We start from the raw sequence: 57355 nt of genomic DNA, 5'->3' as shown, positions 1-57355 counted from the left end.
AAGGCCCCGTTGTACGAACCAGGGCTGGACCCGTTGCTGAAGAAGCACACCGACTCCGGCCGGCTGCGGTTCACCAAGGACTACACCGAGATCGCCGACTGGGCCGACGTCCACTTCATCTGCGTCGGTACGCCGCAACTCGAGGGCAGCGACTCCGCCGACCTCGCGCAGATCCACTCGGTCGTCACGATGCTGGCGCCGCTGTTGACCAAGCCGTGCCTGGTGGTCGGCCGGTCCACCGTCCCGGTCGGTACGTCGAAGGTGGTGGAAGCCCGCTTCCACGCCGAAGCCCCGGCTGGTTCCCAGGTCGAGATCGCCTGGCAGCCGGAGTTCCTGCGCGAGGCGCACGGCGTGGACGACACGCTCCACCCCGACCGGTTGGTGTTCGGCGTACAGTCGGCGGCCGCGGAGGCCAAGCTGCGGGAGGTTTTCGCGCAGCCGATCGCCGATGGATCGCCCGTGGTCGTCTGCAACCTGCCGACCGCCGAGCTGGTCAAGGGCGGCGCGAACGCCTTCCTGGCCACGAAGATCTCCTTCATCAACGCGCTGGCCGAGCTCACCGACGCGACCGGCGCGGATGTCACGCTGCTCGCCGACGCGCTCGGCTACGACAAGCGGATCGGTCGCGGCATGCTGAACGCCGGCCCCGGGTACGGCGGTGGCTGCCTGCCGAAGGACTTGCGCTCGTTCATGGCCCGCGCCGGTGAGCTCGGCGTGGAAGAGGTCATCACGCTGCTCCGCGAGGTCGACGACATCAACCAGCACCGGCGCGCGCGGATCGTGGACGTGGTGCACGAACTGCTCGGCGCCGACTGGGTGGGCAAGAACGTGACCGTGCTCGGCGCGGCATTCAAAGCCGGTACGGACGACGTACGGGACTCGCCGGCGCTCGACATCGCCGGCCGTATCCAGTTGCACGGCGCGACCGTCACCGTCTTCGACCCTGAGGCGATGGAGAACGCGCGCCGGGTCCGGCCGACCTTCCGGTACGCCGAATCCGCGGTCGAGGCCTGCGAGGGCGCGCACCTGGTGCTGCACCTGACCGAGTGGCCGGAGTTCCGAACGCTCGACCCGGCCGCATTGCGCGGCGTCGTCGAGGCGCCGGTGGTGGTCGACGCCCGGCTCTCACTGGACGCGGACAAGTGGCGCGCCGCAGGCTGGATCTACCGAGCCCCCGGCAGGCCTTAAACTTTAAGAAACAGTCGCGTTGCGAAGGACGGGGCGGGTGAGGGCGATTAGGCCGATCAGGGCCGATGCCACACCGATGCCCAGGCAGACGCCGGTGATGCCCACCCCGTCCAGGTCGGCGAAGGTGCCGAGGACGGGGTTCATCACGACCAGGGCGAGGCTCTGGCAGAGCACCACGACCGACTGCAGCCGCGACTGGTACTCACGCTCGACCGAGTTCATCAACAACGGCAGCACATGTCCGGTGAAGGTCCCGACGCCGATCCCGCTGACCACGCCGGCCGCGAAGGCGAGCGGCAGCGGATCAAGGGCCGAAAGGCCGAGCAGTCCGACGCCGGCCAGCAGCAGACCGAGCGCGGCAAAAACGCCCGGCCGCGCGAAGGCCCCACGCGCCAGGATCCGGAGCGCGATGATGCCGACGCCGAGGCTCCGGCTGGCGACCAGCAGGCCGGCCGTCGACGCGTCCCAGCCGTGATCCCTGGCCAGCAAGGGAAGCAGCAGGGCGTCGAGCGGCATCAGCAGTCCGGCCGCGATCGTCATCGTGATCAGCAGCGCCCGGGTCAGCGGCCGCCCGAACGCCACTTTGACCCCGTCCAGGATCGACCGGAACATGCCGGTTCGCGGTCCGGTGGCACCCGCCGGGGTGTTGCGCAACGAGATCAGCACGATGATCATCACGGCGAACGTCAGCGCGTCGAACCCCGCCGCCGCGGTCAGCCCTGACCAATTCACCAGTACGCCGCCGACCGCCGTACCGGTGACGGCGAAGACGACTCCGGTGACCTGAAAGCTCGCCAGGGCCCGCGGGACGAGTTCCGGCGACACCAGCAAGCGAGGCATCGATCGTGAGGACGGCAGGAAGAACGCGTCGATGACGCCGACGACCAGCGCCGTGATCAGCAACAGACTGATCGGCTCCCCCACCGCCAGCGTCGCCGGGACCAGCGTGCTGGTCACGACGAACATCGCGATGCAACTACCGAGCAGGACCTTCGGTGCGCCGTACCGGTCGCCTACCGCGCCGCCGATCAGCAGCAGGGCCGCACGCGGGGCCGCCGCCAGCAGCAGGACCAAGCCGGCCACCTGGCCGCCGTGCCGGCTGGCGGACCAGCCGATGGCGAACGTCATGGTCAGATCGCCGAGCAGGGACACGGCAGCACCGAACAGCCAGATCCAATAACGGACCGGGATGCGCTGCGTATCCGGTTCTGCGGGCGGAGTCACGATCGACGACCTTAGACGACGTTGGTTGGAATCTCACGGCTACCCGCCCCAGGTCTGTGGAAAACCGTGTGAGTGTCAGTTTTGACGCAGCTCTGCCGCGCCATCACGCACAGTACTGCCCTTCGCCCGCGCCATGTCGGCCAGGTTCTCCTGGAACTCGATCATCTTCGCGCGCAGCTTCTCGTCGTGCGCGGCGAGGATCCGGACCGCCAGCAGACCCGCGTTGCGCGCGTTGCCGATCGACACCGTGGCGACCGGTACGCCGGCCGGCATCTGCACGATCGACAGCAGCGAATCCATCCCGTCGAGGTACTTGAGCGGCACCGGTACGCCGATCACCGGCAGCGGCGTGACGGAGGCGAGCATGCCGGGCAGGTGCGCGGCGCCGCCGGCCCCGGCGATCAGCACCTTCAGGCCGCGCTCGTGCGCCGCCTTCCCGTAGTCGATCATCTCGGCCGCCATCCGGTGCGCCGACAGCACGTCGGCCTCGAACGGCACGTCGAACTCGACGCACACCTCGGCGGCCGCCTTCATCGTCGGCCAGTCCGAGTCCGACCCCATCAGGATTCCCACGGTCATGCTGTCGCCCTCATTCGTCGATGGTGCCGGTCAGGTACGCCGCCGCGTGCCGCGCGCGCTCGCGAACGTCGTCCAGGTCGTCCCCGTACGCCGTCACGTGGCCGACCTTGCGGCCTGGCTTCACGGACTTGCCGTAGAAGTGGACCTTCAGCCCGGGATCCCGGGCCATGCAGTGCAGCAACCCGAGATGCATGTCCTCGACGTCACCACCGAGCACGTTCACCATCACCGTGTACGGCGCCCGCGCCGCCGGTGATCCGAGCGGCAGATCCAGTACTGCGCGCAGGTGGTTCTCGAACTGGCTGGTGACCGCGCCCTCGATCGACCAGTGACCGGTGTTGTGCGGCCGCATCGCCAGCTCGTTGACCAGCAGCCGGCCGTCGCGGGCCTCGAACATCTCGACCGCCAGGATCCCGACGACGCCGAGCTCGCCGGCGATCTTCAGCGCCGTCTGCTGCGCCTGGGCCGCGCGGTCCGCGCTCAGACCGGGCGCCGGAGCGGTGACCTCGACGCAGATGCCGTCCCGCTGGACCGACTCCACGATCGGGTAGGCGACCGCCTGGCCGTGCGGGGATCGGGCCACGATCGCGGACAGCTCGCGGACGAAGTCGACCTTCTCCTCGGCGAGGATCGGCACCGTCGCGGCGAACGCCTCGTCGACGACCGGGTCGTCGGCGCTGGTGGCGACCCAGACGCCCTTGCCGTCGTACCCGCCGCGGGTGGTCTTCAGGATGATCGGGAAGCCGCCGATGCGCTTGGCGAAGTCGTCGATGTCCGCCTTCGAGGCGACCACCTGGTGGGCCGGGGCGGGCGCGCCGATGGTGTCCAGCCGCTGCCGCATCACCGCCTTGTCCTGCGCGTGCACGAGGGCGTCGGGTCCCGGGCGGACCTTGACTCCCTCGGCCTCCAGGGCCCGGAGCAGCTCGGTCGGGACGTGCTCGTGGTCGAAGGTGACCACGTCCGCCTCGGCGGCGAACCGGCGTACGGTCTCGGGGTCGCGGTAGTCGCCCACCGGGGCGTCAGCGACGGCCTGGGCGGCGGAGACGGTCGGGCCCTCGGCCAGCACGCGCAGCTGGATCCCCAGCGCGACCGCGGCCTCCTGGGTCATCCGGGCCAGCTGGCCGCCGCCGACCATGCCTACGACAGGGGTGCCCACCGGCAGATCTTCACGCTCGAACTTCACGGGTGGAGCCTAATGTGCGGACATCGGCGCCCCGGCGGCGGCGTCAAGGACTCGTCAAGGTGCCGGCGGAGATTTCGGGGTCTGACCCGTTGCCGGGTACCGTGGGAAGCTGCCCCAACAGTCGTCCGCGTTCACAGAGAGTTCCCAGGTCCGTTGAAGATCGTCACAACGCTGTATCGCCAGGTTGAGCATCTGGTGCACGAAGTGGCCAAGTTCGGGCTGGTCGGACTCCTCGGAATGGTCGTCGACCTGCCGATCTACAACTGGCTGGTGTTCGACAACCCGCTGGTCTTCGGCGCGTCGGAGCACGGCATGCTGCACGACAAGCCGGTCACCGCGAAGTTCATCTCGGTCACCGTCGCCACGATCGCGACCTACCTGGGCAACCGGCACTGGACCTGGCGGCACCGCGAGCGCACCGGGCTGCACCGCGAGTACGTGCTGTTCTTCGTGCTGAACGGCATCGGCCTGCTGATCGCGGCCGGCTGCCTGGGCTTCTCCCGCTACGTCCTGGACCAGCACAGCTGGCTGGCCGACAACATCGCCGCGAACTTCGTCGGCCTCGGCCTCGGCACCCTGTTCCGCTTCTGGTCCTACCGCAAGTTCGTCTTCAAGGAAGAGCTCGCCCTGGAAGACGCGGAGCACCAGGCGAAGGCCCCGGACACCCCGGAAGCGCTGGACGCCGACAACACCGGCGACCTCCCGGCCGTTCGCTGAACCAGCGCTGCACCGGATAACCCGGCTGCGCGGCGGCGCTCGCCGTGTGAGGATGCGATGGTGACCGAGTATCCCGTTCGCCAGGCCCGTGCCGAGGACTACGAAGAGATGGGCGCCCTGTTCGCCGGGGCGATGCTGTTCGAACCGCACGTGGACGACCTCGGGCGAAGACTGTTCGAGCCCGAGCGCGCGCTGGTCGCGACCGACGGCGCAGAGATCGTCGGCAGCACCCGGGCGCTGACCCGTGACCTGTCCGTCCCGGGCGCGGTCGTGCCGGCCGCGCATGTGACCGGTGTCGGAGTCCGCGCGACCCATCGCCGGCGTGGCCTGATGGCCGAGCTGATCACCCGGCAACTGCGCGAAGTACCGGAAGCGATCGCGGTGCTCTGGGCCAGCGAGGCCGGCATCTACGGCCGCTTCGGGTACGGCGCTGCCGCCTTCAGTACGTCGTACGAGGTCGATCTGCATCGGGTCGGGCCCTCGAAGGCGCGGACCCGTCCGGGGGAGATCGGCACGCTGTCCGTCGATGACGCCCTCAAGGAACTCCCGTCGCTGCTGCGAGGGCTGCAGGAGCGGCGACCGGGCGTTTCCGGCCGCTCGGAACTGGAGTGGCAGAGACGGCTGAAGGACAAGCCGGAGGATCGCGGCGGCAAGACCGCTCGCGAGATCCTGGTGCACCGGGACGAAACCGGCAGCATCGACGGCTACGCCCTCTGGCGCGGCAAGATGGACTGGGGACCGACCGGTCCCGCCAGCGAGGTCCACGTCGAGGAGCTGGTCGCGACCGGACCGGCGTACCAGGCCTTGTGGCAGCACCTGCTGACGCTGGATCTGGCCGCGACGCTCAGATTCGGCTTCGCCGCGGTCGACGAGCCGCTGCAGCAACTCGTCACCACCCCGACGGCCCTGAACCGACGGATCAGCGAGTCCCTGTGGCTCCGCGTGACGGACGTCGCCCGCGCCCTCGAACAACGCCGGTACGCCGTACCGGTCGACCTGGTCCTCGACGTGACCGACGAGGTGATCCCGGCCAATGCCGGCCGCTACCGCCTCACCGCCGACGGGTCAGCCGCGCGGTGCGAGCGCACAGACGCCACGGCTGACCTAACCCTGTCCGTGACCGAACTAGGCGCGACCTACCTGGGTGGCCGCACCCTGGCCGAATTCGCCGCCACCGGCCGCGTCATCGAGCACACCCCCGGCACGCTCAACCTCGCCACAGCGGCCTTCGGCTGGCCAACAGCACCAGCCAGCATCGAGATCTTCTGACCAGGGCGGTCAGCGGCGGTCGTTGTCTTCTGAGCTGAAGAGGGTTTCGGCGTCGGGCTCGGCGGCGGGCCTGGGGTCGCGGCGGCGGAGGGGTTCCGGTGGGGCTTCGTCGTCGAGGTAGCCGTCGCCGGGCTTGCCGTCCGGGCCGCCGAAGAGCAGGTCGGACATCTTCAGGTGCATCTGCTCGACGTGCGGTACGTCGGGCAGGATCACCTGGCCGCCCTCGCTGGCCGACTGGATCTGCAGGGTGCCGCAGCGCAGCATCCGGTCGATCAGGCCGTGCTCGTAGGAGACGTCGTTGATCCGCATCAGCGGGATGTCGCGGCCGGTCCGGGTCAGGATGCCGTGCCGGGTGATCAGCCGCCGGTTGGTCAGCGTGTAGCTGGAGAAGAACCAGTTCAGGAACGGCTTGGCCGCGAACCCGAGCAGGATCAGCAGGCCGACCACGCCGATCGCGATCCGGGCGGGGCCCTGCATGCTGCCTTCCGGAACCACGGCGGCCAGGAACGAGCCGCCCGCCACCACCACGAGCAACAGGAACACCGGGAAGATCAGTGCCTTCCAGTGCGTCCGGGTGCTGACGACGACGTACTCGTCCTCACCCAACAACTTCGCCGAGATCGCCATGGTCCCAGTCTCACAGTTCCGGGGTCCGCTTGTCGCTGGTCGACACGACTGCCACCGATCGCATACTGTCCGCAATGCACAAGGGGCAATGCGTCACCACTGGGGGGTTCCAACCACTGAGGAGCCGTGATGGGCATCTTGTCGGTACTCGATCGCGAGCACACCGTCGCGCCGCCGGGGTACAGCCGCTGGCTGATCCCGCCCGCCGCGCTGGCGGTGCACCTGTGCATCGGTCAGGCGTACGCGACCAGCGTCTACAAGACATCGCTGATCAAGCACTTCGACACCACGCAGACCGCGATCGGCGTGATCTTCAGCATCGCGATCGTGATGCTGGGGCTGTCCGCCGCGATCGGCGGCACCTGGGTCGAGCGCAACGGGCCGCGCAAGTCGATGTTCGTCTCGGCCTGCTTCTGGGCCTCCGGTTTCGGAGTAGGTGCCCTGGGCATCGGTACCGGCCAGCTCTGGCTGGTCTACCTGGGGTACGGCGTGATCGGCGGCATCGGGCTCGGCATCGGCTACATCTCGCCCGTCTCCACCCTGATCAAGTGGTTCCCTGACCGCCCGGGTCTCGCCACCGGCCTGGCGATCATGGGGTTCGGCGGCGGCGCGCTGGTCGCGAGCCCGCTGTCCCGCCAGCTCCTCAGCTACTACGACGACGGCTACAACCCGAGCAACTCGGGATCGGTGGCCGGCGGCGGTGCGCTCGTCGCGCTCTTCCTGACGCTGGGCATCGGCTACTTCGCGATCATGATGTTCGGCGTCTTCAACATCCGGGTCCCCGCCGAGGGCTGGAAGCCGGACGGGTTCGATCCCGCGCAGGTGAAGGCGAAAAGCCTCGTCACCACCGCCAACGTGTCGGCGGCGAACGCGATCAGGACCCCGCAGTTCTGGCTGTTGTGGATCGTTCTGCTCTGCAACGTCACCGCGGGCATCGGCATCCTGGAGCAGGCCAGCCCGATGATCCAGGACTTCTTCCGCGGTGCCGACGGCAAGTCGAGCGTCGCGGTCGCCGCGGCGGCCGGGTTCGTCGGCCTGCTGTCGATCTTCAACATGGCCGGCCGGTTCGCCTGGTCGACGACCTCGGACCTGATCGGCCGCAAACCGATCTACGCGCTGTACCTCGGCGTCGGCATCATCTTCTACTCGCTGCTGGCCACCGTCGGCCACAACAGCACCGCGCTGTTCGTCCTGTTCGCCGCGGTGATCCTGTCCTTCTACGGCGGCGGCTTCGCCACCGTACCGGCGTACCTGCGGGATCTTTTCGGGACCTACCAGGTCGGCGCGATCCATGGGCGGCTGCTGACCGCGTGGTCGGTGGCCGGGGTCGCCGGGCCGCTCATCATCAACGGATTCCTCGACCGGGAAGGGAAACCGGGCACGCTGACGGCCGAGGCCTACCGGCCCGCGCTGTTCACCATGGTCGGCGTACTGGCGATCGGCTTCATCGCCAACCTGCTGATCCGGCCGGTCGCGGACCGGTTCCACGAACCAGCCAACGCAACCGCAGTGGAGGCAGCGAAATGAACCAGACTCCCCGACTGGTCGTCTCCTGGGCGCTGGTCGCCGTCCTGCTCGGCTACGGCATCATCCAGACGCTCATCACCGCGGCAAAGCTCTTCACCCAGTAGCCCTGAGATGTGTGACATCGCCGGCGGCCAGCGAATGCGGGCCGTCGGCGGTGAGCACGATCAGCCGTCCATCGGAGTCCAGATCCGTAGCCGTGCCTTCCAGGAACACGCCGCCGGGCAACTCCACCCGCACCTGCCGCCCAAACGTGGCTGACAGCTCCCGGTAGTCCGGCAGGATCACCTCTGGGTCTCCGGCAGCGTCCACCCAGGCCCGGTAACGGGTCGCCAGCTCCCGCAGTACTGCGGACAGCACAGTGGCCCGGTCAGTCGTCGCCGCGCCTTCCAACGCCATCGAGGTGGCAACCTCAGTGGGGCGCTCCTCCGCTTTGAGAGTCACGTTGAGCCCGATCCCCACGATCGCCGCCGGCCCGTCCACCCGCTCCAGCAGGATGCCCGCCAGCTTCCGGTCGTCGACCAGTACGTCGTTCGGCCACTTCACCTGAGCAGGGATCTCCCCCACCCGCCGTACTGCGGACGCGACGGCCAACGGCACCAGTAGCCCGAGCCACGGCCACCGCTGCGCGGGGATGCCCGTCGGACGCAGCAGCGCGGACATGAGCAACGCAGAGCGCGCTGGTGTGGTCCAAGTACGCCCCAGCCGCCCACGCCCCGACGACTGGTACTCCGCCGCCACCACCAGCCCCTCAGGCTCGCCAGCGCGCGCAGCGGCCGCTACAACCGCGTTGGTCGACTCCGTCTCGGCCAGTACGTCGATCTGACGCCACAGCGAGCCCGGACGGACCAGTCGCCCCCGCAGGAAGTCAACGTCGAGGGGCGGCCTCTCCAGATCGCCGTACATCAGCCGGTGTTCTGCAGACCGGCTGCAACGCCCGACACGGTCAGCAAGAGCAGCCGCCGAGTCCTGACGATCTGCTGCTCGTCCAGCGAGTCATCCGTCCGCAGCGTCCGGAGTGCCCGCAACTGCAGGTAGCTGAGCGCATCGACGTACGGGTTGCGCAGCTCGACGGCGCGGCCGAGCACCCGACGGCCGCTGAGCAGCCTGTCGCCGCCGAGCACCTTCAGCACCCACTCGGTCGTCAGCTCGTGCTCGTCCAGCATCTGCTTGGTCAGGTCGGGCCGGTCGCCGAGTTCGAGGTAGCGGCCGAGGATCCGCCGGTCGGTCTTCGCCAGCGACATCTCGGCGTTCTCGAGCATCACCTGGAACAGCGGCCAGTTCTGGTTCGCGTCCTGCAGAACCGCGACGTCACCAACGGCCGCCAGCGCCGACCCGAGCCCGTACCAGCCGGGCGCGTTCACGCGAGCCTGCGACCAGGCGAACACCCACGGGATCGCCCGCAGGTCCTCCAGCGACGACACGGCGACACCACGACGGGCCGGCCTGGACCCGAGCGGCAACTGCCCAAGCTCCTCCAGCGGCGTCACGCGGCCGAACCACTCCGCGAACCCCTCCGCCTTGACCAGCCGGTGGTACGTCGTCCGGGAGGCCGCGTCCATCGTCTTGCCCACAACGGCAAACCGGTCGGCCGCCACAGTGGCGCGCTCCTCGATGCCAGGTGTGGACGCGAGCAGTGTGGCCGCGGTGACCTGCTCGATGTGGCGCTGCGCGATCGCTGCGTTGCCATAGCGAGCAGGGATCGCCTCACCCTGCTCAGTGAGCTTGAACCGGCCAGACACCGAGCCAGGCGCCTGAGCCAGTACTGCGCGGTTCGCCGGGCCGCCACCACGCCCCAGCGCACCACCACGGCCGTGGAACAGGGTCAGCCGGATCGCGTTGCGCTGGGCCCAGGCCGTGATGCGCGCCTGCGCGTCGTACAGGGCGAGTGTGGCCGAGACCGGGCCGACGTCCTTGGCGGAGTCGGAGTACCCGAGCATGACCTCGAAGCGCCGGTCGTTGGCCGTCAGGCGGTGCCGGACCCGGGTCAGCTGGATCGCGTTGTCCAGCACCTCCACCGAGTTCTGCAGGTCCTCACCGGTCTCGAACAGCGGTACTACGTCCAGCTCGATCGGCCGGCCGTCCATGGCGGCGTCAGCCAGCTCGTAGACGGCAGCGAGGTCGCCTGCGTTGCGGGTGAACGACACGACGTACCGGCGGCAGGCCTCTGGGCCGAAGCGCTGCTGGATCTGGCCGATGACGCGCAGGGTGGCCAGCACCTCCTCGGTCTGGTCGGAGAGCTCACCACCGCTCAGTACCTCTTCCAGCGCCTTCGTGTGCACCGAGGAGTGCTGCCGGACCTCCAGCTCGGCCAGGTGGAAGCCGAACGAGGTCACCTGCCAGATGAGTTGCTGCAGCTCGCCGTACGCCTGCCGCAACGCGCCTGCATTGACCAGTGAGTCCTGCAGCACCTTCAGCTCATGCAGGAAGTCAGCAGAGCGCGGGTAGCCGAAGTCGGCGTCCCGGGCGCGCGTGGCGGCCAGCCGACGGGCTGCGAGCAGCAGCAGCTGGCGATGCGGCTCAGAAGGCGAGCGGGTCTCGATATCGGTCATCAGCTCCGGGTTGACCGCCCGAGCGTCCTCCAGGATCCGGCGTACCGGCGCTGACGGCGGAGTGGTCGCCGCATCCAGGGTGAGCGCGCGGCCGAGCTGGTCGGTCGCCCGCTCGAGGGCGCGCAGTACGTGGTCGGCCTGGATCTGCATGGCTTCGCGGGTGATCGCCGCGGTGACGTTCGGGTTGCCGTCGCGGTCGCCGCCGATCCAGGAGCCGAGCCGGACGAACGGGGCCACCACCGGCTGCTTGATGCCGGCCGACTCCCCGGCCAGCGCGTCGTCCAGCCGGCGGTAGACGTTGCCGACGACATCGAACAGGGTCTCCTCGAAGACCGCCATCGCCGAGCGGACCTCGTCCAGCGGGGTCGGCCGGCTGGTCCGCAGCTGCGACGTGCGCCAGAGGATGTCGATCTGCTCGACCAGACGGCGCCGGTTCTCGGCCAGCTCGCTGTCACCGGCGCGCGGGTCGCTGCGCTCCTCCAGCAGACTCGAGATCCGCCGGATGGTCGCCAGTACTGCGCGCCGCCGCGCCTCAGTCGGGTGGGCGGTCAGCACCGGGCGGAACTCCAGCCCGTTGAGCAGGGCACGCGCCTGCTGCTCACCACTGTCGGCACCGATCTTCTCGACCGCCTGGGCCAGCTCGGACACGGCCGGGGCATCGCCGGAGCGGTCGCGCTCCCGCAGTACGCGTGCGCGGTGCAGCTCCTCGCTCAGGTTGGTCAGGTGGAAGTAGCAGGTGAACGCCCGGGCCACATCTTCGGCGCGCTCGTGCGGCCAGGTGGCGACCAGCGCCTCGGCTCCCTCGCCGTCGCCGGCGATGGTGAGCTCCCGGAGCTTCTCGACGTCGTCGAGCAGCGGCTGGCCGGCGTACTCGACCAGAACGCGGCCGAGCAGCTCGCCGAGCAGGCGCACGTCGGCGCGGAGCTCCTCAGGGACTTCGAAACGTGCGCGGGTACGGGTGCGGGCGCTCGCCTGACTGCCGGTCTCGGTCACGTTCGCCCACGATATCCGTGGGCACGCTCCCCCCGCCTCCTAGTCCGACTGGTGAGCGCAGATCGTGACCAATCGTGACGAAACGTGGGAGTGACGCGACAGTAAGGTCATCAAACGGCGCCGAAGCCGCCGCCGACCACCTGGGAGACGACCTTGGCCAGCTCCGCCGGGGTGCGGTCGGTGCCGTCGACAACCAGCATCCGGGCGCAGCTCTCCGTCATCGAGGCGAGCATCTCGGCCAGCACCGGCAGGTTCGCGTCCGGGTCGGTGACACCTGGCAACGATTGCACAAGCGTCAGCCGCAAACCCTCCACCAGGAAGGCGCGCGCCGCCCGGACCCGGTCGGCCACCACCGGCGCCGCGCCGTACTGCGCTCCGAACACGATCCGCCACGAGCGCGGGGACCTGGCCGCGGTCTCCAGGAACGCGGTGAGGCCTTCGAGCACGTGCTCCTCCGGCGTACCGACGGTCGGGTCGGCCGGTAGCGCGGAGACGATCGAGATGACCAGGTGCTGCTCCTCGCGGGCCAGCAAGGCGAGCAGGAGCTCGTCGCGGTTCGCGAAGGAGTCGTAGACCACCGGCTTGGTGACGCCGGCCGCGTCGGCCACCGACTGCATCGTTGTACCGGCGTAGCCGCGTTCGGAGAACACCTCGAGGGCGGCATCCAGGATCAGCGGGCGCCGGCGCTCCGGACCCAGGTGCGCGGCCCGGCGGCGAGGTTCCGGAACCGGTCCTTCAGGGCTGACCACTTGACAAAGCTATCAGGGCCGTAGGAAATTCCTACGGTCTGGTAGGAAGTGTTCCACAGGGAGGCGTTTCCTGCCGTGCCAGGGAGGCGTCGAGTGGCCGTACGTGGCAGTGCGCGGTGGCTGGAGTCGGAGGACTTCACCGCGCTCGACCTCGGCGAGTTGTCCCGGCTCGTCGCGCGCACCTCGGAGCGAGAGCTCCGGCATCGGCTCATCGGGGGAGTCCGAGAGATCGCGTTGCGCGAGATCTTTCGCCGGATGCCGGAGTACCTCCGTCCCGCCCGGGCGGAGGGGTTCGACGCGGTCATCAGCTGGCAGATCACCGGCGCGCACGGCGGCGGCGTCGACGAGTACCGGATCCTGGTCAGCGACGGCGCCTGCCACGTGCTCAGCGACCATCGCGATCCACCGGCGATCTCGGTCCGCACCGACCCGGCCACCCTGCTGCGGATCGTCACCGGCAACGAGGACCCCGTGCTCGCTGTACTGAAACAGCGGCTGTCAGTCCGCGGTGACCTGGCTCTGGCCGCCCGCCTCAGCAAGCTGTTCGTCGTCGGCCCGAAGGTCTAACGCTCGGGCCCGTCCGTACTACGAGCTGCCGCGTGCTCAGCCGCTCGCCCACCGGTCTGCGGACGCCCCTCCCCCGGTCCCTGCGGCGGGCGTACGGCACCAGAGGCAGGAGCCTGACCTCCCAGCATCCGCTGAGCAAACGCGATCCGCGGATCCACCGGCCCGGACTTCTGATCCTCAGGGGCCGGGCGGTCCTGGCGCTGGTCGGCGGCGTTGGGCGGCGGCAGGGCGGAGAGGTCCTGCGTGGGCTTGCTGGTCTCCTGCACGTTCTGGGCCGCGCGGCCGGCTTCCTGGACTGCGCGGAAGTGTTTCTCGGCAGCCCGCACGGTTCGCACGGCCCCCGCCGCGATTGCCTGGCCGCGCTGGGCGGCGACCGAGCGGCGGTTGACCGTGGTGTCGGCGTTCAGCGGCCGCAGGTCGGCGAACGCCTGGTCGATCCGGCCCTGCAACTGCAGCCGGACGGCGGCCTGCTGGTCCGGTGGCACCAACCGCGGCAGCTCGGACTTGTCGAACAGCAGGTCGGCGGCGGCCCGGGCCTTGCCCGATCGGGGCTCGCGGTTCATCACGCTCAGCACCTCGTCGGGATCGAGGTTCAGCTCGGCACCGATGTCCTCGGCGAAGGCGCGCGCGGCCGGTTCCCAGCCCGGGTACAACCGCGGCGAGTCCACCGCCTTCAGCTGCAGCGCGAGATCGGGCGGCAGGGCCCGGTCGATCAGCGCATCGGTTTTCGCCTGGCTCCAGGCCTCGTTCGTGCCCTCCTCGATCGCGGTCGTCTCGGCGATGCCCATATCGGCGACGCGGTCCGCGATCTGGTAGTTCTCCGGCACCGCCAGATGCCCGAACTCGTGCGCGACCACCTCGAACGCCATCCGCCGCTCGATCAGCTCGGCCTCGGTCACCCGCTGGCCACGCTTGGCGTACATCTCCTGGAGCGGCCGGACCACGTGCTCCCGGTGCAGCTTCAGGCTGCCGTCACCGTAAGCCTCGCCGAGGTTCGTCTCCTTCGCGTCGATGTAGTCGAGCCGCCCGTTCCACAGCGACTTGCCGGCCCCGGACTCGGCCAGCACGGCAGCCTGGATCCGCTCCCACAGCCCGTCACCGACATCCGGTACTTCGGAACTGGGGAGCCGGGTCGCCTGTGCGGCCATCTCAGTCGGGGGCGAGCACGTGGACGATCTCGGCCAGCGGCTCGGTCATCTCCAGCGCGGCCAGCCGCTCGGCCGGGGTCGGCGCGGCGTCGGCGATCCGGGCGATCTCCCGGATGGCCTCCTCGGCCCGGGCCCGCCGCTCGGCCGGCGTACCGTCCGGCCTGGTGGCGCGCAGCAGCACGTCCGAGGCCTTGCCGATCGTCTCGCTCTCGGGCGTGCGGGCTTCGGCGACCAGGGTGTCCATCGACCGCAGGTAGCGGATCGCCTTGGCCCGGAGGTCGTCATCCGCCACCGCCGTGGCCAGGTCGCGCAGCCGCTCGACCTCCGCGGCCAGCTGCTCCGGGTCGGTGATCTCGGTGCCCCAGGCGGCGATGATCCGTTGCCGCTCGGCCTGGTAGTCGTCGTACTCCACAGTAGGATTCTTGCATCCGGTGTGTTCATCGTCATCTGGGCACGGGGTCCACAGGCGTTAGAGTGCCCGCTTATGGGAGAGACCGTGAACATCCACACCACCGCGGGGAAGCTCGCGGACCTGGAGCACCGGCTCGACGAGGCCGTGCACGCCGGCTCCGAGCGCGCGGTGGACAAACAGCACGCCCGCGGCAAGAAGACCGCCCGCGAGCGGATCGCGCTGCTGCTGGACGAGGGCTCCTTCTCCGAGCTGGACGAGTTCGCCCGGCACCGCTCGACCTCCTTCGGCCTGGACGGCAACCGCCCGTACGGCGACGGCGTGGTGACCGGTTTCGGCACCATCGACGGCCGCCAGGTGTGCGTGTTCGCGCAGGACTTCACCGTCTTCGGCGGCAGCCTGGGTGAGGTCTTCGGCGAGAAGATCGTCAAGGTGATGGACCTGGCGATGAAGATCGGCTGCCCGCTGATCGGCATCAACGACTCCGGCGGCGCCCGGATCCAGGAAGGCGTGGTCAGCCTCGGCCTGTACGGCGAGATCTTCCGCCGCAACGTGCGCGCGTCCGGGGTGATCCCGCAGATCTCCCTCATCATGGGCCCGTGCGCGGGCGGCGCGGTGTACTCCCCCGCGGTCACCGACTTCACCGTGATGGTGGACGAGTCGTCGTACATGTTCATCACCGGACCGGACGTGATAAAGACCGTCACCGGCGAGGACGTCAGCCAGGAGGACCTCGGCGGCGCCCGGACGCACAACACCAAGTCCGGGAACGCGCACTACCTGGGCAGCGACGAGGAGGACGCGATCGACTGGGTGAAGGCCCTGGTCGCGCACCTGCCGCAGAACAACCTGGAGGACCCGCCGGCCTGCGACGAGCCGGCGGACCTGGAGCCCGGCGAGACCGACCTGGCCCTGGACACGCTGATCCCGGACTCGCCGAACCAGCCGTACGACATGCACGCGGTGATCGAGGCGGTCGTCGACGAGGGCGAGTTCCTCGAGGTGCAGACCCTGTTCGCGCCGAACATCATCGTCGGCTTCGGCCGGGTCGAGGGCCGCCCGGTCGGTGTGGTCGCGAACCAACCGATGCAGTTCGCCGGCACCCTGGACATCGACGCCTCCGAGAAGGCGGCCCGGTTCGTCCGCACCTGCGACGCGTTCAACGTGCCGATCCTGACCTTCGTCGACGTGCCCGGCTTCCTGCCCGGCACCGACCAGGAGTGGAACGGCATCATCCGCCGCGGCGCCAAGCTGATCTACGCCTACGCCGAGGCGACCGTGCCGATGATCACCACCATCACCCGCAAGGCCTACGGCGGCGCGTACGACGTGATGGGCTCCAAGCACCTGGGTGCCGACATCAACCTGGCCTGGCCGACCGCGCAGATCGCCGTGATGGGCGCGCAGGGCGCGGTGAACATCCTGCACCGCCGCGAACTGGCCGCCGCGGCAGAAGCCGGTGAGGACATCGAAGCGCGCCGCCGGCAACTGATCACGGAGTACGAGGACCACCTCGCCAACCCCTACATCGCGGCCGAGCGCGGCTACATCGACGCGGTGATCAAGCCGAGCGAGACCCGCGCCGAGATCGTCCGGGCGCTCCGCCTGCTCCGCACCAAGCGCGACACCCTCCCGCCGAAGAAGCACGGCAACATCCCGCTCTGATCGGAGCCCGCCATGACCGAACCCGTACTCCGGATCGCCAAGGGCGACCCGACTCCCGAGGAACTGGCCGCCCTGCTGGCCGTCGTCTCGGCCCGCTCAGCCGCCGTCCCGGCCCCGTCAACCAGCACGGACCGCGCCAGCAACTGGGCCACCTACTGGCGCAACCACACCCGCCCACTCCACCCCGGCCCGAACGCCTGGCGCGCCAGCGCCCACCCGTAACTAGTGGCGGCGGAATCTGACCAAGGGGTAGAGCGGGGCCGGGGAGTTGCCGTAGGACGGGCCGGGGAAGGTGGTGGCGCCGTCCAGGCGGAGTCCGTACTGCGCGGCGCGGGCGACCAGGACGGGTAGCGCGTCCTCCGAGCGGTGGTCGTCGGGTGTGCGGCCGGTCGCGTAGCGGGAGGACTCGCGCTTCTCGGTGGTGGTGATGAAGACGCCGTCGGGGCGGAGTACCCGGGAGACCTCGGCGAGGATCCGGTCGCTGTCGTCCACCAGGTGCAGGAGCCAGATCGCCAGTACTGCGTCGCAGCGGCGGTCCGCGATCGGGAGTTGGGCGGCGTCTGCGTTGGCGACATGGCCGGGGAGGCGGATGCGGGCGTGCCGGAGCATCGCGGGCGACAGGTCGATCCCGTGCACCAGGTTGCCCTGGGCAACTAGTTCGGTGGCGACGGTGCCGGTGCCGACCGCGAGCTCGAGAACGCGGCCGCCCTTGGGGAGCAGCTCGAGGATCGCGTCGGCCGCGGCCTGGGCGCGTTCGGGGCCGCCGCGGGACTCGTCGTACCGGGCGGCTTCGGCTTCGTCGTACTGGATCGTGCGCGGGGGTGCCCAAAGGGTTGGCCAGGAGATGCCGACCTGGGCGAGCATCCGGCGGACCAAGGGCAGCGAGATGCCGACGACGTTGTGGTAGTCGCCCTCGATGCCGGCCACGAACGGGCCGCCGAGACCGTCGACGGTGAACGAACCCGCGACGACCAGCGGCTCGCCGGTCGCGACGTACGCGTCGATCTCGTCCTCGGTGAGGTCGGCGAACCGGACCGTGGTGGAGGCGAGTTCGCGGATCTCCTGCCGGGTGGAGGTGTCGAACAGGCAGTGCCCGGTGTGCAGGATGCCGGACCGGCCGCTCATCATCCGGAGCCGCTCGCGCGCGACCTCCGGCGTACCGGGTTTGCCGTAGGCGACGCCGTCGATCTCCAGCACCGAGTCGCAGCCGAGCACGGTCGCGTGGTCGTCCAGCGTGGAGACGACCGCGCGCGCCTTCAGCACCGCGAGGGTGCGGGCCAGTTCGCCCGGGCTGTCGGCGGTGACGTGGTCCTCGTCGACGCCGGAGACGATCACCTCGGGCTCGACACCCGCGTTGCGCAGCGTCTTCAGGCGAGCCGGCGACGCCGACGCGAGGACGAACCGCGGCCGGGCCGGCTCAGGAGTCATCGGGGCGCTCACAGTTTGGCGAGGGCGCGGCGGAGCGGGTCCAGGCCGATCGAGCCCAGGTTCAGCGCGTCCCGGTGGAAAGCCCGCAGGTCGAAGTCGGCGCCCTTGCGCTGCATCGCGTCCTCGCGCGCCTGCAACCAGATCCGCTCACCGACCTTGTACGACGGCGCCTGCCCCGGCCAGCCGAGGTACCGGAGCAGCTCCGCCCGGAGGAACTCGGTCTCCATCCGCGAGTGCGCCCGCAGGAACTCGAACCCGTACTCCGCGTTCCACCGCTCGCCCGGCCGCCAGCCGAACGGGTTGTCCGCCGGGATCTCCAGCTCCAGGTGCATCCCGATGTCCACGACGACCCGGGCGGCCCGGAAGGCCTGGCCGTCGAGCATGCCGAGCCACGCGCCCGGCTCCTCGAGATAGCCGAGCTCCTCCATCAGCCGTTCGGCGTACAGGGCCCAGCCCTCGCCGTGGCCGGAGACCCAGCTGCCGACGCGCTGCCAGCGGTTCAGCAGGTCGGTCCGCAGCATCGTCTGGGCCACCTGGAGGTGATGCCCGGGCACGCCTTCGTGGTAGACGGTGGTGACCTCGCGCCAGGTGGCGAAGTCCTCGACGCCGTTCGGCACGGCCCACCACATCTGGCCCGGCCGGGTGGTCAGGTCCTCACTCGGCGGCGTGTAGTAGATCGAGCCGTCGGAGGTCGGCGCGATCATGCAGTCGATCCGCTGGATCGATGCCGGGATGTCGAAGTGGGTGCCGGCCAGCTCCTGCACAGCGGCGTCGGCGAGCTGCTGCATCCAGTCCCGGAACGCATCCTTGCCGTGGATCATCCTGGCCGGGTCGTTGTCGAGCAGCTCGGCGACCGCCGCGATGCTGCGGTCGCCGTTGTTCAGCGCGGCCGCGATGGTCTCCATCTCGGCCTCGATCCGAGCCAGCTCCTGCCAGCCCCAGGCGTAGGTCTCCTCGAGATCGACGGCTGCCCCGAGGAACTCCCGCGAGGCCAGCGCGTAGACCTCCCGGCCGCACGCGTCCCGGCTCGGTGCCTGCGGCAACAGTTCGGTGGCCAGCCACTGCCCGAACTGGTCGTACGCCTTGCGGGCCGAGGCAGCGGCCGCCTCGACGGTGGCCTTGACCGGGGAGTCGGGCGCCTGCGCGGCCAGCCCGGCGAAGAAGTCGTCACCGTCGGCGCCGGTCCAGCTGGCGATCCGCTCGGCGAGCGCGTTGACCTGACGCGCCGCGGACACCCGGCCGAGGCCGGCCTGCTCGGTCAGGGTCTCGCGATAGCCGTCGAGCGTCGTACCGACCTGGTTGAGCCGGATCGCGATCGTCTCCCAGTCGTCCTGCGTCGCGGTGGGCATCAGGTCGAAGACCTGGCGGATGTGCGTCGCCTCGCAGGAGATCACGTTGAGCTGATGCTGCGGTACGCCGGCCTGGTAGCTCTCCAGCTGGAGCCCGAGCCGCTCCAGCAGCCCGTCCTTGGCGACCTCTTCACGCGGCGACGCCACCTGGACGGCGGATGCCTCGGCGACCGTCCGGCGGTTCAGGTCGATCAGCGCCTCGAAGCCGGCCGGCGATAGGTCCGGCAGCCGGTGGTCGTGGCCCTGGATCCCCATGAAGGTGGCTTCGGCCGGCGATAGCTCGGCGTACGCCTCGAGGTACCGCTCGGAGATCTGGTCGATGGGGCTGTTCGGTGTGGTGGCATCCGTCACCACACCGACACTACCGCGCGCGTGATCCGCGATGCCGGTACTGTGTCGCTCTCTCGTCAGTGGAACGACGCTGACGTCAGTGAAAGGGACACGGGGTTGACGCAGCCGCCATACGGTCAGCAGCCAGGCGGGCCCTACCCGCAGAACCAGCAGCCGCCCTACCAGCAGCAGCCCGGCCAGTCGCCGTACCAGTACGGGCCGCCGTCGGTGGCGCCGCAGCAGGGGCAGCAGGGCTTCGGCTGGGGCCCGCAGTTCGCTCCGCCGCCCGGCCAGGGCGGTCCTCAGGGCTACCCACCGCAAGGCGGCTTCCCGCCCGGGCAGGGCTACCCGCCCCAAGGCTTCCAGGGCCAGGGCTTCCAAGGGCCGGGCTTCCAGCCGGGCTGGCAGCAGCAGTTGCCGGCGCGGAAGAAGTCCAAGGCGCCGCTGTTCGCGATCCTGGGCATCGTCGGCGCGTTGGTGGTCGGGTTGTGGATCTTCGGCGTGATCAAGAAGAACGCCGACAACAACTACACCCAGCCGACCACGACCGAGCCGAGCTACCGCGCCACGACCACCGGGCCGACCGAATCACCGGAGCCGACCGAGGAGCCGACGGCCACCGAGCAGCCCACCACGACGGAGCCGACCAGCACGGCGACCTCGCAGCCCACGCCGTCCGGAGCCTCGGACCTCGTCATCCTGGCCAAGAACAAGCTCTACACGACCGGCCCGATGCGCACGGTGAACTGCAAGGAACCGAGCGTCAGGCCGAACACGCTCGCCAACGCCGCCAGGTACTGGGCCGCGGTCAAGCCCTGCCTGGACCGCGCGTGGGCGCGCCAGATCGCGCTGACGGGCTATCAGTTCCGGGCGCCGTCGATGCTCTTCTGGTCCGGCGTCAGCGTGAACACCCCGTGTGGCGACGGCGCCGTGCCGGTGCCGTTCTACTGCCCCACGAACCACATGATGTACATGAAGGCCGACAACTTCGTGAAGGTGTACAACGAGTACCCCGGCGCGGAGGACAAGGCGTACGCACGGATGTGGTACTCCCGGTCGATCGCCCACGAGTACGGGCACGCCATGCAGTCCGTGACCGGCATCCTCGAAGCGTCGCACCGAGTCAAGTACGAACTGCCCGACACCGACTCGCGGTTGCGGCAGACCCGGCGGGTCGAGCTGCAGGCGAACTGTCTGGCCGGCGTCTTCCTGGGCGCGAACAAGCGCAGCTACCCGATCAACGGGCTGATGCTGCAGGTCTGGAACAAGTGGGTCGTCACGTCCGGTGACAAGCCCGAGCAGGGCACCCACGGCAGCAAGGCGAGTCAGGCGTACTTCATGGGGCGCTCGTTCATCACTGCCAACCCGGCCAGCTGCAATACCTTCGCAGCGTCACCGAAGAACGTCAGCTAAGGACCCGTCCACCCGGGTACAGTGCCCCGATGAACCAGTGTCCTCAGGGCACTGAGCGCACTGAGGCAAGGTGCGCTGTTGCTGCGGCACAGGAATACGCAGCAGCAGCGCACCGACCCCGGCGGCAGCGCTAGGAAGTCTTGGCGTCGAGCAGTTGCAGCAGGTCGTGGGCGGCGAGCTCGATCTTCTTGTGCCGCCACTCGGAGGCCCGGTAGACGCAGGCGATCAGCCCGGTGCGGTGCAGCCGCCGCAGATCGCCGTACACGAAGGCGTGGCGGGCCTTCGTCTCGTCATTGGCCCCGACGGTCAGCCCGAGATGCCACTGCCCGTACTCCTCCCACGAGTGCGACTCGAGGAACTTGTTCTCCGCCTCGGCCCCCGGCTGGACCGCACCCCAGTCACTGTCCAGCACGTACTGCCGGCCCTCGATCAGCCGCTTCGCGTACTCCACCGCCTGCTCATTGACCTCGTACTTCGCCATGTCACTCCAGTGCCCACAACCGGGCTCAGGACACTAGGTGAGCTCTTCGGCGAGCGACTCCGGGGCTGCCTGCCGCCAGGAGTCGAGGAGGATGTCGCGGAGTTCGGCGGCGTCTTCGAGGGCGGCCAGCCGGGCGCGGACCCAGCTTGAGCCGGCTTCGTGGGGTGGCACCCAGAACTTCTCCGGTTCGGCGGCGATGAGTTCGGCGCGTTCGAGTCGGGGGCAACGCACGGCGAACGAGGTCTGGTCGTCAGGGACGGTGAGAAACATCCGGCCCGCCACGTCGAAGGTCGGATGACCCCAACGCTCCTTCTCCACCACTCCGGGGAAGGACAGCGCGATCCTGCGTACGTCGTCTGCGTCTAGCACGACGACACAGTAATAGCCGGGACGGACAATCCGTCCCGGCTATCGGAAGATCAGCGACGGCGACCCGGCAGGAGCAAGGCGAGTAGTGCGCCGACTGCGACGATCGCGGCACCCACCCACACGGCCGGCACCAGGCCCTCGACGTACTCGGTGGGGCTGGCGTAGGAGCCGGCAGAGGCGAAGACGGAGGCCAGGACGGCGACTCCCATCGCCACGCCCACCTCGCGGATCGTGTTGTTCGTACCGGACGCGACGCCCCGGTCGGCGTCGCTGAAGCTCGCCATCACGATGCTGGCCGAGGGAGCGAAGGTGAGTCCCATTCCGACCCCGGCGAGCACGAACGGGACGACGTACGAGCTGTAGCCGATGTCGACCGTGGTGATCAGGGCGATCCACGCCAGCGCGCTCGCCAGGAAGACCTGGCCGGTCGCGATCAAAGTGCGGGCACCGACGCGGTCGACGACCAGACCGGCCAGTGGCGCGACCACCATCGGCGCCATCGTCCAGGGCAGGGTCCGCACGCCCGACTCCAGCGGCGTGTAGCCCTGCACGATCTGGAAGAACTGCGCCAGCAGGAAGACCGAGCCGAAGACGCCGACGGAGAAGGTGAAGGCGGTGGCGTTCACGACGCTGAAGGCCTTGGTCCGGAACAACCGCAGCGGCAGCATCGGCGCGGGTGCCCGGTGCTCCCAGGCGATGAAGGCGACCAGCAGCGCGCCGCCACCGATCAGCGCGGTCAGAATCCTCGCCGAGGTCCAGCCGTCGTCGGCACCGTGCACCACACCCCAGACGATGGCGAGCACGCTGCTCGCGGACAGCACCAGGCCGAGCAGGTCGAGCTTCTGGGCACCACCGCGAGACTCGGTCAGCACCCGCGCCGCGAGCGGGATCGCGATCAGGCCGATCGGCACGTTCAGCCAGAAGATCCACTGCCAGTTGATGCCGTCGACCACCGCACCGCCGACCACCGGCCCGACCGCGACACCGAGGCCGGAGATCCCGCCCCAGATGCCGATCGCGGCACTGCGCTGACGAGCCGGTACGGCGGCCGCGAGCAACGTGAGCGACAACGGCATGACCGCGGCGGCGCCGACGCCCTGGATCGCCCGGGCGCCGATCAGCATCCACGGCTCGGTGGCCAGCGCGCAGGCCGCCGAGGCGAGGGTGAACAGCGCGATGCCGGCCAGGAAGACGCGCCGCCGGCCGAGCCGGTCGCCGATGGCCGACGCGGTCAGCAGCAGGGCAGCGAAGGACAGCGTGTAGGCGTTGATGAACCACTGCAGGTCGGTCAGCGAGGCCCCCAGCTCGGCCTTGATCACCGGCAGCGCGTTCGTCACCACCAGGTTGTCCAGCGTCACCATGAACATCGGGATGCCCACCACAGCGAGCACGGTGCCCAGCGAGCGCCGTACGGCGGGCTCGTCGGCAGGCTTGTGGTCAGGCGCCCGGCCGGCGGGTTCGAGGGCGGTCCTACTCATTGCGGCTCCTTGTTGTTATCGACTGATAACTTACTCCAGATCAAGGTATGCATTGACTGATAACATGTCAATTGATTCGAACAGACCGGTGATCGTGGAGAGGACCGCATGACGAAGACCAGGCTGACCGCGGCCGAGCGCAGTGAAGAGGTCCTGCAGGCGGCGGTGGTGGCGTTCGGTGCCAACGGGTACGCCGGGACGAAGACCGACGAGATCGCCCGGTTGGCCGGGGTGTCCCAGCCCTACGTGATCCGGCTGTTCGGCACCAAGCAGCAACTGTTCCTCGCCGCCACGCATCGGGTCTGCGACCGGATCGAGGAGACCTTTCGGCAGGCCGGCGCCCGGGAAGGCTCACTGGCCAGCCTGGGCGAGTCCTACAACGAGCTGATCCCGGAGCGTGAGCTGCTGGTGGTCCTGTTGCACGGTTTCGCGGCCAGCAACGACCCCGTGATCGGCGAGGCCGTCCGGGAGCGCTTCGGCCGGATCCACCGGGTGGTCGGCGAACTCACCGGCGCGACGCCGGAGGAGGTCACCCGGTTCATGGCCACCGGCATGCTGCTCACCGTGATGGCCGCGATGCAGGTGACCGGGCCCAACCCGGTCTCCTGCAGCTGGGCCACCGAACTCCTCTCCAGCCTCAGCACCAAGGACTAGTTGCCGGACTCCCCGACCGACTGTCCGGAGGCGTACCAGATCGCTGCCGTCGCGGTCCCGAGCGCGAGCACGGTGACGACGAGCGAGCCCGGTACGCCGGCGCCGCGGATCAGGCCGGCCGTCACCGCGACGACCGGGCCGAGCAGCAGCGCAATGCTTGCCGGAAGCAACCACTTTCGCAATGCCCGCCGGTCCACCCTCGCGTACGACGGGATCTGGCCGGCGAAGGCGGAGGCCAGATGCACTGTCAGCAAGGCGATCCCGGTGACGACCAGTGCCCAGCTCAACTCGTTGGGAGCCCGTAGCAACCAGCCCAGACAGATGACCAGCAGGAACATCAGTGCGGCCAGAGAGTCCGGCAGCACCACACAGGCGACCAGCAAGACCGATCCCACCACCGAGACCGCGTCCATCTGGTCCCACGACTGCAGGCCGGGCAGCACGAGTGCCACGATGCCTGCCAGCGCGATCGCCGACCGGGCGAGCCAGGTTGCCAGGTCGGTCGCCCGGAGCTGCGCCAGCCACTGGCTGATCTTGACCGCCGAGCTCATGACCGCATCCTCGGCGCCGAGGCCACCCGCGCCGCGTCCCGCAGTACCTCGTCCAGTGTCCCGGCGCCGCGCCAGCCGACCGTCGGTACGCCGAGGTCGCTCAGCCGGTCGAGTTCCGCGCGCCGCTCGAGCAGGCGGAGCCGCCAGGCCAGCGGCCAGGCCTTCGCGTCGTGCTCGGCCACGTCGATCACGTCGCCCGCGTCCGGTGGCAGCGTGTCGACCGCGATCACCGTGCAGCCCGAGTGGACCAACGTGACGATGTACCCGAGCATCGCCTTGCGCAGCAGCGGGCTGAGCACGATCACCAGGCTGTCCGAGCGGATCCGGTGCCGCCTGGCCAGCTGGTTCTCGTCGTGCTGGCGTCCTCCGCGATCCGCGTGCACCAGTACGTCGAGGATGCGCCGCAGGTGGGCCCGGCCGCTCCCAGCGCGGACACCGCCGACCGTCGTACCGGTGTCGATCAGCCTGACTCGGTCGCCGTGCCGGAGGTAGTGCTCGGCGATGGAGGCTGCTGCGCGAACGGCTGTGTCCAGGCTGCTCGATCGGCCGTCGATGCCTTCGCTGACGCCGACCTCCGTGCCGGAGTCGAGCAGGAGGACGACCTCGGTGTCGCGGTCGGACCAGGTCGACGTGACGTGCAGCTCGCGCGTCCGGGCCGACACCTTCCAGTTGATGCGGCGCAACCTGTCGCCGGTCCGGAACGGCCTGACCCCTGCCAGCTCAGTACCCTCACCAGGCCGCCTGGACCGATGCAGCCCGACCAGCCCGGCAGGACGCGGTACTGCGTCCACTGCCTCGAACCCGGCGCGCAGTGGCAACGTCTTGACCGCCACAGCGGCGGGAGACGTCACCTGTACCCGGTAGGCCCCCAGCACGGAGGTAGCGATGACATGGGGGTGCTCCAGCTCCCGCAGGCCCCAACGCTCGGAGCGCACGCCTACCTCGACGGTCACCGCGCCCTCTGTGACCGGCTCGGCCACGGCGGCTTGCGGCGGGTCGTAGCGGAACCACGGCGACCGCACCAAGGCCATCACGACCAGGTCGATGTCAGGATCCAGTCCGTCCGCAACCTTCAGCCGGTACGTCGTGGCCTGTCCCTCGAACAGCACGTCGGCGTCCAGCTCGGTCTGGAGCACTGGCTTCTCACGCGGCCGGAAGTACCGACCCCAAGCGGCGAGGAAGGCCAGTGGAAGGCCCAGCACTGCCATGTCCGGCCGGCGGCCCAGCACAGCGATCAGCAGCAGGACGGCAGCCACAGCGAGCGCCCTGATCTGTGCGTGTGTCGGCCCCCAAGTCACTGCCGGGCGCCCGCGACAGTAGGCGGCGCAGGCACCGATCCCAGCACAGTACGAACGACAGTGGCTCCAGTCACCTCATGCAGCCACAGCTCAGGCCGCACAGTGATCCGGTGAGCCAGCGCCGCAGTAGCAACCGCCTTCACATCCTCCGGTACGACGTAGTCGCGCCCCTGGATGACGGCGTACGAGCGAGCCGTGAGCAACAGGGCCAGCGAGCCACGGGGCGAGGCGCCGACGAGTACCTGGGAGTCGCGGCGAGTCGCGGCAGCGAGCTCCACGCAGTACCGGCCGACAGTGTCGTCGACGGTGACTCTCTCGATCGCCTGTTGCGCCGCGAGCAGCCCGGCCGCGTCAGTGACCGCCTCGACCTGCTGGTCCTCCGAGCGGCGGCTCATGCGGCGCTGCAGGACCTCCCACTCCTCGGCGGCGCTCGGGTAGCCGAAACCGATCCGGAGCATGAACCGGTCGAGCTGAGCCTCCGGCAGCGGGTAGGTGCCTTCGTACTCGACCGGGTTGGCCGTCGCGAGCACATGGAACGGCACGGGCAGGGGGAACGTCTCGCCTTCAACGGTGACCTGGTGCTCCTGCATCGACTCCAGCAGCGCGGCCTGCGTCTTCGGTGGCGTCCTGTTGATCTCGTCGGCCAGCAACAGGCCGGTGAAGATCGGACCGGGCCGGAACACGAACTGCGAGTCCCGCTGGTCGTAGACGAAGGCGCCGGTGACATCGGAGGGCAGCAGGTCCGGAGTGAACTGCACCCGGCGGAACTCCAGCCCGAGGGCCTGCGCGAACGACCGCGCGGCCAGCGTCTTGGCCAGTCCCGGGTAGTCCTCCAGCAGCACGTGCCCGCCGGCCAGGATGCCGGCCAGCACCAGCTCGAGCGCGTCGCCCTTGCCGACCACTGCCTCGCCGACCCGGTCCAGCACCTTCCGGCTCAACGCCGACACCTCGCCGAGGCTCAGCTCATCAGTCACGGGTTCCTCACAGCTTCTCGATGGTCTGGACAGCCACTTCGATCTCCGCGAGCGTCGCGGTCCGTGCCTCGGTACTGGTGATCAGGTCCCACAGGTGGTCGCCCACCACCGCGCGGGCCCGCTCGGGTTCCAGCTGCGGGTCGATGCCGTGCCGGTGCACCAGCCTGTCGACGGTCAGCTCCAGCAGCAACGGCTGGATCCGGCGGGCGAATGTCATCGACCCCTCGCCGGCTCTGCGCTCCCGGTTCGACTCCTGCACCCAGGTCGCCAGGAACTGGGTCCGGTTGTCACTGTTGCGGCCGCGCCGGGCCGCCAGCTTCTCGTCGTACCGGGCCGGCCAGGTGGTCTCCAGCACCTGCGGCACGACCAGCCGCAGCGCCACTGAACCGAATCCGATCGCCAGGCCCATCGCGACGAACCACAGCGGTCGCGGCTGCGTCCCGGCGAGCCCGAAAGCCACGATCAGCACGATGCTGCCGACGGCCGCGAGCAGTAGGTGCTGCAGCACCAGCTTGTTGGTCGAGCCGAGCTGCAGCCTCATCGGCGCCCCTCCTCCGATGCTGCTCCCGGCGCGGCTGCTGCTTCCGGTCCTGCGGCCGGCGCGGCTGGGGCTCGGCGGGCGATCGCCGCTGCGAGCTCGTCGCGGAGCCGGACGAGGGCTGCGCGTGCCTGCGTGCGCGCCTCCTCGCTCGAGCCATGGGTCGAGTACCGCGCCTCACGGTAGAGCTGCGCGAGCCGGAGCAGCTCGGGCTCGGAGACGCCACCCACGCCGAGCACCCGGACCGTGAACTCGGCCGGCGTCTCGGACTCCTGCCGGCCCACGCCTGCCGAGGCAGCCGCGCGTTCGAGCGCCACCCAGCAGGCGATCACGCCGTCGGTCGCAGTACCGGAGTCGACGGCGGCCAGGCCTGACTCGACCGCGTCGGCCAGCCGGTCGACCTTCACCCGCTCCCAGTCGGTGTCCGAGCGCTCCGCCACCGGTAGCTCGACCTGCCTGAGCGTCCGGTAGAGCGCCCAGGCCAGGAGCAGCAGGATCACCGCCCCGATGAGGTAGATCACCGCCTGCCAGACCGCCTTGACCCAAGCAGGCATCTCGGACGCCTTCGGCTCTTTCCTGGACGCCGGCGACTGCTGCGGCGGCGTCACCTGGCCTGCCGTCTGGGTCGGGAGCGGCCGGGGCGCCGATGTCGCGGTGCTCTCGCTGTACGGCCGGACGCTGCCACCCGCGGACGCCAGCACGACGAGCGCGATCGTGGCGACTCCCAGCATCAGGACGATCGCCACCGCCCACGCGCTACGACGGCTCGGCTGCATTCGGGAAGACTAGCTCGGTGTAAGGCCTTACCGGGTCAGAATCCGGTGTCCAGCCAAGGCGTCCGCGGCGACAGGAAGGCCCGCGAGGTCACGGCCAGCGCGCCCTCCGTCCGCTCCTCCACCAGGCCCGCCGCGCCCAGCAGACCGAGCGACGGCCGGCCCAGGTACGCCGTACCGAGCTCGCGCACGCCGAGCACGAGGTCCGGGCTCCGGTCGGTCTTCTCGCAGGTCGCTCCGCCCGGGCCGCCCGCAAGGTGCCAGGAGCCGGCATTCCAGGGCAGGAAGTCGTCTTCGATGCCCAGTACGACGTCGAGCTCCTCGGCGTAGGTCCGCGAGGCCAGTGCCTTGCCGACATCCGCCACCCGGCCCCAGAGCCCGTCCAGCGTCGTCGCGCGCGCCGCGCGTGGGTCGACCAGCAGCATCAGCAGCGGGTCGTCGGACGGCAGGTGCTCGTACGTCGTTTCGCCCAGCAGGTCGGGGTCGAGCAGGAACTGCCAGAGCGCGACATGGGCGGCCAGGTCGGCCGAGTGCACCCGGACCACATCAACGAATCCCTTGTCGGTACGCCGGGTGCGGTAGTGCGTGTAGCCGACCAGCTCGCCGTCCCGCTCGGCCAGCACGCACCGCAGCGGAGAGGCGCCTTGGAGCGCGGTCGTCACGTTGTCGTGCGTCACGTAGTACTGGAAGTTCTCGTTGTGCTGGAACATCCCCGGCCGGGTCAGGGCCTCGGCGTTGTGGAACGCACTGGTCTGCGCCAGCGACTCCTGCGGATCGGCGAACCGGAGCCGGACGTCCTCGACCCCGGCGACCTTGCGCAGCTCGCGGGAGACCCGCTTGATGGTGACCTGCTGATGATCGGAGGACAGCCCGTAGCCGAACCGGCCGTAGATCACCGGCTCGCTGGCGGTCAGCACGGCCAGCGGCTCCCCCGCCTCGTACAGGCCGGTCAGCTGGCGGCGCATCAGGTCCCGGAGGATGCCGCGACGGCGGTGCGTCGACAGGACGCCGACCATCGTCACGCCTGCCACGGGCACCTGACCGCCCGGGACGGTCATGCTGAAACCGAAGGCACCCGCGTGCCCGACCACGTCCTTGCCGTCGGTGGCGACGACCGACCGGTCGGGCTCCCAGACCCGCTTCTCGGTCTCCAGCTGTGCCTCACTCCAAGGGGCCGAGAAGGCCAGGTCGATGACCTGCCGCAACTCGTCCCACTCACCGTCGAACCGCCCGATCTCGATCGTCATACCCCCTCCCTATCAGACCGGACCAGACGGCCGCCGGGATTTTCCAGGGGCGTCCTGGCCGGCTGTCCCCAGGCCGGCCAGAAGCCCTGATCAGAGGGTGATCGACCAGTTGGTGAGAGTTCCGGTGTCGCCGGGACCGTTGTCGCCGATGCGGAGGTTCCAGATTCCGGTGGCGTTCTCGGTGCCGACCGGCGTCACGGTGTAGGTCTTGCTGGCCGGTAGTGGGTGGCAAGTGCTGCCGCCGTACCGCTGCAGGTAGTACCAGCGGCCGCTCGGGGAGACCACGCTGATGTTCAGGTCCTCGAGGCAGGTGTGGTTGCCCTCCACGGTCACCTTGAACGGGCTCGCCGCCTGGCCGGTCGCGGTCGAGCGGATCGGGCTGATCGTGGTCTGGAAGTCCCGGATCGGATAGTCGGTGCCGTTGGCAAACGTCCGGCCGCCACCCGGATCGCCCGGCTGCGTCCGTGCGGTCACGGCCGGACTCGCCGCCGATTTGTTGCCAGCAGCATCTTTCGCCTGGATGGTGAAGGAGTAGCTGGTGTCCGGGGTCAGCCCGGACACAGTGGCCGTCGTGCCAGCGACAGTGGCGGCCAAGGTGCCGCCGTTATAGACGTCGTACCCGGTGACACCGACGTTGTCGGTGGCGGCATCCCAGGCCAGCGAGACGCTGCTGGACGTCGTACCGGTAGCGCGCAGGTTGCCCGGTGTGGTCGGTGCTTCCGTGTCGTCACTTGGCGTGCCGGTCAACAGAATGAGATTCCATGGTGAGGGCCTCGTTCACCGGCTGGAAGATGGAGTTGTCGTCGTTGGCGACGCAGTTGCTGTTGCCGCCCGAATGCAGGCCGACCGCCTTGTCGCCGCGCAACCATGCCCCACCCGAGTCACCGCCCTGGGAGCAGGCGTCGGTTGTGGTCAGGCCGTCGATCACCACGCTGCCGTAGTCGATCGACTGGTTCACCGCCCGGACCTTGCCGCACTCGAAGTTCGGCGCGGTGTTGCCGGAGTGGCAGACGGTGTCGCCGACGATCGCTTCGGCCGAACCGCTGACCGTGACGGCCGGCTGTCCCCAGGTGTTGACGTTCGGGGAGATCGTCCAGCCGCTCTCGGTCACGGCCACCACACCCATGTCGCCCTCGGGGGCGTTGACACTGCGGCTGCCACCGACATTCGACGTACCGAGCTTGTTGCTCTGCCCACTGGCCCCGTACGCCGCCTGGTTCGCGTCGTTGGTGCAGTGCCCGGCGGTCAGGAAGTGCTTGTTGCCTTGAGCATCCGTCGCCGGGAACCCGACCGAACAGTTGGACTCACTCCCCGGCCACCACGGATCACCCGGATTCACCTCACCGGCCTGCTGCCGGAAGTTCGTCGCGACCTGGACGACCTGTACTCCGTCGCCGAGCCCGCGGAGCGCGTCGTACGCGCCACGCGCCTTCACCACCACCTTGTTGCTGACCGGGTCGATTCCCCAGCTCTGCAAGCCTTTCCCGCGGTCGGCCCGGGTGATCTTGTCGACCTTGGCCAGCAGCTCCTCCAACTGGGCCTGGCTGCGGGTGACGAGCTTCGGGGTCGCGCCCGCCTGCCGCACCCTGGCGGCCTCCTGCTCGTTGATCACCGCAACCATCAACTTGCCGTCGGCAATCCACCGGCCGGCCTGGTTCGGGGACTTCGGCAACTTGCCGGACAGCTGATGCAGCACCGCTTGCTGGTCCAGCGGCTTGTTGCCGCCGGCCAACACTGCGCCGCCTGCCTGCTGCTGGTCCGCAGTCGCCGGGCCGCCGACGGTGACCAGGGCCGCGATCGCGGCGATCACCGCGGCTCCGCCGACCGTCATTCTGCGCCTTGTCATCGGTGTTCTCCTTGAATTCGCACATCGAGGGGTTGCGGCGACCCTAGGAACGAATTCACGGCACCGATATGCGCCGAATACCTTTCACAGTTAAGGCTCAAGCCTCAACACTTCACTTCAGTGTGCAGGCCAGGTCCAGCGGAAGCCGTACCGGCCCGGACCGAAGTTCAGGGCGACACCGTGGACCGATGCCTGCGGTTCCACCTGGACGGCGAGCTCGTCGGCCTCGTCCAGCCGGGAATAGCGCTCGCAGGTGACCGGGAGCCGGTCCGGATCGAAACAGATCTCCAGCACGAACTCGCGTACCGGCAACCGGAATTTCCGCTCGTAGTTGGTGGCCGGCGGATACGGCGCGGAATTCACCAGTTCGTGCTCGGTGATCACCGTCTCGCCTTTGCGCAGCGGCCGGTCGAACAGCAACTCGGCGACCAGCAGCCCGTCCGCGGGACGCAGTACGGTGCGACCCAGCCGGCAGTGCCGCAACGGGCGGATCTCGGGCAACGCGCGGTCGTGCTCGTCCACGTGCATGATCACCACCCAGCGGTCGGGCCCGTCCGCCTCTGCGCGCAGTACCTGGCGGGAGTGGTAGGAGTGCTCGCCGCCGTCGGACCCGACGAACACGCGGTCGTGCTGACTGATCCTGGTCAGCCGCTCGTCCCACTTGATGTCGACCTCGCTGACAGCGTCCTCGACGGCGTCGGGCCGCGGCCAGAACGCCGCTACGTCCGGCGGATCGGGCACCGTGCTCAACCACCGCCCCCGCCTGCGCGGCGGACCCAATGAGTCCACCAGCGTCCCGGCCGGTACTTCGAGGACGGTCTCCAGCAACTGAACCGCGGCCAGCGAATCCCGCCGCTCCGGACGCGATCGCCCGGACTGCCAATAGCTGAGCGTGGCCAAGCTCACCGAGATGCCCTGCACCCGCAGCCGATCGCGAATCCGCTCGAGTCCCAGTCCACGGGCCTGGATGGCCGCGCGAAGAACCCGAGCGAACTCGCTGTCCGCCTGCAGTGGCTCCGGCATAGTCCGCACACTAATGACGCGGTTCCAGCTGCGGAAGGCATCACACGTTTAACAGTTAACTGGTGCTGAGCGTGCGGCGCAAACCGTCCATCACCAGGGTCGGAGCCATCCCGACCGACTCGTAGAGCCTGAGCGCCCGCGACGGGTTGTTCGTGTCGACGTGCAGGATCGTGCCCGCCCGCCCGGCAGCCGCATCCAGAGCGAAGGAGTCGCGGAGCAGGAAGGTCGCGAGCCCACGGCCACGGAACTCCTCGATGACGCCCAGCCCCGAGAGGTGACCACAGTTGTCGCTCTCGATGAACTCGTCGCCGCAGGTGCGGAACGCCACGGCCCGGCCCTCGATCTCCAGCAGGGTGAGCTGGGACCAGGCGAAGGTCGACTTGGCCTCGAGAGCCTGCACCCACTCGTCGTGCGGGCGCGGCACGAAACCGAACTGGCCGTGGAACGCGGCCAGGATGACCTCGTGAGCCGTCCAGCGACTCGCGTCGTCGAAGGCACCGCGGCGAATCGTCACCCCCGCGGGCAACGCCGGAGCGACGACCGGTCCGGCGTGGTCGATCCGCATCCGGAAGTACGTCGTACCGAGGTCGAACTCGTTCCCGGACAGCAACGCCCGCAGCGGCTCGTTGTCGTGGTGGACCCAAACGTCCACGGTGATCTCGGCGTGGCCACCGGCCCGCCCCATCGCCGTCGCGCGCTGCATCGTCCGCTCGTAGAGCCAGGCTGCCACCGACGGCTCCGGCGACGTCACCTCGATCTCGACGAAGTCGTGCTTCCCCTTGGCGAACGCGGCCCCATAGCCAACCGGGACATCGTCGCGACCGAGCACCAGGAATCCGTCCGTACTCCGCCCGAACCCAGGCTCGACGATCTTCTCCGCGACCTCGTTCAACGTGCAGTCGGCGAACCCGACCAGTGTCGTGTTGTAGGCCGAGATGAGATCAAAGATCCCTTCGGCATCGGTCGTCTCCGGAGCGCGGACACGGAACCCGTCCGGCAGAACGGCAGTCGCCGTCATCGCTCACTTTCACAGTTTTTTGTCATACCTACCCGATGCACCCCACCTCCCAAAGGTTGCGTTCCCGGCACCCCCGGCACTGGACTGATGAAAACCATTTTCATATACTCGGGTCATGGCCGCCCATCGCACGACGCCGTTGACCCTGTTGACCGGGCTTTCCACCACGCTGCGCGAGCCCGTCCTGGCCACCATGGTCGACGCCACCACCGTCGCAGTCGTGGTGGAGCAGGACGAGTTGCGGCAGCGTGGGGTGCTGACCTGGCGGGTGTTCGACCAGGGCGGTCCGATCGACGCCGGCGAGTTCACCGTCGACGACGATTGCGGCGCTTGCCAGCTGATCGAGTCGCTCCTGCCGCTCCTGGAGACCCTGACAGCGCGCGGTCACTGGCGCCACGTAGTACTGGCTGCTCCGCCGGCGATGGAGGCTCGGTCGCTGGCCAGTGCTCTGGTCGTCACGATGCCTGAGGTGCGGGTCGACACGGTGACGTGCGTGATCGACGCCGTTCTGCTGGTCGAGCAGCTGTCCGGTGACGAACTGCTGGACGAGCGCGGTCTCGCCCTCGGACTACCCGACCGGCGCAACGTGGCCGAGCTGACCGCACGACAGATCGAGTACGCCGATGTCTGCGTGCTGGCGAACGCGCATCGCAGTAAGGCTCCGGAGCGGTTGCACCACCTCCTCCGACACCTGAACCCGCGTACGACGGTCGTCACCGCCGACCCCGCCGGAGTACCGACTGAGCCTGTCGCGCAGCTCGGGCGGTTCGACTTCGAAGCAGCAGAGGCCTGGGCGGGCGAGCTGGCATCAGCGTCGCGCCTGCAGCCGAGCGGCGACGGCGTCGCCACGGTGTTGTGGCGGTCGAGCCGGCCCTTGCACCCCGCGCGTCTCAACGAGGCTCTCGAGGACATCGTCGACGGTGTCGTTCGCAGCCGGGGCATCGTCTGGCTTGCCAACCGGCCGACTCAGCGGGTGCGCTGGGAGTCGGCCGGTTACAGCGCATCGCTCGGCACGCTCGGCGAATGGGCCGACACCGAGCATCTCGCCGAGTGCACCGTCGTTGCGACCGGTGTCGGCCTCGATCCGGCTCGCCTGCAAGCTGTCCTGGATGCCTGCTTGCTGACGGAGTCCGAGCTCGCCAGCCTCGACTGGCAAGCCCTCGACGACCCCTTCGCTGGAGTGCTCTGAGCTGTTAGTCGCGAGCGGCCGCGAGGTGCATGGCTGCGGCGGCCTGCAGGTGATCGAGATCTGATGACACGGTGGCGAAGGTGTACCCCTCGCTCAACCGTTGCCGGGCCTCCGCACCGCTGTGCGTATGGATGCCCGCGGCAACACCCGCCGCGGCCGCAGTACGGGCGATCAACTCCACGGCGGCATCGAACGTCTCGGCAACGTCCGGATCGCCCGGATACTTGCCGCCGACAGCCAACCGCAGATCAGACGGCCCCACGTAGATCCCGTCCAACCCAGGCGTTGCGCAAATCCCCGCGACGTTCTCCAGCCCCTGCCGAGTTTCGATCATGGTCAGTACGACGGTCGCCGCGTCAGCCTCCGCCGGCACCGGACCGATCCGCAGCCCGGACCGAGCCGGCCCGTACGACCGCACGCCGTTGGGTGGATACCGCGCTGCCTCCACCGCCCGCAAGGCGTCCTCAGCCGTGTCGACCAGCGGCACGATGACGCCGGCCGCACCGGCATCCAGGGCCCGCCCGATCGGCGTCGGGTTGTTCGCCTCGACGCGCACCAACCCCGCAGTACCGTTGCCAGCGGCATCGATTGCGATCAGGCCGTCCAGCAGGCCCCGGGAGTCGATCAGCCCGTGCTGTCCGTCCAGTACGACGTAGTCGTACCCGATCAGCGCGATCCGCTCGGTCGCCGCGGGTGCGTCCAGCATCACCCAGTACCCGAGCGCGACCTGCCGGCTCCTGAGCCGATCGGCAAAATCCTTCGACGACATCTTGTCCCTCTCAGCCGAGCAGCGGCAGCCGGGGAGCGTAGTCGCCGAGTAACTCCAGGTCGTCCTCGGTGAGCGGCAGCCGCCCGGTTGCCTTCAGCACGTACGTGGTCGTGTCCCACTGGATCACATCCCAGGCCTCCGGGCCGAACAGTCCGTCCAGAGTGCGGGCAGTCACCTGCAGCCCTTCCGGATCCGGTTCAGGTGCCTCGGGCAACTCAAGGGTCAGGTCGAGATGATGAACCGTTGCCTCCAGCACCAGTGTCGCGACGAGATCCGCGGCCCGCAGTACATGACCTTGCGTCTCGACCTTGTGCCCCTTCTCGGCCAGTGCCACCACCGCCGCCCGCGCTGCCGCGCCGGACACCTCGGCCCAATGCCCGACCAGCTTCGACGGCGGCTGGTACGCCGATGCGACCGTGCTGAAGAAGCTCACGTCGCCAGAATCACCGGCCGGGAAGTCCCGCCAGTACGACACGAAGTCCCGATCCGGCTCTTCCGTCGACGGAGTCGCGAACGCGACCAGTGCCCGCTCCGCGTCGTACAGGAGATGGACGAGCAACGCTCCGACGGACATCCCTTCGCAGCGCGTCGGCCGCTCGAAGTCGGCATCACTCAACCCGCGCGCGACCTCCGTCAGCCGCCCATAGGTCCGCCCAAGCGTCCCCGCCAACCCCAACGGCAACGCACCACGCCCAGGAGCCTTCATACGACCGAACCTATCCCCGTTCCCGGGCTCAGGACTAGACCGGCGGTACTCCGTGGCGGCGGGTGCTGAAGTGGCGGTTCTTGGTTTGGGCGGCGGCGAGGCGGGCGATCAGGTCGTCGCGGAGGTTCTCCGGTTCGACGATCGCGTCGATCACCAGGTCGGCGGCCAGCCGGAGGATGTCGATGTCGGTCTCGTACTCCTCGCGCAACTTGGAGACGTACTCGACGCGTTCGCCCTCGTCCGCGATCTCCTGGATCTTGTTGTAGTAGACCGCGTTGATCGCCGCCTCCGGACCCATCACCGCGATCTTGGCCGTCGGCAGCGCGATACACGCGTCCGGCGAGAAGCCCGGTCCGCACATCGCGTAGAGCCCGGCGCCGTACGCCTTCCGGACGATCACCGACACGGTCGGGACGGTCGCCTCCGACACCGCGGTGATCATCTTCGCGCCGTGCCGGATGATGCCGGCCCGCTCGACCTCCGAGCCGATCATGAAGCCCGGTACGTCGCACAGGTACACCAGCGGGATGTTGAACGCGTCGCACAACCAGATGAACCGGGCCGCCTTGTCCGCCGAGTCGACGAACAGCACGCCACCCTTGACGGCCGGCTGGTTGGCCACGATCCCGACCACCTGACCGGCGAGCAGCCCGAACCCGGTGACGAGTTCCGGCGCGTACGACGGCTTGAGCTCGAAGAACGTCTCGGCATCGAGCAACGCGTCGATCACGTCGTGGATGTCGAACCCGACACTCTCCTCCACCGGCACCAGGTCGCGGGTGAAGTCGCGGCCGGCCGGCGCCGCGTCGTACGACGGAGGCTGGGCCTGCCACGAGCCGGGGACGTAGGAGAAGTACTGCTTGGCGAGGTCGATCGCCTCGGCATCGTCGCCCGCGAGCAGATCACCGCAGCCGGAGACGCTGGTGTGCATCCGGGCGCCGCCCATCTCCTCCAGCGTCACCTTCTCGCCGACCACCATCTCGGCCATCCGGGGCGAGCCGAGGTACATCGAGGCGTTGCCGTCGACCATGATCACCAGGTCGCAGAACGCCGGAATGTAGGCGCCGCCCGCGGCGGACGGGCCGAAGAGGCAGCAGATCTGCGGCACCTTGCCGGACAGCGCGACCTGGTTGTGGAAGATGCGGCCCGCGCCACGCCGGCCGGGGAAGAGATCGACCTGGTCGGTGATCCGCGCGCCGGCCGAGTCGATCAGCCAGAAGATCGGCAGTTCGTCGCGCAGCGCGACCTCGGTGATGCGGACGATCTTCTCGACCGTCCGGGCACCCCACGAACCGGCCTTCACGGTCGGGTCGTTCGCGACCAGCAACGCCGGCCGCCCGTCGACCAGCGCACGGCCGGTGACGACACCGTCCGCGGGCAGGCCAGGGTTCAGCGCGTTGGCCAGCTGCGCGTCCTCGACAAAACTGCCTTCGTCGACGAGCAACGCAATCCGGTCCCGGACATAGAGCTTGTTCTGCGAGGCAAGCTTGGCAGCCGCCTTCTCAGGCGGCGCCACCGTCGCCTCACGGGCAACCTTGACCTCAGTCCAGTGATCGCGACTCATGAAACCTCCAACCCTGAAAAGGCGAGTATGACAAAGGTCATGGGGCCTCCCGGTCTGGACTGAGGAGCGGAGGAGCGAAGCGACGAGGGAAGACCGGGAGTTGAGCCCCATGACCCGCCGAGCCGGAGGCGAGGCCAAAAATACAGCAATCCTGTCACTCGACCGGGAGGCCGAGGCCGCGGGCGATCAGCATGCGCTGGACTTCAGAGGTGCCTTCGCCGATCTCGAGGATCTTGGCGTCGCGGTAGAACCGGGTGACCGGGTACTCCTCCATGAAGCCGTAGCCGCCGAAGACCTGGGTGGCGATCCGGGTCGCGGTGACCGCGGACTCGGTCGCGTACAGCTTGGCGACGGCCGCCGCCTGCTTGAACTCCTTCATCGGAGCTCCCGCGTCCTTGAGCGCCGCGGCCCGGTAGACCAGCAGCTCGGCCGCGTCGGCCATCACCTTCAGGTCGGAGATCTGGAACGCGACGCCCTGCTTCTGCCCGATCGGTACGCCGAACGTCTTGCGCTCGCCGGCGTACTGGACGGACATCTCCAGACACGCCTTGATGCAGCCCAGCGCGACCGCGCCGATCGCGACCCGGCCGTCGTCGAGGGTGGCGAGGAACTGGCCGAACCCCTTGCCGCGCTCACCGAGCAGGTTCGCCTCGGGAACCCGGCAGCCCGCGAACGACAGCGGGTGGGTGTCCGACGCGTGCCAGCCGAGCTTGTCGTACGCCGCCTCCGCCACGAACCCCGGCGTACCGGTGGGGACGATGATCGTGGAGATCTCCGGTCGCCCGTCGGCCTTCTCGCCGGTGCGCGCCGTGACGGTGACGAGGGAGGTGATGCTGGAGCCGGAGTTGGTGATGAACTGCTTCGACCCGTCGATCACCCACTCGCCGTTGTCGAGCACGGCCCGGGTCTTGGTGGCCCCTGCGTCGGACCCGGACTCGGGTTCGGTCAGGCCGAAGCCGGCCAGCTTGCGCCCGGCGACCAGGTCGGGCAGCCAGGTCTGCTTCTGCTCGTCGGTGCCGAAGGTGAGGATCGGGTTGATCCCGAGCCCGACCGCCGCCTCGAGCGTGATGCCCATCGACTGGTCGACCTTGGAGATCTCCTCGATCGCGACACACAGGCTGGTGAAGTCGCCGCCGGACCCGCCGAACTCCTCCGGCGCGGTCAGCCCGAACAGCCCGAGCTGACCCATCTTCTGGACCACCTCGACCGGGAAGTAGTGCTTGCGGTCCCACTCCGCCGCGTGCGGGGCGATCTCGGCCTGGGCGAAGTCACGCACGCTGTGGGCGAACTCGCGGTGCTCTTCGGACAGCTCGTACGACATGGACGACTCCTGGGCCTCGTGATTGACGCTTACGTAAACGTAAAGCACGATGGGCTCCATGCACAATATCCAGGTGACCGCGGACCCGCAGACCTGGACGATCGCCGAACTGGCCGCCGAGTACGACGTCACCCTGCGCACGATCCGCTTCTACGAGGACAAGGGCCTGCTCACCCCGGAGCGGCGCGGCACCGTGCGCGTCTACCACGCCCGCGACAAGGTCCGCCTCGGCCTGATCCTGCGCGGCAAACGCCTCGGCTTCAGCCTCGACCAGATCGCCACCATCGTCGACATGTACGACGCCGAGCCGGGCGAGGAAGGCCAGCTCGTCTACCTCCTGCACCAGATCGGCACCCGCCGCTCAGAGCTCGAGCAACGCCGCCGCGACATCGACGAAACCCTCGAAGAACTGGCCGAAGTGGAACGCCGCTGCCAGGCAGACCTCGAAACCCTCCGCAGCGCGACCGTCGTCGACTAGACCGGCAGGCGGCGTTGCCAGGTGAGGGGGCCTAGAGAGATCCGTTGACCGGGGGAACCATCCCAGTCGACGGGGAGGTGCCGGGCGCGGAGAGCGGACTCGACGCGGCGACCGACAGCGGTGTCTTGTTCGGCTCCCTGGCCCGGGACGGGGTCGAAGGTGCCGTACGCGAGGTAGAGGCGGGCGCCGGGGTCGGCGAGGCGTTCGCTGTCTTGCTGGTGGAAGAAGACGTAGCCGAAGGACGGGCGGTCGGCAGGGCGTTCGTCGTCGATCTCGGCGACGCCGCAGGTCTGGCAGCAGGTGAAGTTCATCCGGGCCACCACGCCGGCGTCGTCCAGCTCCGCGAAGGCGGCGGCCACCTTGTCGGCGTCGGTCGGGTCGGGCCAGGTCTGCTGCTCGGTCAGCCGCGCCTGCCAGACGTCGTCGACCAGCCGCTTGAGCTCACGGTCCGTCACCGGCATCTCGTCGTCGTCGCGGAACTCACGTGCTTGTTCGAGCACCTCAGAGCGGGTGTTGAAGCCTGGCAGCACCCACAGCACGACCTGGTCGCGCAGCGCCTCCAGCGCCACCGGATCGGGCGTACGCCGGCTGAGTTTGTCGAAGATCCCCACGACCGAAGGTTAGACGGCCACCGCCGTCACCTTCCTGGCAGTGTCGTAGCGGCGGAGCGCCAGGGCGGCCACGCGCGGATCGGCGCCCACTGGGGCGCTCACCGGAAGGTCGCCGGCGATGCGGCGTACCCGGTCGGCGAAGAAGCCGGGGGCGAGCATGTAGGTGGCGACTGCGACCCGGCGGCCGGTCGAGCAGGTGCGCTCCAGGACGGCACCGAGCCGCTCTCCAGCGCCGGAGACGTAGCCGACCTCCACCGGACGGTCGATGCGCTCGGCCAGCATCGCCGCCGTCGCCGAGCAGTCCAGCAACGCCCGCCGATCCGAAGAGCCGGCAGCAGCCATCACTACCCGATCCACCCGACGCAGGTCGGTGCAGGCACGCAACCGATCAACAAGTACGTCGGCCAGCGCCGGATCGGGACCCAACGCCGGAGCGGCCTGCACCTGATAAGGCCGACGCTCGGCCTCGCGGGCGATGTCGACCGCGGTGTGATACCCACTGCTCAGCAGCAACGGCACGATCACCGCTTGGTTGCTATCAGCAACCACACGGTCGACCAGCCCCGGCAACGCAGGCACATCGACGTCAACGAAACCCAACGACATCGGCACCGACGGACGCAGAGCAGCCATCATCCGGACCAGCGAGTGGACCTCGCGGATGCCCCGCGGATCCGCGGTTCCGTGTGCTGCCGCCACCAGGTCGATCATGTCGCTGCTCCCACCGGCTCGACCGCCAATCGGTATCCACGGCGGACGACCGTCCGGACCAACTCCGGGCGACCGACCGCAGTACGCAATCTGTTCACCGTCACCTCCACCGCATGAACGTCTTCCGCGCCAGGCAGCACGGCCAGCAGATCGGGTCGCGAGACCACGTCTCCACCAGCCGCCACCAACGCGGCGAGCACCGCCCGGGGACCAGGACCGAGCGGCAACACCTCACCATCGAGGACCGCGGCGCCACCGCGGATGACCAGTTGACCGAAGGCGGTCTCGATCGAGCGGGCGTTGTCGTCCGTCAGCCGATCGGTGACGATCCGGATCAACGCACCGAGCCGGAAGCGATCCGGTACCAACGGCTCCAACCCCAGCGCCACGAACGGCGCCGCCGTGATCGGCCCGACGCAACCGTTCAGCACCCGACCGGTCCGCAACGCCGACACCAGCGCGTCGTACTGGCCGGTCAGCGAAGCGGCGTCCAGCATCGCCTGAGCGCCCGGCGCAGACGTGTGTACGACGGCATCAACACCGCCGGAACAGATCTGCCCGATCATCCGCTCGACAGCGGCCGGGTCGGGCGCGGGACCCCAGCGATACACCTCGAGCCCACGCACCGACGCACCCACGGATCGCAGCTCGTCCTGCAGAGCAGGGTCAGACATCCCATGCAGCTGTACGACGATCTTGCGCCCCTCGACCCCTTGGTCGCGCAGCCACTCGACTACCTCCGCGGTCGTCTCCGACCGCGCCGACCAGTGCTCGACCAAGCCGGCGGCCCGGATCGCACCGCGCGCCTTCGGTCCACGCGCCAGCAGCCGCGACTGCTCCAGCGTGCTGAGCAGGTCGGCCGCCAGCCCGACCGTGTCCGCCGCCTCGATCCACCCGCGGAAACCGACCGCCGTCGTGACCACCACGTCGTCCGGCGGGTTCGCGATCACCCGCCGGGTTGCCTCGAGCAACGGCTGGTCGTCAGCGGCCGGCACGATCTGCAACGTCGGTGCGTGCACCACCTTGGCGCCCCGGCGTTCGAAGGACGCGATCAGGTCCTCCGCCCGCCGGTGCGCGGTGACGGCGATCGTGCAACCGCTGAGTGGACCAGGCTTAGTCACCGACAATCACCTGTCCGTCGGCGACCCGGACCGGATAGACCGTGAGCACCAGCGACGGATCGTCGAGGCACACGCCGGTCCGCAGATCGTAGACCTGCTTGAACATCGGCGACGCCACCGTCGGCACGTCGCCGCGGTTGCCGACGATGCCCCGCGACATCACGTTCGCGCCGCTGACCGGGTCCTGGTTGCTCAGGGCAAACACCTGGCCGTCGTAGGTCCGGAACAGCGCGATCTGCCGATCCCCGATCAGGGCGGCGGCACCGCGTTCGGGCAGCAGCGCGTCGAACCCGCACACCACCACAGCTGTCGTCGAAACGGTCATCGGCGTACCTCCAGTCGGGGACCGGCGAGCAGGACCGGTTCCAGTTGTCCGCGTTCTGCCGGGGTCGCCGGCCGCGGCTGATTGCGTTCGACCACGTAGCGCAGGTCGGCGTCGGGCTGATCGGGCGCGTTCACGAACGACACGAACCGGGCCAGCTTGTCCGGGTCCTGCAAGGTGGCCTGCCACTCGTCGACGTAGGAGTCGACGTGTGCGGACATCGCCGCGTCGAGATCGGCCGCGATGCCGAGGCTGTCGTTCAGCACGACGTCCTTGACGTGCTCCAGCCCGCCCTCGATCTCGGTGATCCAGACGGCCGTGCGCTGCAGCCGGTCGCCGGTCCGGATGTAGTACATCAGGAACCGGTCGATTGCCTGCAGCAACTGCTCGTCGCTCAGGTCGGAGGCGAGCAGCTGCGCGTGCCGCGGCGTCATACCGCCGTTGCCGCCGACGTACAGGTTCCAGCCGTTCTCGGTCGCGATCACGCCGACGTCCTTGCCGCGCGCCTCGGCGCACTCCCGCGCGCAACCGGAGACGCCGAGCTTGAGCTTGTGCGGCGAGCGCAACCCGCGATAGCGCAGCTCCAGCGCGATCGCCATCCCGACGGAGTCCTGGACGCCGTACCGGCACCAGGTCGAGCCGACACACGACTTCACCGTCCGCAGCGACTTGCCGTAGGCGTGTCCGGACTCGAACCCGGCCTCGACCAGCCGCTTCCAGATCGCCGGCAGCTGCTCGATCCGGGCGCCGAACAGGTCGACCCGCTGGCCGCCGGTGATCTTGGTGTAGAGCCCGAAGTCGCGCGCGACCTCGCCGATCGCGATCAGGCCCTCCGGTGTCACCTCACCGCCGGGGATCCGCGGGACGACGGAGTACGTACCGTCCTTCTGGATGTTGGCCATCACGTGGTCGTTGGTGTCCTGCAGGGTCGCGCGCTCGCCGTCGAGCACGTGCCCGGCCGGGTCCAGGCTGGACAGGATCGACGCCACCACCGGCTTGCAGATGTCACACCCGCGGCCCGACCCGTGCCGCTCGACGATCTCGCTGAACGTCCGCAGCCCGGTCACCCGGACGACGTCGAAGAGCTCGGCGCGCGACAACGCGAAGTGCTCGCACAGCGCCTTGCTCACCTCGACGCCCGCGGCGGCCAGCTCGGTGTTCAGGATGTTCTTGACGATCGGCAGACACGAACCGCAGCTGGTACCGGCCTTCGTCTTGCTGCACAGCGACTTCAGATCGCCACAGCCCTCGTCCCGGACCGCGCAACGAATGGTGCCGGCAGCAACGTTGTTGCAGGAGCAGACCGGCGCGTCGTCCGGTAGGTCCAGCTGGACCGGCCCGGATCCCTCGGGCAGCAGGTACGACGCCGGGTCGGCGCCGAGCTCCCGGCCGACCATCGGCCGCAGACCGGAGTACGCCGACGCGTCGCCGACCAGGATGCCACCGAGCAGGGTGCGGGCGTCGTCGGACAGGACCAGCTTCTTGTAGACGCCGGCCACCGGGTCGGCGTACACGATGTCGAGGGCGCCCTCGGTGGTGCCGAAGGCGTCGCCGAAGCTCGCGACGTCGACGCCGAGGAGCTTGAGCTTGGTCGAGGTGTCCGCGCCGGGGAAGGTCGCTTCGCCACCCAGCAACCGGTCGGCGACAATCTCGGCCATCGCGTAGCCCGGGGCGATGAGACCCCAGACCCGGTCCTCGATACAGGCGACCTCACCGATCGCCCAGACGCCCGGTACCGAGGTCCGGCAGCCTTCGTCGACGACAACACCGCCGCGCTCGCCGATCTGCAGACCAGCGGCCCGGCCCAGCTCGTCCCGCGGCCGGACGCCGGTCGCGAACACGACCACGTCGGCCGGCAGGTCCTTGCCGTCGGCAACCGCCATCGCCTTGGCCGCACCCTGGGAAGTGGTCTTCACCTTGGTGGTCTGGGTCGAGGTCAGCACCTCGATGTCGAGATCGCGGATCAGCCGGGCCAGCGCCGCGCCACCGCCCTCGTCGACCTGGAGCGCCATCAGGCGGGGAGCGAACTCGACCACCTTGGTGGCCGCGCCGAGCGCCCGGAGCGCGCCGGCCGCCTCGAGGCCGAGCAGACCGCCACCGACCACGACGCCGTTGACTTCCTTGCCCTCGGCCCGCAACCGCTCGACGTACACCCGCAGGGCGGCGACGTCGTCGATGGTCCGGTAGACGAAGCAGCCGACCGCGTCGCTGTTCTTGATCGGCGGGACGAAGGCGTACGAGCCGGTGGCGAGCACCAGTTCGTCGTACTCGATGACCTCGTCGCGAGCGGTCCGGACGGTCTTCGCCTCGGTGTCGAGCGCGGTGACCTGGACGCCCTTGCGCAGGGTGACCGCCGGGTCGTCCCACAGCTCGGGGTCGCCCAGGGAGAGGTCGTGCGGGTCGCGGCCGGAGAAGTAGCTGGTCAGCGCCACCCGGTCGTACGGCATCCGTGGTTCCTCGGCCAGCACGGTGATCCGCCACGCGATGTCGGCGTCGCGGGACCGCAACGCCTCCACCAGCCGGTGCGCGACCATGCCGCCACCGACGATCACCAAGTGCCGGGCCTTCTTCAGCTCTGTCATGGTCGCCCTTCTGGTCGGGACGGGTTCACTCTCGCCGCGCTGGAGCCGGTCGAGCAGGTTGCCGACGGCACCGATACAGCTGCCGCAGCCCGTTGTCGCCCTGGTCTTCGCCGCGATGCCGGCCACACTGTCGGCACCGCCTTGCCACGCCGCTTCGATCGCGGCCCTGGTCACTCCGTTGCATCGGCAAACGGTCAGGTTCTTCTGTTTGGGCGGCTCCGGTGCCGCCAGCAACGAGGTCGCTTCCACCGGAGTCCGCCGGTCGCTGAGCAGTACCAGCTCGGCAGCCACCTCGGGCGCGTTGACGGCGACCGCGGCCACCACGATGCCGTCCTTCAGAACGGCCCGCACGTAACGCTGTCCGTCCTCGAGCCGGACGACCTCACCGTCGGCATCGCGCTCACCGAGCGCCAGTACGTCGAGCCCGCCGGCCGTCAGCCGCAGTACCTCCGGCGCCGGCTCGTACTGCGTACCGTGGCGCAGGTGGTCGGCCAACGCGGCCGCCTGCTCCCACGCGGAGTCGACAGTGCCGGTACGCCGTCCGTCGATCACCGCGCAGTCGCCGATCGCGTGAACTCGCGGGTCGTCGGGGCTGGTCAGCGTGCGGTCGACGACGATCCCGTCGGCGACGCGCAGCCCGGCCGCGGCGGCGAGATCGGTTCGCGGCTTCACGCCGCAGGTGGCGATCAGGAGCTCACCGAAGACCGCACGGCCGCCCGAAAGCTGCAGCGACTTGAAAGCCCCGTCCTTCACCGTGCTCTTGAGCACCTCGGTGTTGAGCAGCACCTCGATCCCGAGCTCACGAACCGACCGGGTGATGGAGCGTCCAGCAGTCGGCCGGACCACCTTGTCGAGCAACGTCGCGCCGTCGTGCACCAGCGTGACCGCAACTCCACGCTCCCGCAGAGCGCAGGCAGTCTCGACCCCCAGCACCCCACCCCCAAGCACCACAGCCCGCCGCACCCGCCCAGCAGCCTCAACCACACCCACCGCATCAGCAGCAGTTCGAAGCGTCCAACCCCCGACAACGTCTTTCGGAACCACAGGCTCAGCGCCGGTAGCAAAAACCAACCGGTCATAGCTGAACCGCTGCCCGTCCTCAGCAACCACAACCTGAGCACGCCGGTCGACAGCAACCACCCGCGAGGTAGCCATCTCTTCAACGGTCGGTGTGCCAGCGCGGCCAGCCACGTACTCCGTCAGGCGGGTTCGGTTGTAGTAGGGCTCGTCAGCCAGCAACGTCACGTCGTACTCGGAGAGCTCGGCCGCCAGGCGGGTGCCTGCCATGCCGGCGCCGATGATGACTACTCGTTCGGTCATGCGGACCACCCCGTCAGCGGGATCGCGTCCGCGCTCAGCTCGACCGCGCACACCTTGAACTCCGGCATCCGCGAGATCGGGTCGAGCGCGTCGTTGGTCAACTCGTTCACCGCGCCGTCACCACCGAAGTGGAACGGCACGAACACCGTGTCCGGCCGCACGTCGCTCGTCACCCGCGCCGCGAGCACCATCGAGCCGCGCGCCGTCCGCAACCGCACCGGCCGCCCGTCCGCGATCCCGAGCTGCGCCGCCACCCGCGGGTGGATCTCCGCGAACGCCTCGGGCTCAGCCGCCGCCAGCTCCGCGACCCGCCGCGTCTGCGCACCACTCTGGTAGTGCTGCAGCAACCGTCCAGTGACCAGATACAACGGCGCCTCGGCCCGCAGGTCATCCGCGACCGGCCGGTGGTCGACAGCGATCACCCGAGCGCGCCCATCCGGCGTACCGAAGCGATCTGCGAACAGGCGCGGCGTACCGGCGTGGTCCTCCGACGGGCACGGCCAGAACAGCGCCTCGCCCGCGTCCAGCCGATCCCAGCTGATCCCTGCGTAGTCCGCGATTCCGCCCGCGCTGGCGACTCGCAGCTCCTCAAAGATCTCCGCGGGATCGGTGGAGAAGGCAACCTCCGGCCGCAGCCGCTCGGCCAGTCCACCGAAGACCGCCAAGTCGCTTCGCACCAAGCCAGGCGGGGCGACCGCCGCACGACGCCGCAGTACGCGACCCTCGAGCGAGGTCATCGTGCCCTCCTCCTCGGCCCACTGGGTGACCGGGAAGACGACATCCGCCAGCATCGCGGTCTCGGACGGTACGACGTCCGCCACCACCAGCAGATCGAGAGAGGCGAGCCGCTCCCGCACCGACGCGAGCCGCGGCGCCGAGACCAGCAGGTTGCTCCCGTGGACCAGCAACGCGCGCGGGCCGTCCGTAGTACCGAGTGAGTTGATCAGCTCGACGGCGCTCTTACCAGGACCGGGCAGGTCGTCGGGCGATACTCCCCAGACTCCGGCGACGTACTCGCGCGCCGCCGGGTCGGAAATGCTCCGGTACCCAGGCAGCTGGTCGGCCTTCTGCCCGTGCTCCCGTCCACCTTGTCCGTTGCCCTGACCCGTGATGCAGCCATAGCCGTTGCCGACTCGCCCAGGCAGGCCGAGCGCCAACGCCAGGTTGATACAGGCCGTGACCGTGTCGGTGCCCTTGCTCTGCTGCTCCGCACCGCGCCCAGTCAGGATGAACGCACCCGACCCACCATGAACTGGCGCAGCAGCAGCCAGCACCCGGGCCGCCTGCCGAATAGTCCCAGCCGGTACGCCGGTAACGCGCTCCGCCCGCTCCGGCCACCAACCCGCCGTCGAGCGGAACAACCCATCCGGGTCGTCCGTCCGCTCGGCGAGGTACTCGGTGTCGGCCAAGTTCTCCTGCAGTACTACGTGCGTGAGCGCCAGCACCAGGGCCAGATCCGTCCCTGGCGTCGCCTGCAGGTGAATCCCGGCCAGCTCGGCCGTCGCGCTCCGCCGCGGATCGACCACCAGCAGCCCGCCGGCCTCGCGAGCCCCGGCCAGATGCGCGACCGCGGGCGGCATGGTCTCGGCAAGGTTGCTGCCGACCAGCAAGATCGCGCCCGCGCCGCCCAGATCCTCCAGCGGGAAGGGCAGACCGCGATCGATGCCGAAGGCACGGTTCGTCGCGGCCGCCGCGGACGACATGCAGAACCGGCCGTTGTAGTCCACGTTCGAGGTGCGCAGCACGACCCGGGCGAACTTGCCCAGCGCGTAGGCCTTCTCGTTCGTCAGCCCACCGCCACCGAACACGGCGACCGAGTCGTTGCCGTGCGCACCCTGCAACTGCTGGATGCGTGAGGCAACGAAGTCCAGCGCCTCGTCCCAGCTGGTCTCGACCAGGTCGCCCGCCTCGTTCCGCACCAGCGGCTTGGTCAGGCGATCGGGCACCGTCAGCACCTCGGCCGCGGTCCAGCCCTTGCGGCAGAGTCCACCACGGTTCGTGGGGAATTCCCGCGGCTGCACCTCGACCGCACCCGGCCTCCCGGCCGGGTGCAGAGTCGTGGCGCACTGCAGGGCGCAGTACGGGCAATGAGTGGCGACTGAGGTCACACGCGCTCCTGGCTGAGCGGGCCACCCCGACGCAGGTAGCAGAAGTAGGTGACGGCGAGACAGACGACGTAGAAGCCGCAGAAGGTGTAGAGAGCCGGGATGAGCGATCCGTACTGCTCGTTGGACATCGCGAACCCGCGCGGTACCAGGAACCCGCCGTACGCACCGACCGCCGAGGCGATCCCGATGCAGGCCGCCGCCTCACGCCGGGCCCGGGACAGTTCCGGCTTGCCGTCCAGATCCAGCGTCGTCTGCCGGAACACCGCCGGAATCATCCGGTACGTCGACCCGTTGCCGGCGCCGCTGGCCACGAACAGGACCAGGAAGCTGAGCAGGAACCAGGTGAAGCTGCCCGCGTTGAGTGCGGCGATCGCCGACAGGATGCCGGCACCCATCACCACGAAGGCGCAGACCGTCACCCAGGCGCCGCCGACCAGGTCGGCCAGCTTGCCACCGAACGGCCGGGACACCGAGCCGACCAGCGCGCCGAGGAAGGCGATGTGCGCCACGGTGATCTCGGGGAAGGTGTGCTTGATCAGCAGCGGGAAGGCCGCGCCGAAGCCGATGAACGAGCCGAAGGTGCCGATGTAGAGGAACGAGATGACCCAGGTGTGCGGCCGCTTCGCCGCCGCGATCGAGGCGCGGAACGACGAGGTCGCCGCGGTCAGGTTGTCCATCGTCTTCCAGGCCAGCACGGCGGCCAGCAGGATCAGCGGGATCCACATCAACCCGGCCCGGTTCAGGGTCATGCCGGCGCCGGCGACGATCACGATCGGGACCAGCAGCTGGACGACGGCGACGCCGAGGTTGCCACCGGCCGCGTTCAGGCCGAGCGCGAAGCCCTTGTCCCGCTCGGGGTAGAAGAAGGAGATGTTGGTCATGCTGCTGGCGAAGTTTCCACCGCCGGCGCCGGCGGTGGCCGCGACCAGCGCCATCAGCCAGAACGGGGTGTCCGGCCGGCTGACGAAGAACGCCAGGCCGGAGGCCGGGATCAGCAGCAGCGTCGCGGACACGATGGTCCAGTTCCGCCCGCCGAACTTTGGCACCGCGAACGTGTAGGGGAGCCGCAGCGTGGCGCCGACCAGGCTCGGGAGCGCGATCAGCCAGAACATCTGGTTGGTCGTGTACGCGAAACCGGCGGCCGGCAGCGAGACGACGACGATGCTCCACAGCTGCCAGACCGAGAAGCCCAGGAACTCGGCGAAGATCGACGGCCACAGGTTGCGCCGGGCGACCTTCTTGCCCTTCTCCGCCCAGAACGTGGCGTCCTCGGGGTCCCAGACATCGATCCAGCGGCCGCGCCTGGGCGCTTCGACAGTACCCACTGCCCCGGCCTGGTCGCGGGGAGTGACGACCTCCGGTCCAGCCTCGAGCGTCATCCTGGTTCTCCGATCATTCGACCTCACTGATTAGGCCAGGACGCTATGACCGGGGTGTTTCCGAGCGGTCATTTAGTTGTTACGCCGTCGAAACGGCTCCCGCACACCTCCCGCGGGGCAGTGAGAGGACTGGGTACTCTTCCGGGCAGGACCGACCGACGAGGGGGAGCTGTGGAGCAGGCGACGACCGGACGGCGTTCGAGCAGGCGCTGGGCGTGGCGGGCGGGGGTGGCCGCGGTACTGATCGGGTGGCTGCTGCTCGCGTCGCTGGGCGGCCCGACCGTCGGCCGGCTGAGTGAGGTCCAGGAGAACGACAACGCCAACTTCCTGCCCAAACAAGCCGAGTCCACCCTGGTCAACCAGGAGGCGGCCAAGTTCGTCGACTCCACCGCCCTGCCGTACCTGATCCTGATCGAGCGTGAGAGCGGGATCACACCTGCCGACCTCGCCAAGGCGAACGAGTTCCTGACCAAGGTGCCGGGCATCGAGATGGGCGAGGGCAAGACGATCGGCCAGTACCTCGCCGCGCCGGCCAAGACCGTGATCCCCTCAGCGGACAAGAAGGCGCTGCTGCTCACCGTCGAACTGGACGGCAATCGGGCCGCCGAGGTGGTCAGGGAGGGCGAGACCGTCCTGTTCGTGGTCGCCGACAAGCTGCGCGGGGAGATCAAGCAGTCGCTGACGCCGACCGGGCTGCAGGTCTACGTGACCGGTCCGGGCGGGGTGTTCGCCGACTTCGTGGTCGCCTTCGGCGGGATCGACGGGATCCTGCTCGGCGTCGCGCTGGCGGTGGTGTTCATCATCCTGCTGATCGTCTACCGCAGTCCGGTGCTGCCGATCACCGTCCTGCTGACCGCCGTGTTCGGTCTCGCGCTGGCCGCGCTGGTGGTCTATCCGCTCGCCAAGAACGACGTGATCGAGCTCAACGGGCAGAGTCAGGGCATCCTCTTCATCCTGGTCGTCGGAGCCGCGACGGACTATTCGCTGCTGCTCGTCTCCCGGTACAAGGAAGAACTGCACGACTATGCGAGCAAGTACGACGCGATGCGGGTCGCCTGGCGGGCCTCGATCGAGCCGATCGCGGCCAGTGCCGCGACGGTCATCCTCGGCCTGCTCTGCCTGCTGCTGTCCCAGCTCGGCAGCACCAAGGGACTCGGTCCGGTCGGCGCGATCGGCATCGCGGGTGCGCTGATCTCCGCGATGACCTTCCTGCCCGCGGTCCTGCTCGCCTTCGGACGGCGGATCTTCTGGCCGGCGATCCCCCGCGTCGACCACGTCCACGCGAAGGACCAGGTCGGCGGCCGCAAGCTGTGGGGACGCGTCTCCGGCCTGGTCGGCCGCAGCCCGCGCAAGGTCTGGGCGATCAGCGCGTTGGCCCTGGTCGCCTGCGGTGCGTTCTTGCCCACCTTCAAGGCCGACGGCATCTCGCAGGAAGACCTGTTCCTGAACAAGGTCGAGTCCGTCACCGGCCAGGAGGAGCTCGCCAAGCACTTCGACGCCGGCGCCGGTACGCCGGTCCAGATCCTCACCCCGGCCGACCAGGCCGACCGGGTGGTGCAGACCGCGACGAAGGTCGACGGCGTCGGTACCGCCTCCGCGTCGGTGGTGCCCGGTCAGCCGCCGAAGGTGGTCGAGGGCAAGGTTCTCGTCCAGGCGACCCTCAAGGTCAAGGCCGACTCCCCCGAGGCGACCAAGGTGGTCGAGCACCTGCGCAGCGAGCTGGACACGGTCAGCCCGGACATCCTGGTCGGCGGCACCACCGCGATCAACCTCGACGTCCTGGACGCCAGCAACCGCGACCTCCGCGTCATCATCCCGGCCATCCTGGCGGTCATCTTCGTCGTCCTGATGCTGCTGCTCCGCTCGGTCGTCGCCGCGATCCTGCTGGTCGTCTGCAACGTGCTCTCGTTCGGCGCGACGGTCGGCGTCAGCGCACTGGCCTTCAACCACCTGTTCGACTTCCCCGGCGCCGACCCATCCATCCCGCTCTACGCCTTCGTCTTCCTGGTTGCCCTCGGCATCGACTATTCGATCTTCCTGATGACCAGGGTGCGCGAGGAGTCGATCGTCCAGGGCACCCGTCGCGGCATCCTGGTCGGCCTGGCGGTCACCGGCGGGGTGATCACCTCGGCCGGTGTCGTGCTGGCCGCCACCTTCTCCGCGCTGGCCGTGCTGCCGATCCTGTTCCTGGTCCAGATCGCCTTCATGGTCGCCTTCGGCGTCCTTCTCGACACCACCATCGTCCGCTCCCTGCTGGTCCCGGCCCTGTCCTACGACATCGGCCGCAAGATCTGGTGGCCCAGCAAACTGGCGAAAGCCGACGAGTAGATGGAGACCTTCGACGGGATGATCCAGGAGGCGCTCGGTGGCGGGGCATACGTCGAGGTGCCGGGTGAGGTGATCGAGGCCCTGGGTGGCGGCGGGCGGATCCCGGTGCAGGCGACCTTCGACGGCGTCGCGTACCGGGGCTCCATCGTCTCGATGGGTGGTTGCCTGGCGCTCGGCATCCTGAAGCAGATTCGCGGTGAGCTCGGCAAGGGACCTGGCGACCCGGTCACGGTGACGGTCGAGCGCGACACGGCCGCCCGCACAGTCGAAGTACCGGCTGATCTGGCTGAAGCGTTGGAGGCTGCTGGGGTGAAAGATGCGTTCGACGCGTTGAGTTTCAGCCATCGGCGGGAGCACGTGCAGGCGATCGAGGACGCGAAGAAGCCGGAGACTCGGGCCCGGCGGATCGCCAAGGCGGTCGAGATGGTGGCGGAGAAGAGTTAGGAGTCGCCGAGGCCGGCGGAGCGGGCCCGGATGATGGCTTCGGCGCGGCCGGCCACCTGGAGTTTGGCGAAGATGCTGGTGATGTGGTTGCCGATCGTCGCCTGCGCCAGGCCGAGCCGCGCCGCAATGGCCGCGTTGCCGAGGCCGGCGGCGATCAGGTCCAGTACTTCGCGCTCCCGCGGTGTCAGCTCGGGAAACGCCGGCTGGTCCGGCCGCGGCCCGGACAGGTAGGCAAGCGCCCGGCGCGCGATCCCCGGCCCGAAGATGGCTTCACCGGCCGACACCGCCGCGATCGCCCGGACCACGTTGTCCGGCGCGGCTCCCTTCAGGACGTAGCCGCGAGCCCCGGCGCGCATCGCGGCGAACACCGACTCGTCGTCGTCGAACATCGTCAGCATCAGCACGGCCACCTCGGGCGCGACCCGGGTGATCTCCCGGGTCGCCTCGATCCCGGTCAGGTCGGGCATCTGGATGTCCATCACCAAGACGTCGGGGCGCAACGTGACCGCCGATCGGACCGCCTCGGCCCCGGTGGCCGCAGTACCGACGAGCTCGTAGCCGACATGGGCCGACAGCAACGCGCCCAGGCCTTCCCGGACGATTCCGTGGTCGTCCGCGACCACGATTCTCAGTGTCATCGAGCCCCCTCGGTCAGCGGCAGTACTACGTCGACAGAGCAACCACTTCGGTCGTACCGGATCTCACACAGCCCGCCCAGCTCGGCGGCCCGCTCACTCATCGAGGTGAGCCCGACCCCCGCCTTCCACTCCGGTCCCGAGTTCATCCCATTGTCGAGCACACCCAGCCGTAGCGCATCCGCATCCAGCGTCAGCCTGACCGCGGCGGTCGTCGCGGTCGAGTGCCGGATCACATTCGTGAGCGCCTCGGTGGCGATCCGGTACGCCGCAACCTCCACCGCCGCGGGCAACTCGGCCAGCGTCGCCGGGCCGTCCACCGTGACGGTCAGCGCTGCTCCGTCGCCACGGCGCGACGTCATCGCGGCGTACTCCCGCAGCGCGCCCAGCAACCCGAGCCCGTCGAGCGCGGGAGGCCGCAGGTCGTCCACCAGCCGGCGGATCTCGTCGACCGCTCCGATCGCCTGATCCCGCAACTCCGCCAGCAGTGCGGCGGTCCGCCGCGGCTCAGCCTCGATCAACCGCCTTGCCGCGTCGGCATTCAGCACCACCGCGGTCAGCACAGGGCCCAACCCATCGTGCAGATCTCGCCGGATCCGCCGCCGCTCTTCCTCGCGACCGCTGATGATCCGCTCCCTGGATTCGCGCAGCTCATCCGCCAACCCCTTCGCCTGTACTGCGACCGCCAGCGGCGCCGCCAGCAACGCGAGCACCTGCTCGTCGGCCGCGTTCACCCGGGACTCGCCGGCCCGCAGCCCGACGACGAGCTCGCCCAACCGATCGTCGCCCGAGCGCAGTTCGATCGCGTGCCGGGCAGCGGGCAGTTCGCCGTACCAGGACAGCTGGTTGCCATCGACAACGATCGCTGCCGCGGGGAACCGCATCACCCGGCACAACGCGGCCAGTACGCCGGCCAGCCCCGCCGCCGACCCGATCTGCGCACCGACCTCGGCGATCGCGCGAACCGGATCCTGCCGGGCTCCGTAGAAGGCGCGATGGATCAGCCGTTGCAGCCAGACCCGGACGGGGTTGAACGCGAGCGCGATCACCAGTGTTGCGAGCACCGAAGAGTTGCGGTCCAGCAGCGCAATCAGGCCCAGATAGGCGACGACGACTCCACCGGCCAGCACCAGGTAGAGCAGGGATCGGGAGACCACCAAGCGGATGTCGAGCAACTGGTGGCGCAGAACCGCGATCGAGATCGCCAGCGGGATCAGCAGCAGTGGCAGTACGCCGAGCACCAGCGACTCGGTCGTCAGCAGACTCTCCAGCCCGAAGCAGGCAACGATGACCAGCAGAGCGAGCAACAGCCAGAGCACCTGACGCCGCGTCTGTTCCGACCCACGCCGGTAGCGCAGGATCACGGCCACCAGGGCGGATACGAAGCTGACCAGCAGACCCGCACTGCTGATGGCCCCGAGCACCTCGATCTGCTCGAACCCGGTCCAGCGCGGATAACCCGGTATTCCAATCTCAGCCGTCAAGCCTCCGCGCGGATCAAGCACTCCAGTCGCTGTCCAGAGCGCCGCATTGACCAACAGCACGCCGACCAGCCATCGCCAGCGAGGCGACGGCAGCTGCCCGTCCGGGAAGACCATCAGCGCCAACGGGATGAAGAGGGCCAGCGCCGGAGCCCAGCCGCCGTTCGTCACCGTGGCGACGATCCGCCAGCCGACGGTGGGCTCACCGAGCCAGGCGAGGAGACTCAAGCCGGTCGCTGTCGAGCCGTAGAAGCAACCGCCCAGCAACAAGCACCAGCCGATGGGATTGCGGGGGCGCTGGTGGGCGATCGGCCAGCCGGCCAGCGCGAGACTGAGCCCGATCGCGGCGTTGGAGACCACGAACAGGTCCGCGAGTCGCGCCCAGCTCAGCTCCGAGGCGATCGCCGCCACGACCGTGACGACGGCTTCGAGCAGCGCGAGCCCGAGCAGCACCGACGCCGTACGGCGCTGGTCGGTCGGCCCGGAGTCGCTCATCTGCTCATCATCAGGCCGTTCACCCCCGATCGAGTAGGGGCCTGCCCCCAGAACGACCAGGAACCTTTCTCGCCCGTACTGCGGTCTGCGCACCTGCCGGCCAGGGGCGATCGTGGCCGACGCTGAAGCCGTCCCGATCACTTCAGCACTCCAGGAGCAAGTCATGTCCGAATCCCAGCTCGCCGCCACCACCGAACCGAAGGCCGTCCGGGCACCGCGTGACGTGCGCGGCTTCTGGCGGGTGTTGCTCGCCGTCGTGGCACCGTTGCCGATGCTCTTCATGGGCGTCTACTACCTGATCAGCCCGGTCGACGGCGACGCGCCGTTCCAGGAGACACTCGCTGCGGTCACCGCCGATCCAGGCAGATTCGAGCTCATGCAGTGGCTTCAAGTGCCGTTCTTCCTGCTGATCCCGGCGATGTTCGCCGCAGCGTGGGTGTCTCGGCGTCGGGCGCCGCGATTGGCCACCGCGGGCGGCCTGCTTGCTGTCGGCGGGATGAGCGCCGGGTTCTTCCTGCTGCCCGGTGTGGTGGGGCTGCAGTATCTGACGGTCCACGACGGGCTCGACGCGGGGGCGATGGAGAAGCTTGCAGCGGCCTTCGAGAAGCAGCCGACGGTCCAGATCGGTGGCCTGTTGTTCATCCTGGCGGTTACCGTCGGGCTGTTGCTGCTCGGGATCGCCTTGTGGCGAAGCCGGGTCGCCCCCGCCTGGATGGGCATCGCGCTCGCGCTCGGCGGCTTCACGCATCCGTTCCTGCCCGGTCACCTTGCCGCCGGCATCGGCCTGCTGGTCGCCGCGATCGGCTTCGCCGGCGCATCCGTCGCGCTGCTCAGGACGTCCAACGACTCTTTCGACCTGCCGCCGACAATCTAGGGCATGTCTCCCGATTCCCTGCAGTCGCGAGCAGGTGCTCGGTGCGGTAGCTCGGTGTGCTGGAGCGGAAGCCTCGATGTTTTTCCATCGTGGCTTTTGCTCCAGTGCGCCGAGGTGCCGTGCCGAGTGCCGCGCAGCACGCAGGGAATCGGGAGACATGCCCTAGTGGTGTCGGGTCGCCACCAGCCGAGGAGTTGGCTAGTCTCCCGTCTGGGGGTCGAGGAAGGTGAGGAGCCCGATGGCAGACACCAAACCCATTGACCACGACAGGTTCAACCTGCCGACCAAGAACCTGCCCGCACCGCAGGTCCGCGATCTACCCGAGCCACCGACACAGACCTGGAAGATCGTCGGGCCGGGAATGGTCGGGGCCGGGGTCGGGCTCGCGTCCGGTGAGTTCATTCTCTGGCCCTACATCTCGTCCCAGGTCGGGCTGGTGTTCCTCTGGGGAGCCGCCGTCGGCGTCGCGATCCAGTGGTTCCTGAACATGGAGATCGAGCGGTACACGCTGGCCACTGGTGAGACAGCGTTGACCGGCTTCAACCGGTACGGCAAGCACTGGGGCCTGTTCTTCGCGATCATGACGTACTTCGCGAACCTCTGGCCGGGCTGGGCGACCAGCTCCGCGTCGATGCTCACCTACCTGTTCGGAGCGGGAGATCCGCGCTGGATCGCGATCGGCATCCTGGTCCTGATCGGTGCCATCCTCACGCTCGCGCCGGTGGTCTACGTGATGCTCGAACGGCTGATCTTCGTCAAGATCGCCGCGGTCGCGCTGCTCGTCCTGCTGGCCTTGATCTTCGCCATCCGCGGCAAGACCTACAGCGCACTCGGCGACGCCGTCACCCAGCCGCAGTTCCCGGTCGAGACACTCGGCTTCGCGCTGATGATGGGCGCGATCGCGTACGCCGGGGCCGGCGGCGGGCAGAACCTGTGCCAGAGCAACTGGATCCGCGACAAGGGCTTCGGCATGGGTGTGCACGTCCCGCGGCTGACCTCACCGGTCACCGGTGAGCCGGAAGCGGACCCGACCGCCAACGGCTACACGTTCCCGCCCGACCAGGCGAACCTGGCCCGCTGGCGGCGCTGGTGGAAGTTCGCCAACCTTGAGCAGGCGCTCACGTTCGTGCTGATCACGGTGGCGACCATTCTGTTCACCTCGATGCTCGCGCACGCCACCTTGTTCGGTGACGACACGGTGAAGAACAACATCAGCTTCCTCAAGATCGAGGGCGTCAACCTGCAGTCCCTGGTGGGCGGCTGGTTCGGCTACCTGTTCTGGGCGATCGGCGCGTTCTCGCTGTTCGCCGCCGCGGCCGGCATCGTCGACTACACCTCGCGGCTGTCCGCCGACATGATCAAGGCGCGCTACCTGCGCTCCTCGAAGATCAGCGAGTCCAAGCTGTACTTCTGGCTGGTCTGGGGACTGGTTGCCTTCGGCATCATCGTCCTGCTGGCCGGCCTGGACCAGCCGCTGGTCCTGCTGGTCATCTCGGCCTGCACCGCCGGCACCATGATGTTCGTGTACTCCGGCCTGCTGTGGTGGATGAACTCCCGCGCCCTCCCACGGGCGATCCGGATCAGCCGCCTCCGCACCGCCGTCATGCTGTTCGCCTTCCTGGCGTTCGGCGCCCTGGCCGTCTTCACCATCATCGACCAGGTCAAGAAGAACTTCTGAGCCGGACGTCAGAGCGGTGGGGGGGGGCCCCGGCCGCCCCCCCCCCCACCCCCCCCGGCCGCCGCGGGGCGGCGG

Annotated in this window: 52 protein-coding genes (1 of these 52 cut by a window edge); 15 read left to right on the top strand and 37 right to left on the bottom strand. The window is 69.1% G+C overall.

Features of this window, described 5'->3' with window-relative positions:
- Positions 1-1188, top strand: partial view of a UDP-glucose/GDP-mannose dehydrogenase family protein gene (locus AB0F51_RS21910; protein ID WP_360282668.1) — the 3' portion only. 159 nt of this gene lie to the left of the window's left edge; only the last 1188 of its 1347 coding nucleotides appear in the window; its start codon lies off the left edge, out of view; its stop codon occupies positions 1186-1188.
- A gap of 3 nt (positions 1189-1191) precedes the next feature.
- Here the strand turns inward: AB0F51_RS21910 and AB0F51_RS21905 are convergent, their stop codons facing one another.
- The 3 genes from AB0F51_RS21905 to AB0F51_RS21895 all read right to left on the bottom strand — a co-directional run bounded on the left by AB0F51_RS21905 (position 1192) and on the right by AB0F51_RS21895 (position 4174).
- Positions 1192-2412 carry an MFS transporter gene (locus AB0F51_RS21905; protein WP_360282666.1) on the bottom strand — a complete coding sequence of 407 codons (1221 nt, stop codon included), beginning with the start codon at positions 2410-2412 and terminating at the stop codon, positions 1192-1194.
- Positions 2413-2487: 75 nt separating this feature from the next.
- On the bottom strand, positions 2488-2991 hold the full coding sequence (gene purE, locus AB0F51_RS21900) for a 5-(carboxyamino)imidazole ribonucleotide mutase (protein ID WP_360282664.1): 504 nt from the start codon (positions 2989-2991) through the stop codon (positions 2488-2490).
- Between the two features lie 10 nt (positions 2992-3001).
- Positions 3002-4174, bottom strand: a complete 1173-nt coding sequence (locus AB0F51_RS21895; RefSeq protein WP_360282662.1) for a 5-(carboxyamino)imidazole ribonucleotide synthase — start codon at positions 4172-4174, stop codon at positions 3002-3004.
- 153 nt (positions 4175-4327) lie between these two features.
- Here AB0F51_RS21895 and AB0F51_RS21890 point away from each other — a divergent pair, with 153 nt between their 5' ends.
- Positions 4328-4891, top strand: a complete 564-nt coding sequence (locus AB0F51_RS21890; protein ID WP_360282660.1) for a GtrA family protein — start codon at positions 4328-4330, stop codon at positions 4889-4891.
- A 57-nt stretch (positions 4892-4948) separates the two neighbouring features.
- Positions 4949-6160 carry a GNAT family N-acetyltransferase gene (locus AB0F51_RS21885; RefSeq protein WP_360282658.1) on the top strand — a complete coding sequence of 404 codons (1212 nt, stop codon included), beginning with the start codon at positions 4949-4951 and terminating at the stop codon, positions 6158-6160.
- A gap of 9 nt (positions 6161-6169) precedes the next feature.
- Here the strand turns inward: AB0F51_RS21885 and AB0F51_RS21880 are convergent, their stop codons facing one another.
- Positions 6170-6787: a PH domain-containing protein gene (locus AB0F51_RS21880; protein ID WP_360282656.1), complete on the bottom strand. Its 618-nt coding sequence runs from the start codon at positions 6785-6787 to the stop codon at positions 6170-6172.
- A gap of 129 nt (positions 6788-6916) precedes the next feature.
- Between AB0F51_RS21880 and AB0F51_RS21875 the strand changes: the two genes are divergently transcribed.
- On the top strand, positions 6917-8314 hold the full coding sequence (locus AB0F51_RS21875) for an OFA family MFS transporter (RefSeq protein ID WP_360282654.1): 1398 nt from the start codon (positions 6917-6919) through the stop codon (positions 8312-8314).
- A 93-nt stretch (positions 8315-8407) separates the two neighbouring features.
- Here AB0F51_RS21875 and AB0F51_RS21870 read toward each other — a convergent pair whose 3' ends face one another.
- The 3 genes from AB0F51_RS21870 to AB0F51_RS21860 all read right to left on the bottom strand — a co-directional run bounded on the left by AB0F51_RS21870 (position 8408) and on the right by AB0F51_RS21860 (position 12605).
- On the bottom strand, positions 8408-9217 hold the full coding sequence (locus AB0F51_RS21870) for a biotin--[acetyl-CoA-carboxylase] ligase (RefSeq protein ID WP_360282652.1): 810 nt from the start codon (positions 9215-9217) through the stop codon (positions 8408-8410).
- Positions 9217-11856 (bottom strand): phosphoenolpyruvate carboxylase, encoded by a 2640-nt coding sequence (locus AB0F51_RS21865; RefSeq protein ID WP_360282650.1) that lies wholly within the window; start codon positions 11854-11856, stop codon positions 9217-9219. Before AB0F51_RS21865 ends, AB0F51_RS21870 begins: the two co-directional genes overlap by 1 nt.
- A 110-nt stretch (positions 11857-11966) precedes the next feature.
- Positions 11967-12605, bottom strand: a complete 639-nt coding sequence (locus AB0F51_RS21860) for a TetR/AcrR family transcriptional regulator (RefSeq protein WP_360282648.1) — start codon at positions 12603-12605, stop codon at positions 11967-11969.
- 93 nt (positions 12606-12698) lie between these two features.
- Between AB0F51_RS21860 and AB0F51_RS21855 the strand changes: the two genes are divergently transcribed.
- Entirely contained in the window at positions 12699-13172 is a 474-nt protein-coding gene (locus AB0F51_RS21855; RefSeq protein WP_360282646.1) for an SCP2 sterol-binding domain-containing protein, read from the top strand.
- On the opposite strand, the gene AB0F51_RS21850 is transcribed toward AB0F51_RS21855, so the two are convergent.
- Together AB0F51_RS21850 and AB0F51_RS21845 are read right to left on the bottom strand one after the other, a co-directional pair.
- A complete protein-coding gene (locus AB0F51_RS21850) occupies positions 13169-14320 on the bottom strand; it encodes a hypothetical protein (RefSeq protein WP_360282644.1) in 1152 nt (383 codons plus the stop codon). The two genes, AB0F51_RS21855 and AB0F51_RS21850, sit on opposite strands and share 4 nt — an antisense overlap.
- Position 14321: 1 nt before the next feature.
- On the bottom strand, positions 14322-14732 hold the full coding sequence (locus AB0F51_RS21845) for a hypothetical protein (RefSeq protein WP_360282642.1): 411 nt from the start codon (positions 14730-14732) through the stop codon (positions 14322-14324).
- A 72-nt stretch (positions 14733-14804) separates the two neighbouring features.
- Between AB0F51_RS21845 and AB0F51_RS21840 the strand changes: the two genes are divergently transcribed.
- Entirely contained in the window at positions 14805-16394 is a 1590-nt protein-coding gene (locus AB0F51_RS21840) for an acyl-CoA carboxylase subunit beta (protein WP_360282640.1), read from the top strand.
- 12 nt (positions 16395-16406) lie between these two features.
- A complete protein-coding gene (locus AB0F51_RS21835) occupies positions 16407-16616 on the top strand; it encodes an acyl-CoA carboxylase subunit epsilon (protein ID WP_360282638.1) in 210 nt (69 codons plus the stop codon).
- Here AB0F51_RS21835 and AB0F51_RS21830 read toward each other — a convergent pair whose 3' ends face one another.
- Both AB0F51_RS21830 and AB0F51_RS21825 read right to left on the bottom strand, forming a co-directional pair.
- Positions 16617-17822: a Maf family nucleotide pyrophosphatase gene (locus AB0F51_RS21830; protein ID WP_360282636.1), complete on the bottom strand. Its 1206-nt coding sequence runs from the start codon at positions 17820-17822 to the stop codon at positions 16617-16619.
- A gap of 8 nt (positions 17823-17830) precedes the next feature.
- Positions 17831-19522: a DUF885 domain-containing protein gene (locus AB0F51_RS21825; RefSeq protein WP_360282634.1), complete on the bottom strand. Its 1692-nt coding sequence runs from the start codon at positions 19520-19522 to the stop codon at positions 17831-17833.
- A 96-nt stretch (positions 19523-19618) separates the two neighbouring features.
- Between AB0F51_RS21825 and AB0F51_RS21820 the strand changes: the two genes are divergently transcribed.
- Positions 19619-20914 carry a neutral zinc metallopeptidase gene (locus tag AB0F51_RS21820; RefSeq protein WP_360282632.1) on the top strand — a complete coding sequence of 432 codons (1296 nt, stop codon included), beginning with the start codon at positions 19619-19621 and terminating at the stop codon, positions 20912-20914.
- Between the two features lie 130 nt (positions 20915-21044).
- Here AB0F51_RS21820 and AB0F51_RS21815 read toward each other — a convergent pair whose 3' ends face one another.
- From AB0F51_RS21815 to AB0F51_RS21805, 3 genes are read right to left on the bottom strand one after another with little or no spacing between them, the layout of a single operon-like run.
- Positions 21045-21395 carry a hypothetical protein gene (locus tag AB0F51_RS21815; RefSeq protein WP_360282630.1) on the bottom strand — a complete coding sequence of 117 codons (351 nt, stop codon included), beginning with the start codon at positions 21393-21395 and terminating at the stop codon, positions 21045-21047.
- Between the two features lie 33 nt (positions 21396-21428).
- The gene (locus tag AB0F51_RS21810; protein WP_360282628.1) at positions 21429-21764 is read right to left on the bottom strand and encodes an MmcQ/YjbR family DNA-binding protein; all 336 of its coding nucleotides are present in this window, start codon (positions 21762-21764) and stop codon (positions 21429-21431) included.
- 50 nt (positions 21765-21814) lie between these two features.
- On the bottom strand, positions 21815-23242 hold the full coding sequence (locus tag AB0F51_RS21805) for an MFS transporter (protein WP_360282626.1): 1428 nt from the start codon (positions 23240-23242) through the stop codon (positions 21815-21817).
- Between the two features lie 108 nt (positions 23243-23350).
- On the opposite strand from AB0F51_RS21805, the gene AB0F51_RS21800 reads away from it, so the two are divergent.
- Positions 23351-23896, top strand: a complete 546-nt coding sequence (locus AB0F51_RS21800; protein WP_360282624.1) for a TetR/AcrR family transcriptional regulator — start codon at positions 23351-23353, stop codon at positions 23894-23896.
- Here the strand turns inward: AB0F51_RS21800 and AB0F51_RS21795 are convergent.
- From AB0F51_RS21795 to AB0F51_RS21750, 10 genes are all read right to left on the bottom strand, one after another.
- Positions 23893-24447, bottom strand: coding sequence for a hypothetical protein (locus tag AB0F51_RS21795; protein ID WP_360282622.1), 555 nt, complete (start codon positions 24445-24447; stop codon positions 23893-23895). The two genes, AB0F51_RS21800 and AB0F51_RS21795, sit on opposite strands and share 4 nt — an antisense overlap.
- Positions 24444-25703: a DUF58 domain-containing protein gene (locus tag AB0F51_RS21790; RefSeq protein WP_360282620.1), complete on the bottom strand. Its 1260-nt coding sequence runs from the start codon at positions 25701-25703 to the stop codon at positions 24444-24446. The genes AB0F51_RS21795 and AB0F51_RS21790 overlap by 4 nt, the downstream gene beginning before the upstream one ends.
- A gap of 38 nt (positions 25704-25741) precedes the next feature.
- On the bottom strand, positions 25742-26719 hold the full coding sequence (locus AB0F51_RS21785; RefSeq protein ID WP_360282618.1) for a MoxR family ATPase: 978 nt from the start codon (positions 26717-26719) through the stop codon (positions 25742-25744).
- 7 nt (positions 26720-26726) lie between these two features.
- A complete protein-coding gene (locus tag AB0F51_RS21780) occupies positions 26727-27260 on the bottom strand; it encodes a hypothetical protein (RefSeq protein WP_360282616.1) in 534 nt (177 codons plus the stop codon).
- Positions 27257-28033, bottom strand: coding sequence for a DUF4129 domain-containing protein (locus tag AB0F51_RS21775; RefSeq protein WP_360282614.1), 777 nt, complete (start codon positions 28031-28033; stop codon positions 27257-27259). Before AB0F51_RS21775 ends, AB0F51_RS21780 begins: the two co-directional genes overlap by 4 nt.
- A gap of 35 nt (positions 28034-28068) precedes the next feature.
- Positions 28069-29277 (bottom strand): GNAT family N-acetyltransferase, encoded by a 1209-nt coding sequence (locus tag AB0F51_RS21770; protein ID WP_360282612.1) that lies wholly within the window; start codon positions 29275-29277, stop codon positions 28069-28071.
- A 90-nt stretch (positions 29278-29367) separates the two neighbouring features.
- Entirely contained in the window at positions 29368-30024 is a 657-nt protein-coding gene (locus tag AB0F51_RS21765; RefSeq protein ID WP_360282610.1) for a proprotein convertase P-domain-containing protein, read from the bottom strand.
- Positions 30005-31123 carry a S1 family peptidase gene (locus tag AB0F51_RS21760; RefSeq protein WP_360282608.1) on the bottom strand — a complete coding sequence of 373 codons (1119 nt, stop codon included), beginning with the start codon at positions 31121-31123 and terminating at the stop codon, positions 30005-30007. Before AB0F51_RS21760 ends, AB0F51_RS21765 begins: the two co-directional genes overlap by 20 nt.
- A 117-nt stretch (positions 31124-31240) precedes the next feature.
- The gene (locus AB0F51_RS21755) at positions 31241-32146 is read right to left on the bottom strand and encodes an XRE family transcriptional regulator (RefSeq protein WP_360282606.1); all 906 of its coding nucleotides are present in this window, start codon (positions 32144-32146) and stop codon (positions 31241-31243) included.
- 55 nt (positions 32147-32201) lie between these two features.
- Positions 32202-33164, bottom strand: coding sequence for a GNAT family N-acetyltransferase (locus tag AB0F51_RS21750; RefSeq protein WP_360282604.1), 963 nt, complete (start codon positions 33162-33164; stop codon positions 32202-32204).
- A 115-nt stretch (positions 33165-33279) separates the two neighbouring features.
- Here AB0F51_RS21750 and AB0F51_RS21745 point away from each other — a divergent pair, with 115 nt between their 5' ends.
- Positions 33280-34353: a GTP-binding protein gene (locus tag AB0F51_RS21745; protein ID WP_360282602.1), complete on the top strand. Its 1074-nt coding sequence runs from the start codon at positions 33280-33282 to the stop codon at positions 34351-34353.
- Positions 34354-34357: 4 nt separating this feature from the next.
- On the opposite strand, the gene AB0F51_RS21740 is transcribed toward AB0F51_RS21745, so the two are convergent.
- From AB0F51_RS21740 to AB0F51_RS21725, 4 genes are all read right to left on the bottom strand, one after another.
- Positions 34358-35122 (bottom strand): aldolase/citrate lyase family protein, encoded by a 765-nt coding sequence (locus tag AB0F51_RS21740; protein WP_360282600.1) that lies wholly within the window; start codon positions 35120-35122, stop codon positions 34358-34360.
- A 10-nt stretch (positions 35123-35132) separates the two neighbouring features.
- Entirely contained in the window at positions 35133-35828 is a 696-nt protein-coding gene (locus AB0F51_RS21735; RefSeq protein ID WP_360282598.1) for a maleylpyruvate isomerase N-terminal domain-containing protein, read from the bottom strand.
- A gap of 34 nt (positions 35829-35862) precedes the next feature.
- Positions 35863-37392, bottom strand: a complete 1530-nt coding sequence (locus AB0F51_RS21730; protein ID WP_360282596.1) for an acyl-CoA carboxylase subunit beta — start codon at positions 37390-37392, stop codon at positions 35863-35865.
- 154 nt (positions 37393-37546) lie between these two features.
- A complete protein-coding gene (locus tag AB0F51_RS21725; RefSeq protein ID WP_360282594.1) occupies positions 37547-38713 on the bottom strand; it encodes an acyl-CoA dehydrogenase family protein in 1167 nt (388 codons plus the stop codon).
- Positions 38714-38771: 58 nt separating this feature from the next.
- On the opposite strand from AB0F51_RS21725, the gene AB0F51_RS21720 reads away from it, so the two are divergent.
- The gene (locus AB0F51_RS21720; protein WP_360282592.1) at positions 38772-39191 is read left to right on the top strand and encodes a MerR family DNA-binding transcriptional regulator; all 420 of its coding nucleotides are present in this window, start codon (positions 38772-38774) and stop codon (positions 39189-39191) included.
- On the opposite strand, the gene AB0F51_RS21715 is transcribed toward AB0F51_RS21720, so the two are convergent.
- Genes AB0F51_RS21715 through AB0F51_RS21685 form a run of 7 tightly spaced genes read right to left on the bottom strand, consistent with a single transcriptional unit; the run spans position 39188 to position 49345 of the window.
- A complete protein-coding gene (locus tag AB0F51_RS21715) occupies positions 39188-39802 on the bottom strand; it encodes a hypothetical protein (RefSeq protein WP_360282590.1) in 615 nt (204 codons plus the stop codon). The genes AB0F51_RS21720 and AB0F51_RS21715 overlap by 4 nt on opposite strands.
- Positions 39803-39811: 9 nt before the next feature.
- Positions 39812-40513: a sirohydrochlorin chelatase gene (locus tag AB0F51_RS21710; RefSeq protein ID WP_360282588.1), complete on the bottom strand. Its 702-nt coding sequence runs from the start codon at positions 40511-40513 to the stop codon at positions 39812-39814.
- Positions 40510-41634, bottom strand: coding sequence for a uroporphyrinogen-III synthase (locus tag AB0F51_RS21705; RefSeq protein WP_360282586.1), 1125 nt, complete (start codon positions 41632-41634; stop codon positions 40510-40512). Before AB0F51_RS21705 ends, AB0F51_RS21710 begins: the two co-directional genes overlap by 4 nt.
- The gene (gene nirD, locus AB0F51_RS21700; RefSeq protein WP_360282584.1) at positions 41627-41959 is read right to left on the bottom strand and encodes a nitrite reductase small subunit NirD; all 333 of its coding nucleotides are present in this window, start codon (positions 41957-41959) and stop codon (positions 41627-41629) included. The genes AB0F51_RS21705 and nirD overlap by 8 nt, the downstream gene beginning before the upstream one ends.
- The gene (nirB, locus tag AB0F51_RS21695) at positions 41956-45858 is read right to left on the bottom strand and encodes a nitrite reductase large subunit NirB (protein ID WP_360282582.1); all 3903 of its coding nucleotides are present in this window, start codon (positions 45856-45858) and stop codon (positions 41956-41958) included. Before nirB ends, nirD begins: the two co-directional genes overlap by 4 nt.
- The gene (locus AB0F51_RS21690) at positions 45855-47966 is read right to left on the bottom strand and encodes a molybdopterin oxidoreductase family protein (RefSeq protein ID WP_360282580.1); all 2112 of its coding nucleotides are present in this window, start codon (positions 47964-47966) and stop codon (positions 45855-45857) included. The genes nirB and AB0F51_RS21690 overlap by 4 nt, the downstream gene beginning before the upstream one ends.
- Positions 47963-49345 carry an MFS transporter gene (locus tag AB0F51_RS21685; RefSeq protein WP_360282578.1) on the bottom strand — a complete coding sequence of 461 codons (1383 nt, stop codon included), beginning with the start codon at positions 49343-49345 and terminating at the stop codon, positions 47963-47965. Before AB0F51_RS21685 ends, AB0F51_RS21690 begins: the two co-directional genes overlap by 4 nt.
- A gap of 171 nt (positions 49346-49516) precedes the next feature.
- On the opposite strand from AB0F51_RS21685, the gene AB0F51_RS21680 reads away from it, so the two are divergent.
- Both AB0F51_RS21680 and AB0F51_RS21675 read left to right on the top strand, forming a co-directional pair.
- Positions 49517-51673 carry an MMPL family transporter gene (locus AB0F51_RS21680; protein WP_360282576.1) on the top strand — a complete coding sequence of 719 codons (2157 nt, stop codon included), beginning with the start codon at positions 49517-49519 and terminating at the stop codon, positions 51671-51673.
- Positions 51674-52117 (top strand): YdeI/OmpD-associated family protein, encoded by a 444-nt coding sequence (locus AB0F51_RS21675; protein ID WP_360282574.1) that lies wholly within the window; start codon positions 51674-51676, stop codon positions 52115-52117.
- Here AB0F51_RS21675 and AB0F51_RS21670 read toward each other — a convergent pair.
- Both AB0F51_RS21670 and AB0F51_RS21665 read right to left on the bottom strand, forming a co-directional pair.
- Complete coding sequence (locus AB0F51_RS21670) at positions 52114-52755, bottom strand: response regulator transcription factor (RefSeq protein ID WP_360282572.1); 642 nt, start codon at positions 52753-52755, stop codon at positions 52114-52116. The two genes, AB0F51_RS21675 and AB0F51_RS21670, sit on opposite strands and share 4 nt — an antisense overlap.
- Complete coding sequence (locus tag AB0F51_RS21665; protein ID WP_360282570.1) at positions 52752-54728, bottom strand: histidine kinase; 1977 nt, start codon at positions 54726-54728, stop codon at positions 52752-52754. Before AB0F51_RS21665 ends, AB0F51_RS21670 begins: the two co-directional genes overlap by 4 nt.
- A gap of 163 nt (positions 54729-54891) precedes the next feature.
- On the opposite strand from AB0F51_RS21665, the gene AB0F51_RS21660 reads away from it, so the two are divergent.
- Together AB0F51_RS21660 and AB0F51_RS21655 are read left to right on the top strand one after the other, a co-directional pair.
- Positions 54892-55602 carry a hypothetical protein gene (locus AB0F51_RS21660; protein ID WP_360282568.1) on the top strand — a complete coding sequence of 237 codons (711 nt, stop codon included), beginning with the start codon at positions 54892-54894 and terminating at the stop codon, positions 55600-55602.
- A gap of 238 nt (positions 55603-55840) precedes the next feature.
- Positions 55841-57280: an Nramp family divalent metal transporter gene (locus AB0F51_RS21655; protein ID WP_360282566.1), complete on the top strand. Its 1440-nt coding sequence runs from the start codon at positions 55841-55843 to the stop codon at positions 57278-57280.
- Positions 57281-57355: the final 75 nt, after the last annotated feature.

Origin of the sequence: Kribbella sp. NPDC023855 (assembly GCF_040639475.1) — a bacterium.
Taxonomy (GTDB): Bacteria; Actinomycetota; Actinomycetes; order Propionibacteriales; family Kribbellaceae; genus Kribbella.
This window is presented reverse-complemented; position numbering and strand designations above follow the sequence as displayed.

Bases quoted from the DNA above. Each gene is read 5' to 3' on its own strand.
- purE (WP_360282664.1), bottom strand. From the start codon at position 2,991: ATGACCGTGGGAATCCTGATGGGGTCGGACTCGGACTGGCCGACGATG.
- AB0F51_RS21885 (WP_360282658.1), top strand. From the start codon at position 4,949: ATGGTGACCGAGTATCCCGTTCGCCAGGCCCGTGCCGAGGACTACGAA.
- AB0F51_RS21880 (WP_360282656.1), bottom strand. From the start codon at position 6,787: ATGGCGATCTCGGCGAAGTTGTTGGGTGAGGACGAGTACGTCGTCGTC.
- AB0F51_RS21875 (WP_360282654.1), top strand. From the start codon at position 6,917: ATGGGCATCTTGTCGGTACTCGATCGCGAGCACACCGTCGCGCCGCCG.
- AB0F51_RS21870 (WP_360282652.1), bottom strand. From the start codon at position 9,217: ATGTACGGCGATCTGGAGAGGCCGCCCCTCGACGTTGACTTCCTGCGG.
- AB0F51_RS21850 (WP_360282644.1), bottom strand. From the start codon at position 14,320: ATGGCCGCACAGGCGACCCGGCTCCCCAGTTCCGAAGTACCGGATGTC.
- AB0F51_RS21840 (WP_360282640.1), top strand. From the start codon at position 14,805: ATGGGAGAGACCGTGAACATCCACACCACCGCGGGGAAGCTCGCGGAC.
- AB0F51_RS21835 (WP_360282638.1), top strand. From the start codon at position 16,407: ATGACCGAACCCGTACTCCGGATCGCCAAGGGCGACCCGACTCCCGAG.
- AB0F51_RS21830 (WP_360282636.1), bottom strand. From the start codon at position 17,822: ATGACTCCTGAGCCGGCCCGGCCGCGGTTCGTCCTCGCGTCGGCGTCG.
- AB0F51_RS21815 (WP_360282630.1), bottom strand. From the start codon at position 21,395: ATGGCGAAGTACGAGGTCAATGAGCAGGCGGTGGAGTACGCGAAGCGG.
- AB0F51_RS21805 (WP_360282626.1), bottom strand. From the start codon at position 23,242: ATGAGTAGGACCGCCCTCGAACCCGCCGGCCGGGCGCCTGACCACAAG.
- AB0F51_RS21800 (WP_360282624.1), top strand. From the start codon at position 23,351: ATGACGAAGACCAGGCTGACCGCGGCCGAGCGCAGTGAAGAGGTCCTG.
- AB0F51_RS21795 (WP_360282622.1), bottom strand. From the start codon at position 24,447: ATGAGCTCGGCGGTCAAGATCAGCCAGTGGCTGGCGCAGCTCCGGGCG.
- AB0F51_RS21780 (WP_360282616.1), bottom strand. From the start codon at position 27,260: ATGAGGCTGCAGCTCGGCTCGACCAACAAGCTGGTGCTGCAGCACCTA.
- AB0F51_RS21775 (WP_360282614.1), bottom strand. From the start codon at position 28,033: ATGCAGCCGAGCCGTCGTAGCGCGTGGGCGGTGGCGATCGTCCTGATG.
- AB0F51_RS21770 (WP_360282612.1), bottom strand. From the start codon at position 29,277: ATGACGATCGAGATCGGGCGGTTCGACGGTGAGTGGGACGAGTTGCGG.
- AB0F51_RS21760 (WP_360282608.1), bottom strand. From the start codon at position 31,123: ATGACAAGGCGCAGAATGACGGTCGGCGGAGCCGCGGTGATCGCCGCG.
- AB0F51_RS21755 (WP_360282606.1), bottom strand. From the start codon at position 32,146: ATGCCGGAGCCACTGCAGGCGGACAGCGAGTTCGCTCGGGTTCTTCGC.
- AB0F51_RS21750 (WP_360282604.1), bottom strand. From the start codon at position 33,164: ATGACGGCGACTGCCGTTCTGCCGGACGGGTTCCGTGTCCGCGCTCCG.
- AB0F51_RS21745 (WP_360282602.1), top strand. From the start codon at position 33,280: ATGGCCGCCCATCGCACGACGCCGTTGACCCTGTTGACCGGGCTTTCC.
- AB0F51_RS21740 (WP_360282600.1), bottom strand. From the start codon at position 35,122: ATGTCGTCGAAGGATTTTGCCGATCGGCTCAGGAGCCGGCAGGTCGCG.
- AB0F51_RS21735 (WP_360282598.1), bottom strand. From the start codon at position 35,828: ATGAAGGCTCCTGGGCGTGGTGCGTTGCCGTTGGGGTTGGCGGGGACG.
- AB0F51_RS21730 (WP_360282596.1), bottom strand. From the start codon at position 37,392: ATGAGTCGCGATCACTGGACTGAGGTCAAGGTTGCCCGTGAGGCGACG.
- AB0F51_RS21725 (WP_360282594.1), bottom strand. From the start codon at position 38,713: ATGTCGTACGAGCTGTCCGAAGAGCACCGCGAGTTCGCCCACAGCGTG.
- AB0F51_RS21720 (WP_360282592.1), top strand. From the start codon at position 38,772: ATGCACAATATCCAGGTGACCGCGGACCCGCAGACCTGGACGATCGCC.
- AB0F51_RS21710 (WP_360282588.1), bottom strand. From the start codon at position 40,513: ATGATCGACCTGGTGGCGGCAGCACACGGAACCGCGGATCCGCGGGGC.
- nirD (WP_360282584.1), bottom strand. From the start codon at position 41,959: ATGACCGTTTCGACGACAGCTGTGGTGGTGTGCGGGTTCGACGCGCTG.
- nirB (WP_360282582.1), bottom strand. From the start codon at position 45,858: ATGACCGAACGAGTAGTCATCATCGGCGCCGGCATGGCAGGCACCCGC.
- AB0F51_RS21685 (WP_360282578.1), bottom strand. From the start codon at position 49,345: ATGACGCTCGAGGCTGGACCGGAGGTCGTCACTCCCCGCGACCAGGCC.
- AB0F51_RS21675 (WP_360282574.1), top strand. From the start codon at position 51,674: ATGGAGACCTTCGACGGGATGATCCAGGAGGCGCTCGGTGGCGGGGCA.
- AB0F51_RS21670 (WP_360282572.1), bottom strand. From the start codon at position 52,755: ATGACACTGAGAATCGTGGTCGCGGACGACCACGGAATCGTCCGGGAA.
- AB0F51_RS21665 (WP_360282570.1), bottom strand. From the start codon at position 54,728: ATGAGCGACTCCGGGCCGACCGACCAGCGCCGTACGGCGTCGGTGCTG.
- AB0F51_RS21660 (WP_360282568.1), top strand. From the start codon at position 54,892: ATGTCCGAATCCCAGCTCGCCGCCACCACCGAACCGAAGGCCGTCCGG.
- AB0F51_RS21655 (WP_360282566.1), top strand. From the start codon at position 55,841: ATGGCAGACACCAAACCCATTGACCACGACAGGTTCAACCTGCCGACC.